Source organism: Epilithonimonas sp., assembly GCF_032054305.1.
In the GTDB taxonomy this organism is placed as follows: Bacteria; Bacteroidota; Bacteroidia; order Flavobacteriales; family Weeksellaceae; genus Epilithonimonas.
Window position 1 is genome coordinate 57,672 of sequence record NZ_DAMBSX010000005.1, and the last position, 57,671, is coordinate 115,342.

The window sequence follows — 57,671 nt, forward strand, 5'->3', positions numbered from 1 at the left end:
TTGAGATACATATTATTCAGTTTTTTGGTTGGCTGGAGAATCCTGTAACCATACCAGACATTATGATTTCCATAATTGGTCTTGGTAGAAAAACCAAGATCATTGATATCCCAATCTTTGTTCACATAATTGGCATTGATTTCAAATCTATGCTTGCCAGAGAATTTTCCAATTCCCGCGGTTCCCCTATTTCCGAATTTTGTATCACCATTCATCACCCAGCTTCCCTTGAGATTTCCATAGTAAGTATAAGTATTGGCTTTGTTACTGATGTTCCATAGCAATCCGGTAGCGTTAGCATCTCGAAAATCTCCCATTCTTGTTGTATTGGTATTGACCAAAGTCACCGATGAATTTCCACCGAATCTCTGGTCAAAAACCAAAACATTATAATTGGTCCAGGGTTCTACGACCTCTTTTCGAGTCGTTCCAGTTTCATTATCTCGAATTGTAGCGTCCATTTTTTCCGTAACACCATTGAAGATCCCGATTCCCAAACCTTTTTTCGTCCTTCCGGAAATTTTGAAAGCATTGAACAATTTCACTTTAGATGGATATTCTGTCACGGTCTCGTTTTCACCGACATTTGGATAGACAGATGGTTCACCTCCCACTCTTCTGGAATAGAACATGTCGCCTTTGCTGAAAAGTTCCGTGCCTTCCATAAAGAATGAACGTTGTTCGGAAAACTGCTGTTCAAATGGTGTCAAATTCAAAATCGAATTATCAAAGTTAGCTTGTCCAAAATCCGGGATCAATGTCATATCGAATGTGAAGGCATCATTGATTCCATACTTCAAGTCCATTCCGCCGTTGACATTCATTTCCGTTTTTCCATCAAAGCTATTGACATAAGTAGAAAAATATGGTGTAAAGGAGAGCCTCGTCGGCGTTTTTACATCAGTAATACCTTTTAAAACACCATCATAAAGAGTATAATTTCCTTTTTGATTATCTACGTGATTCCAATCGTACATCGTATTGGTTCTCTTGATTTTTCGAATCATATTAAGACCAAATTCCTGCAAATCCTTCTTAGGAAAACGCAATTCGAAAAAAGGAATTTTCATCTCTACAGCCCAACCTTTTTCATTGATCTTCACTGCGCTGTACCAAACAGCATTCCAGGACATATCTTCGTTTTCTGTCGTTAATTTTCCGTCAACCTGAACGCCAGCTGCGGTAACGATAAACTCCAAACTCTGCTGATGGTCATTATAACCATTGATGATAATTCCGAAAAAGTCATCATTGGCAATATTATCTCTCTCTGTTAATTCTTTTAAAATTTTTGAAGGTTGTGGGTCATACATTTGTGCAGCGATATATAATCCTGTGTCATCATAAAGAAATTTAACCTCCGTTTTCAAACTGTCTGCTTGCGGTTTTCCGTTATTTGGTTGTCTTTCTACGAAATTGGTCGCAACAGGAACACTTTTCCAAATCTCATCATCTAGAATCCCATCTATTTTTATGTTCTGGTCTTTCTTAATTGCTTGCAGTTTCTTTCTAGAAATGCTATCTGAAACGACAGTTTTCTGTGCAGAAATTTGCCAAAAAAGGATAGTTAATATAAGAATGCAAAATTTAGTTTTCATAGTTTTATTTTACTTGATGATAAGACAATGACTCAATAAATTTCGTTACATCAAAACAAAAAAAATCAGCCAAACAGCTGATTTTCAATTTAATATTTTATCTTAAGTACTTAATTAAGGTTTATAGCCATCCTTAAGTGTAACAGTTCTGTTGAATACCAAAGTCTCATCAGGAGAGTCTCTATCTTTCTTGTAATAACCGATTCTTTGGAACTGGAAATGGTCATCCAAAGTTGCATCTCTCAGGCTCGGTTCTGCGAAACCGTGAGAAATGTTCAATGATTGGGGATTAATGAACTCCATAAAATCTACTTCCTTCACAGCATCCGGCTGTTCTGTTGTGAACAATCTTTCATAAGTTCTGATTTCGATTGGCAAAGCGTGTTTTGCAGAAACCCAATGTAGCGTTCCTTTTACTTTTCTTAGACTTGCCTCAGTTCCGCTTCCAGACTTAGAATCTTCATCATAAGTCGCATAGATTGTAGTAATCTCACCATTTGCATCTTTCTCTACCCTTTCAGCTTTGATGATATAACCTGCTTTCAGGCGAACTTCTCCGCCCAATTTCAAACGGAAGAATTTTTTATCAGCTTCTTCCTTGAAATCCTCTCTTTCGATGTAAATTTCTCTTGAGAACGGAACTTCTCTTGTTCCTGCATTTTCGTCTTCTGGATTGTTCTCCGTTTCCAACCATTCTTCCTTATCCTCAGGATAATTCTCGATGATCAATTTGACCGGGTTTACAACCGCCATTACTCTGGTCGCCACTTTATTAAGATCTTCTCTTACAGAAAATTCAAGCAATTGAATATCAATGAGATTTTCTCTTTTCGCAACCCCAACTCTTTCAATGAAGTTTTTGATAGCTGTTGGTGTATAACCTTTTCTCCTAAGACCAGAAATAGTCGGCATTCTTGGGTCATCCCAACCAGTTGTAACACCTTCCTGAACTAATCTTTGAAGTTTCCTTTTGGAAGTGACCATATAAGAAACGTTCATCCTTGCAAATTCTCTCTGCTTTGGAGCAACACTTTCGTTATCATAAACTTGGTCAAGATACCATTCATACAATGGACGGTGGTTTTCAAATTCCAATGAGCATAATGAATGTGAAATTTGTTCGATATAATCAGACTCTCCATGCGCCCAATCGTACATCGGATAGATCTTCCATTTTTCTCCTGTTCTGTGATGCGGTTTTTTCAAGATTCTGTACATCACTGGATCACGCATATTCATATTAGGAGAAGCCATATCGATTTTCGCACGCAAGCTCATCGTTCCTTCTTCAAATTCACCGTTCTTCATTTTTTCGAAAAGTTCAAGACTCTCTTCAATAGGTCGGTCTCTGAAAGGCGAATTGATTCCTGCTTCAAAAGGGTTTTTTCTCTGTGCTGTGATATCTTCAGAAGATTGCTCATCTACATAAGCTTTACCTTCTTTAATCAACTCGACAGCCCAAACATATAATTGTTCAAAATAATCTGAAGTATATAATTCTTGGTCATATTTGAAACCTAACCAATCGATATCTGCTTTGATAGAATCTACAAACTCCTGCTCTTCTTTTGCTGGATTGGTATCATCAAAACGAAGGTTGACAGGCGCATTATATTTCTGGCCAAGACCAAAGTTGATACAGATAGCCTTTGTATGACCGATATGAAGATAACCATTGGGTTCCGGTGGGAATCTGAAACGCAGCTTGGATGCATCCAAACCGTTTTCCAGATCATCTTCTATGATCTGTTCTATAAAATTGAGTGATTTTTTTTCTTCTTCTTCCATAATCTGAAACGTGAATTGCAAATTTAATCTAATTTCCTCGAAAAATAAAACGATTCTGACCTATAAGAATAGATGAATATTTATGTCAAAAATTCTTGTAAAAGGTTACTTTTTTATTTTGTAAATGTTAAATTTGTGTGAACTTTAAACATTTAGTGATACAGAGTTCAATTTTTTTTAATTTTGGGATAATTAATAAATCGAAATGAATCGTAAAAAAATCCTTTTAATTGATGATGAGCAGGACATCTTGGAAATCATCTCTTATAATTTGGAAAAAGAAGGTTATCAGGTCTTTACCGCCGGAAATGGGAACGAAGGAATAGAAAAAGCAAAAGAAATATTGCCGGATCTCATTCTTCTAGACGTTATGATGCCGGAAAAAGACGGAATAGAAACGTGTCAGGATCTTCGCAAGATCAAAGAATTACAAAGAACCCTGATTGTGTTTTTATCTGCAAGAAGCGAGGAATTCTCACAACTAGCAGGTTACCAAGCTGGTGCTAATGATTATATTGTAAAATTGATCAAACCAAAGGTTTTAGTTTCCAAAGTAGCCGCATTATTACAAATGGGCGCTAATTCTCAGGAAAATTCAAATTATATAGAACTTGGAGATTTGATCATTGATAAAGATAATTTCAAAGTATCAAAAGGTAAAGAAGAGTTTTTGTTACCAAAAAAAGAATTCGATCTGCTTTATCTTTTAGCTTCCAATACGGAGAAGGTTTTCAAGAGGGAAGAGATCCTTGAAAAAGTCTGGGGCAATGATGTTATCGTAGGAGAAAGGACAATCGATGTGCATATCCGGAGGCTAAGGGAAAAACTCGGTATCAATACGATACAAACTCTCAAAGGAATAGGTTATAAATTAGTAGTTTAAGATTTTCTTTTTAGAAAATCTTTTTTTTGAAATGAAATTTAGGAATTCGATAAAAGTCAATTGGTTATCTGTTGCAGCATCCTTTCTATTGGTCGCTGTGGTTGGAGGCGTTGTAATGGTTTTTGAATTCTATTCCAGTGATACTTTCTTCAAGACCAAAGATTTCAATTACTTCTTAATATTTACATTGTGGTTCGTTTTCATTGTCAATTATTTCGTTTTAGAATTTTTATTCAGTTTTTATAGTAAGAATCAGATCAGAAGAATTACGAATATTCTTCCGGAAGATATTATTCATGATTTTGATACGGATATCGGATTTAAGGAACTTGGTGAGAAAGTTCATGAGATGAACCAAAAAAATGCCGAGATCGATATGATGAAGGAAATGGAAGATTATCGAAAGGAATATATTGGAAATGTTTCGCACGAACTGAAAACACCTCTTTTTTCAATCCAAGGTTATATAGAAACTTTGCGAGATGGTGGCGTGGAAGATCTAAACATCCGGGACAAATATCTCCAAAGAATCGATAGTTCTGTTGAAAGGCTTTTGAATATCGTAAAAGACCTGGATATGATCAATCGTTTTGAAGCCGGACAAATTGAGCTCAAATATTCGACATTTGATATCAATTATTTGATCCAGGAAGTTTTTGACCTTCTGGAAATGGAAGCAGAAAGGCAATCTATGACAATGCAGCTTCAGACCACACAATCTCAGCTCTTTGTATTTGCGGATAAACAAAGAATATCTCAGGTTTTGATCAACTTAATATCCAATGCCGTAAAATATGCCAACAGAGAAGAAGCTCAGATCATCGTTTCCACAAGAGAAGGAATGAAAAGCATCCACATCTCTGTGGAAGATAACGGAATGGGAATCAAACCGGAAAACCTGCCAAGAATCTTCGAACGTTTCTATCGTGTAGAATCCAGTAGAAACAGAAAGGAAGGAGGCTCAGGTCTTGGTCTCGCTATTGTGAAACATATCATGGAAGCCCATAAACAGACAATTGCTGTGGAGAGTGTCTATCTCTCTGGTACCAAATTCAAATTCAAACTAGAGAAATCTTCAATCGAAAGAATGAAAAAATTGAAACAGAATTTTATTGACTGATCGTTATATCAGAAAGCTGGAAATTTATAAAAAACTTTTTCAAAAAAAAATTTCCAAGAAACTTTTATGGAATTTCATTTGTTTTATATTTGCAACATCAATCAAGGTAATATAAAGTTTAAAGTAAAGCGAAAATGGTTTATAAGGTAAGAGTAATTCTAGACGCCAAAGAGACAATCTTCCGAGACATAGAGGTCAAAGAAAAGCAAACACTTTGGAATCTGCATCTGGGTATAAAAAGTGCCTTTAATCTACCGGGTGAGGAGTTGTCTTCTTTTTATTTTTCTGATGATGAATGGAATGAAGGAAACGCTGTTCCTCTGGAAGACATGAGTGATGATGGTGATGGAGAAATAATGTCCGACATCTATCTGCCAGAAGGTTTCCCTGCTGTTGGAAGCAAAATGAGATTCCAATATGGATTTATAGAACTTTGGGAATTTTTCTGCGAATTATTGGAAATCGTAGATGAAAAAACGGCTGTCAATTATCCCCTTACAGTTTACAGATTCGGGAATGTACCATTGAAAGCGCCAAGCAAAAATGGAAGTGACAATGGTAGATCTTCTAAAAAATCTGCCATATTTTTGGATGATGATTTTGTAGATTTTGACTCAGAATTCAAAGAAACAAGTTTCGAAGATGAAGATGATGACTACAACGATGATGACGAAGACGAAGGATACAATGACGTTTTCGAAGAAGACGACGAGGATTAAAGGAACATTTATAAAATATTAACAAGCCCGAATTTTTCGGGCTTTTTTATTTTCATTACATTTACAACATAGACTTTAAAATTTAGCAATGAAAAAGCTGATTCTTTTACCGGCAATCGCCGCATTATTATTATCATGTAAAACCCAGAATCATACTATGGAAAACCCACAAGAATGGAAACGTACGACCAATATCTATGAAGTTAATGTAAGACAATATACGCAGGAAGGTACTTTTGCGGCATTTGAAAAAGAGCTTCCGAGACTAAAAAAAATGGGCGTTAAGACATTGTGGTTTATGCCAATTACACCTATCGCCCAACTCAACAAAAAAGGAAGTTTGGGCAGCCAGTATGCTGCTTACGATTATACAAGCATCAATCCTGAATTTGGAACTTTGGAGAATTTCAAACATTTGGTAAATGAAGCTCACAAAATGGGATTCAAAGTGATCATCGACTGGGTTGCCAATCATACCGGCTGGGACCACGTCTGGACAAAATCTCATCCCGATTGGTATCTGAAAGATCCTGACGGAAGTTTCCATAAAGCCAGTGGAATGGACGATATCATAGAACTGGACTATTCTAATAAAGAAATGCGTCTGGCAATGATAGACGCCATGAAATATTGGGTAAGAGAAACTAACATCGATGGATTTCGTTGCGATCTGGCAAGTTGGGTAGAAGTGGATTTTTGGCAACAGGCAAGACCTGAAGTAGAGAAACTGAAACCGCTTTTCTTTTTAGGAGAATTTGATGAGTTGGAAAATCCGGATTATGGAAAAGTTTTCGATGCAAGTTACAGCTGGAAATGGATGCATCTTTCCGAAGATTTTTACAAGAAAAACCTTCCGCTTTCTGACCTCAAAAATCTTTTGGAGCAATACTCAAAAATTGGAGATAACTCAATGAGAGCTTGGTTCACCAGCAATCATGATGAAAATTCCTGGAACGGAACCGAGTATGAAAAATATGGAGATTTCGCACAAGCTTTAGCCGTTTTCTCTGCAACTTGGAATGGTGTTCCTCTACTCTACAATGGTCAGGAATTGCCAATGAAAACCAAACGTCTGGAATTCTTTGAGAAAGACCCTATTCCTTGGAACGGAAAATATGAATTGGAAGATTTTTATAAAACATTATTTGCTTTGAAATCTGAAAATCCCGCCTTAAGAGGTGGTGACCCTGCCGTTACAACTTTTTGGATTAACACAACTTCGAATGATAAAATCTTGGCTTATCTTAGAAAAAATGGAGAACGTGAAGCTTTAGTTTTAATTAATACATCAAAAGATGCTGTTAATTTCAAATTGGAAGATGATAATTCGGTGGGAAGTTATAAGAATGTTTTCACGAATAGTAAAGCAGAATTCATCAAAGGTTCCGATGTTAATTTACCTGCTTACGGATATTTGGTTTATGAGAAGTAGATTCCTAGACATTAGACATCAGACTTCGATTAAAAAAACATAAAAAACCCTTTCATTTATCGAAAGGGTTTACTTTTTATATAAAACTGAATTCTAATAAGCTGCGGTAAAACGTTGTTTCACAAAATTATTTTGTTCCAACTCATCCACCAAAGCAACCGCAACATCTTCCACGGAAAGGATGCTTCTTCCCTCTTCATTGAAAACCGGATTTTCCAAAGCCGTTCTGTAAGTACCTTTTCTAACGCCGGCAGTTCCCTGATGCATTTCAATTGCTGGGGAGAAGAATGTCCAATCTAGAGTTTCATTTTTTTTGATTTCATTTAAATAATCTCTTGCAGCAGTAGCACCCGGTTTTATCTCTGCTGGAAAATCCGGACCGTCTACCAATTGGTTTCCGTCGATGAACAAACTTCCCGCACCACCAACTGTAATAAATCTTTTCACGCCTGATTTTTCAACAGCTTTTTCGATATTTCTAGAACCTTTTAAAAAGTCGTCATAGAGATTCGGGTTTGTCCAACCTGCGTTGAATGTATTGATTACCGCATCGCTTCCTTCAAGTACTTTTGCTAATTCATCTATATCGTTCACATCTGCGCTTGTTGCAATTACGTTATCTTTCGTTTCCACTTTTGAGCTGTCTCTTGCGATGGCAATTACAACATAACCTCTGTTTGATAACTCATTAACAACTTGTTTTCCCACGAATCCTGTTGCTCCGATTACTGCTACTTTACTCATTTTTTTATAATTTAAATTAATTGTAATATATTTTGTTACATTTTGTACTAAAAATTTTTAAATGAATTGATTACTAAAGTCCGACAGATTCTTCTGTTTTAAAAACTGAAGAACCAAATCATCCGTGTCATTGAATAAAAGACTCAGATTCTTATTGATATCTTTCCCAATATTACAAAGAGGATTAGGATTTTGATTTTTCTTTCCTAGAACTTCTGTGTTTTTTACAGATTCGTAGATATCAGAAATATTGATTTGTTCAGGATTTTTAGCAATTCTAACACCTCCTACTTTTCCTTGTCTGCTTTCTATTAAGCCGGATTTTTTGAGGTTAATCAATTCTTTACGGACAATCACGGGGTTGACATTCACGCTTCCGGCAATCCAATCAGACGTCAACCATTCCTGCGAATCTTTCGCAAGAAGGGTCAAAATATGTATCGCGGTTGCAAATCTCGTGTTGTTCATAACGGTGCAAAGTTAAAACAATTTTTTAATTGTAACAAAATTAATTACAATTAAAAATTATTAACTGTAATTAATTTATTTTTGATTTTATTTTGTTTCAATATCAATGATTTTTTCGCCCTTATCTCCAAGATATTTTTTGATAAGCTGGCGGTAAATTTTATGACCATCATCCACATTAGTGAAAATGATTAAGCCTTGTTTAGTTTTTGGTAAAATGAAAGCAATTGTATTGACACCTTTATCAGCACCACCGTGTGAAAACGCGAATTCCCCTTCTCCTAAGTCATAAATTTCAAAACCCAGTCCGAAATATTTGTTCTTTTTGGTTTCAACTTGCTTGGTTTTCATCGCTTCAAAGACCGAAGGCGAAAACAACTCATTATTGATAATCGCAACCAAAAATTTCCCATAATCTTCCACAGTCGTTGTCAAATCATCTGCTGCATTGGCGGTTTTATTCCTCACAATATCATAAGATCTTCCGTTAATATCATAACCAATAACAATTCTGTCAGCATCTTTTTTATCATTCCAAATGTAACTAGTGTCATTCATTTCCAAAGGTTGAAAAACAAATTCTTTAGCCAATTCTTCCAGACTTTTATGGAATTTATTTTCGATTGCTTTTCTCAGATATTCAAAACCTTCTCCTGAATATTGATATTTTGTTCCTGGCTCGAATTCGAAATTGAGTTTATTATCTTTACTCATCCAACGCCAGTTGGGAAATCCTGTTTGATGACTTAACACCAATCTTGTTGTCAGCTTTTTATGACGGGAATCTTTCGCAATATCCGGATCAATCCAATATTTGTCCAGCGGTTCATCAAGATTCCATTTCCCAAGACTTACCAAACGTAAAACTGTCATTGCTGTTACCGGTTTCGTTAAAGATGCGACATTGAAAAGACTGTTATAAGCTGCGGAAGTTTTGCCATCTTGAGTTCCGTAAACATTTATTTTTGTCAATTTTCCATCTTCAATCAAACCTAATCCTAAAGTCGGAATGTTGTTATCTTTTAATAGTTGTTCAATGCCATTATCATTTTCGTCTAGTTTGGCATCGCCGTGGTCATAACTCAAAATATCACTCATAATCCAATTTCCATCTTTCTTTGTCCAAACTGTAGTGAATTTTGCCTGACCGCCTAAAGCATCTTGCTTTCCTTTTTCACGAATATAAAACCTGTGTTCTCCAGATTGTATTGCGCCGTACAATTTGCCATTATTGTACAAAGGAAAAACCTCTAAACTGTTTTCAATGACTTTTCGGATTGACTTTTGATTTGGGTTTCCACAGATATTTTGTTTCGTTCTTTCCAAGAATAACTTTTTGTCTTGAAAACCGCCGTTATCGTGGTAGAATTTCAGATTATCATCTACTGATTTCTCAAGATATACGATATCACAATTATTAAATCCACGTTCAAAGAAAATACTATCCTGCTTTTTGAGTTCAAGAAATAAAGGTGAATTTTTGTCGATTTGAGCTTTCAGATTTCCGATAGAAAGGAATAGAAAAAGGAAGATAAATCCGAATTGTTTTTTCATTGTTTTATTTTTGACAAAGGTTCAGATTTAATTGATTTCAAGTCAAAAATTTAGCCCGACAATAACCCGACAATTGGCTGACAGGATTATAAAATACTGAAATTCAGCTTATAATAAAGGCTTTGTTTTTTATCTAATTGATAAGCGTTTCTAAGAATGATGTAAATATCAGCTAAGATTAATACAATAATTGTTACCATTACAGACTCTTTTCCGAGCTTTAAAATAACCACTAGCATAAAAATAATTGGAGCAATAATCGCCAAAATAATCTGAAGCGAAATAATTTGTTTGATGATTGGAGACTTCTGTTTTGAAATCAACATTATCAATAAAGGTGGCAGAAAATTGGCAATCGGAAACCAACATAACGGAAGCGAAGAAAGATTGATGATTTTGATTAAAGTCCAATTTTCAATTGGCTCATTTTCTATTATTAAAATGGATTCTTCAACAATTGGATTTTCTACAGCAGATTCTTCTATCAGAATAATAGGCGTCAACAAATCATTTTCAGAAACATCAAGACTAAAAGCCAGAGTTTTCAAAGTATAACCCTTTGGTTCTGTCCCGGCTTCAATCCGTTGAATTGTTCTAACAGAAAGTCCCGACTTTTCAGCCAATTCTTCCTGAGTTAGATTTTGTTTTTCCCTGATTTTTTTTAATTCCGACATTTAATTATAAATGATATTTGATTTTAAAACAAATTTACAGAATCCGTAGTTTTAATCCTTAATTCAACAAAAAAACCTTCCAAAATTGAAAGGTTTTATATGATTTTTAATATTAATTATTTCATACTCAAAACTTTGTCTACAACGTAAACCGTGTTTCCACGCCAAGGCAAAGTTCCGTGATATTCTTTGTAATGTAAATCGAAATATTTTCCGCTATTCATTTCCAATTGTTTGAAAACCGCTTCATCTTGTATCGAAAACTCAAACTGGTTACTTCCAATCGGCGCTCCGGGTTTTGCTGCTCCAAATCCCTCCTGAATCAGTTTTCCTTCGTAGGTTTTGAACACATTTCCTTTGTTGACCGCATAATTAAGATAACCGGATTTTACACCTTCTCCAAAAACGAAATAATATTTCCACCAAACAAAAACGCCTAAGAATAAAAATATTACGGCTAAAGTCATCCAAAGATATTTCATAATCGATTTATTTTGAGAAATAAAGATATAAAATTATTTTTTCGATATTGCTCTGGAAATCACAATCTTTTGAATCTCCGAAGTTCCCTCGTAAATCTGAGTGATTTTCGCATCACGCATCATTCTTTCAACATGATATTCCTTCACATAACCGTACCCACCGTGGATTTGAACCGCTTCTACCGTCGTATCCATAGCAACCTGAGATGCATACAATTTGGCCATTGCACCACTTTCTGAGATATCTTTACCTTCATCTTTTTCAGCAGCTGCTTTGTAAATCAACATTCTTGCAGCCATAATGTTGGTATGCATATCCGCCAATTTGAAAGCAATTGCCTGATGATTGATAATTTCTGTTCCGAATGATTTCCTTTCTTTCGCATATTTCAAAGACAATTCATAAGCACCGGAAGCAATTCCCAAAGCCTGAGAAGCAATCCCGATTCTACCACCATTCAAAACAGCCATCGCAAAAGCGAAACCGAAACCATCGTCTCCAATTCTATTTTCTTTAGGAACTTTCACATCGGTAAACATCAAAGAATGCGTGTCACTTCCACGGATTCCTAATTTATCTTCTTTCTTTCCAACCTGAAAACCTTCCCAGCCTTTCTCAACAATAAAAGCATTGATTCCTTTATGTTTTTTCTCAGGATGAGTTTGCGCAATGACGATATAATAAGTTGCATTTCCTCCGTTGGTAATCCAGTTTTTGGTTCCGTTCAACAAGTAATAATCACCTTTGTCTTCGGCAGTTGTTGATTGAGAAGTAGCATCAGAACCAGCTTCCGGCTCAGATAGAGCAAAAGCTCCAATTACTTCCCCACTCGCAAGAGGTTTAAGGTATTTCATTTTTTGCTCCTCATTACAGAATTTTTCCAAGCCTGCACAAACCAATGAGTTATTTACCGACATTACAACGGCTGCGGATGCATCAATTTTTGCAATTTCTTCCATCGCTAAAACATAAGAAACACTATCCAGACCAGCACCACCGTATTTTGGGTCAACCATCATTCCCAAAAATCCCATTTCGCCCATCTTTTTAACAGCATCGTAAGGAAATTTCTGTTCATTATCTCTTTCTATAACACCTTCCAAAAGTTCTGCGTTTGCAAAATCTCTTGCGGCCTGTTGAATCATCTGTTGTTCTTCTGTAAGATTGAAATCCATGTGGTTTTTAATTATATTTTTCGTTCGTAAATATAAACTTTTTAACAAAAAATCAAAGCGAAATGCCATATTTTGTTATCTTAGAAAAAAAAATTATATTTACGATAATGTAAACTCAATTTTAATAATTTATTAATAAAGATATTTTATGAACGTTAAAAGAATATTTGATTTTTCTGCTCTGGCAATGGAACAATTTCCGAAAGAAGATTGTCTTGTGACGAAAAAAAATGGAATTTGGAATAAAACATCAACGCTTGAGTTTATCAATCAAGGGAATAAAATCTCGAGAGGACTTTTGAAACTCGGAATCAAACCTGGCGACAAAATCGGTCTTATATCTTCTAACAACAGAACAGAATGGGCTGTAATGGATCTGGGAATTTCGCAGATTGGCGTGGTTACCGTTCCCGTCTATCCTACAATATCTGAGGAAGATTATGTTTATATTTTCAATAATTCCGAAATCAAATATTGTTTTGTGTCCGACGCCGACCTTTACAAAAAACTGACGAACGCAAAACCAAATATCCCTTCTTTGGTAGGAATTTTTACCTTTGATGAGATTGACGGTGCACCCAACTGGAACGAGATTCTTGACCTTGGCGAAAATGATGCGACACAAATTGAAGTAGATGATTTGGCAAGAGCAATCAACCCAGAAGATTTGGCAACAATCATTTACACTTCCGGAACGACAGGAAAACCAAAAGGTGTACAATTGACACACAACAACCTGGTTGCTAATGTCACTGCAAGTACACCGAGAATCCCAAAAGAAAAAGGCCTGGATTACAAAGAAGTCAAAGCTTTGAGCTTTCTTCCGATTTGTCACGTTTTCGAACGAATGATTTTCTATCTCTATCTAAGTAATGGAATTTCCATTTACTTTGCGGAAAGCATTGAGAAAATCGGGGAAAATGTAAAGGAAGTGAAACCTCAATATATGACGGTCGTTCCGAGATTGGTAGAAAAAGTTTACGATTCTATTTATAATAAAGGAACTGCCGCAGGCGGGTTAAAATCGAAAATTTTCCTTTGGTCATTAGGCATCGCAGAAAAATATGAATTAGGACAACCAAAATCTTTTATGCACACGATTGCTGACAAACTGGTTTTCAAAAAATGGAGAGAAGGTCTGGGCGGCAATCTGATTACTTTGGTTTCCGGTTCTGCTGCCTTATCAAAACGATTGAACAATATGTTCCACGCTGCAGGAATTCCGATTTTGGAAGGTTATGGTCTGACGGAAACTTCGCCTGTTATTTCCGTGAATGCATTCGGAAAGGTGAAAGCTGGCTCTGTTGGTATTCCGTTGGAAAACGTCAAAGTTAAAATTGAATCTGACGGAGAAATTGTTGTAAAAGGGCCTTCTGTTTTTGAAGGTTATTACCGTGACGAGGAAAAAACCAAAGAAGCTTTTACCGATGACTGTTATTTCAGGACAGGTGACATTGGGCACTTGGATGAGGATAATTTCCTTTTCATAACGGACAGAAAGAAAGAAATGTTCAAAACTTCCGGCGGTAAATTTGTAGCACCTCAGGTTATCGAAAATCTTGCGAAAGCTTCGAAATTCATTGAACAAATCATGGTTGTTGGCGATGGTGAGAAAATGCCTTGTGCATTGGTTCAACCTGACTTTGCCTTTGCTAAAAATTGGGCAGAATTACATAATGTGAAAATCATTGATTCGCCAAAAGAAATTGCCGCAAATCCTGCTGTTAAATCTAGAATAGAACAGGAAATTGAGAAAATCAATCAACATCTTGGAAAATGGGAACAAATAAAAAAGATTGAATTGACCCCAAAAGTCTGGACAATAGATGATGGACTTCTGACACCAACACTTAAACTGAAAAGGAAGGCTATTAAAGCGGAATTCCAAGATCTATACGACAGAATGTACAAAGAATAACCTGAAGCTATCCAATGGATAGCTTTTTTTCTGAAGGTTTTTCATATTTATTTATATTTGCGTTAAACGATGGTTTAAAAATCGTATCAGAAAAATGGAAGTAAAAAGAATCTTCGATATTCCTTATTATTCGAAAGCTAATTTCGAAAAAGATGATTTTATCTGTGACAAAAGAAACGGAAAATGGGAGAAAATCTCAACGGACGACTATATCAAAATCACAAACCAACTATCTAGAGCTTTACTAAAATATGGACTAAAAAAAGGAGATAAAATTGCTATCACGTCGTCTAACAATAGAGTCGAATGGTGTTTTTTTGACCAAGCTGCTTTGCAAATTGGTATTGTAACCGTTCCGATTTATCCTTCTATTTCGGCTGAAGATTGTGTTTATAACCTGGAAAATTCGGATTCTAAGATCTGTATTGTTTCGGATGCAAAATTATTTGAGAAAATCAATTCGGTTAAAAGTCAATTACCAGATTTACAGGAGATTTTTACATTTGATAAAGTTGATAATGCCAAAAACTGGAAAGAACTTTTTGATTTGGGAAAAGAAAACGATAATCAACAGCAAGTTGATTCTATCAAAGCTTCAATTTCTGAGGATGACCTGGCTTCGATCATTTATACTTCCGGAACGACAGGAAAACCGAAAGGTGTAATGCTGACGCACAAAAACATCGTTTCTGATGTAATTGGTTGCGAAGACAGAATCCCGCACAAAGATTCCAAAAACAAAGCTTTAAGTTTTCTTCCGCTTTGTCACGTTTACGAAAGGATGATTCTATATCTTTTCACAACCAACGGAATTTCTATGTATTTTGCTGAAAGTAATGAGAAACTTAGCGAAAATCTGAAAGAAGTAAAACCGCAATATATGACGGTTGTTCCGAGAATGGTGGAAAAAGTCTATGATGCGATTTATAAAAGAGGGACAGAATCCGGCGGAATAAAAGCTAAAATTTTCCTTTGGTCCTTGAAAGTTGCTGAAAACTATAAATTGGGTAGTTCAAAATCTTTGGCTCATATTATTGCGGATAAAATCGTTTTCAGCAAATGGAGAGAAGGTTTGGGAGGAAATCTCATAACGTTGGTTTCAGGTTCAGCTGCATTATCAAAACGATTGAACACGATGTTTCATGCTGCAGGAATTCCGATTTTGGAAGGTTACGGATTGACCGAAACTTCTCCGGTAATTGCAGTCAACAGTTTTGAATTTACAAAAATCGGTTCTGTTGGAAGACCGATCAAAAATATCGATGTTAAAATCCAGGAAGATGGCGAAATCACAGTAAAAGGTCCGACGGTGACGCAAGGTTATTACAAAGACGAAGAAAAAACAAAAGAAATCTTCACAGAAGATGGTTACTTCAAAACTGGTGACATTGGAATTTTGGATGAAGATAATTTTCTTTCCATTACTGATAGAAAAAAAGAAATGTTCAAAACTTCCGGTGGAAAATATGTTGCACCTCAAGTGATCGAAAATCTGGCAAAAGCATCTCAATTCATCGAGCAGATCATGGTTGTTGGTGATGGGGAGAAAATGCCGACAGCACTCATTCAACCTGATTTTGATTATGCTAAAAATTGGGCTTCAAAAAATAATACCAATGTTGGAACTTCTCTTGAAGACATTGCCCAATCTAAGGAATTGAAATCTGAGATCGAAAAAGAAATTGAGAAAATAAACCAACATCTCGGCAAATGGGAACAAGTCAAAAAAATTGAATTAACTCCGGAAATCTGGACCGAAGATAATGGACTTCTTACTCCTACTCTAAAATTGAAAAGAAAAGCGGTGAAAGAGCATTTTATCACGTTGTATGAGAAGCTTTATGATAGATAATTAATCTTGAATTAATCTGTTTTTATATAACAAAGTCAACTGGCAACTAGAAGACCTAAAAGTCTATCTTTGTAAATATTATCTGAAAACAAAATATGATTATAACACGAGTAGAATTGATAAAGATCTGTGAAAGATTTCTTTCTGATGAAGTAAGCAAAGAAGAATTGATCCATTTTGCAACGACCGTCATGTTTGATGATGAAGATAAGTATGAATGTGAAGATGAACTGGTCGAGGAAATCCTGTCGCAATGGGACAATGTGCAAACCCAGCCCAAAATCAATAAAACAAGTATTCAGTTTTTGAAAAATGCGCTTCAAGATTTGAATTAATAAAAATAAAAACGCTTCAGAAATTCTGAAGCGTTTTTTATTATTTTCTCTCCGCCAACTTACTCCAAGTATGCAGAATATAAACTATGATAATTCCTAAAATTCCCGATGAAATAGAGAATATGAATTTGGTATTTTCATCATCAAAAAATCCCGAACGCCAATCTATTGCATAAACATTGATACCGATAAAAATGATAAAAAGAATTAAGAATACCTTATAAAATGTCTTCATTTTCTAATAATATTAAAAGTGAATGTAATTCTGAAACAGTTGTGCAAAGTTAGCGGTAAATAATTTAATAGAGATAGCCAAAAGGATAATTCCGAAAACTTTTTGCAAAACCTGCAAAGAACCTTCTCCCATTTTTCTCTCTATCCAAGGTGCGATCTTCAAAACCAAGTATACAAACATCGTATTGAGTATAATTCCACAAATGATATTGATATCGTGATATTCTGCCCTTAATGATAAAGTGGTGGTCAAAGTCCCGGCTCCAGCAATCAATGGAAATGCAATCGGGACAATTGAAGCGGCCTGTGGCTGATTGGTTTTATGAATTTCTATTCCAAGAATCATTTCAATCGCAATAATGAAAATAACGAAAGCTCCTGCAATCGCAAAGGAATTGACATCTACCCCAATGAATTTCAAAATTTTATCTCCGATAAAAAGAAATGAGATCATGAGTAATCCGGCTACAATTGCAGCTTTTTCTGATTCGATTTTACCAAATTTCTGACGAAGCGAAACAATAATGGGAACAGAGCCCAAAATATCGATCACGGCAAACAAGACCATAAAAGCAGTCATCGTTTCCTTTATAGAAAACCCTTCAAAAAATTCCATAATTCCATTTTAAAGATTTCGCAAAATTATAAAATATTTTTGACAATTCTTTAAAGCAATTTATAAATCGCCTTTGCATCGTTTAAAATTTCTGTTTGTTTTTCCTTAGAAGAGAAAGGAGAATATTTCTCGATATTGACTTTAGCAATCAATTCATTATATTTTTCATATTGAATCTGACCAACATCTGATTTCAAGTGACTCAAAAAGTCCATTGAGAATTTGTCATTAGAAAAAATATCTGCCTCAGATCTTAATTCTTCAAAAGCGCTAAAAAACCTATCTGTAGAACCTTCATCAATCATTTTTTTCAAATAATTAAAATGAGAATCAGAATCAAAAAAATGGTTTTTATTTCTAATCAAAGCCTCAGTTTCTTCGATCGTTACGATTGGATCAAGAGTTGTATTTTTCTTTTCCAGTTCTTTTTTCTTTTTATCTTTATATTTTTTGTTAAAATAAACGAAGAAAAGTGAGCCGAATCCAATAATCAAAAGGTTTCCGACGATACCAAACCAATTAACTGTTTTGTGTTCTTTTATTTGAAGATTTTTTGTATTGATCACAGGTGAATCCACCTTTTCCAAAACATTATTCGTATATTCATTGACTCTTTGTAAAGTCGTTTTTGCATTAGCAATATCCTGAGCATTAACAGTGTTGAGTGCTAAAAACTTAGCGCCCAACTCCACATACTTCTCTTGTTTTGGATCAAAATAAGAAAAATCTTCTGTTGTGATCTTGATATCGCCTCTTTTCTTAGGGATAATCACATATTGTGCTTCTATTTCACCTTCAATTCCATCACTTGTTGCCTTAGAATTATTAACGATTTTTGGTTCAAAAGCTTCGTAATCCGAAGAAGGCAGGATCCTAGGCAGGATCGATGGTGAAAGATTCCCATTTCCACTAACTTTTACAGCAACATTAAATGCTTTATTGATCTCAAAATTTTCTTTGTTCTTATCAATCAATTCAACTTTGACATCATATTTACCAACCGCTTCCTTGAAACTTTCCGGTGCGCCTTCCGGTAGTTTTTTGACATTAATCTTCACCTTGTTGGAAACAAGACTTCCTTTATGTCCGGCCAGAGGAACTTCAGCTCCAGGGATATCCATTACTCCGGCGACTTTCGGAACAATGACGAACATACCAACAACTTGAGAGGAGTAGTTATTCTCAGAATCCTCTATCGACTCATCAAAATTAGCAATCGACCTGATGACAAAATTTTTGCTGTAGCCAAACTTAGATGTTTCCAAATGGCGAAAACCTGAGATATTCCTGCAAAACGCTTTAAGAACTGCAACAACAGGCTCATCTTTATAAACCTCTTTCTCTTCTACCTGAAGGTTGAGATACATATTTTTAATCGGGTTGATGGAAGCTAAAGGTTTCTTTTCTGCTTCTTTAACCACAATATCGATAGGTTCTGTTTTATACATCTTCCCATTGACTTTTACCAAAGCAGAGCCTATTTTGATATTTCCCGCTTGTTTAGGGTCAAGAGCAAACTGATAAACCATTTGATTGATCCTTATCTTTTTTACGGGATCAATAAACGTATTCTGTTCTGATGCATATTCGTAATTGAATTTTGAGAAATCAGGAAGCTTTACCGGCGTTTCTTGAACAAGGTCTTCACCAAAAATCTCCAACACGACCGTGAAAACAAGAGGAGAATCCACTCTACTTTCCTTTGTACTAATTTCAGAGTAAAGATTGACCTGAGCAAACGAGAAAACCGATGCTAATGTGAATAATATGTATAAATTTTTTCTTATCATTTACCAATCCTTTTCGTTGCTTTGCGGCATCGAATTGGCTCTTTTATTTAAAATTCTTCTTGCAGTCTCTCTTTCGCGGTTTTCTATATCACGCAGGATCATTTTTTCTGCTTCTTCAGGTATTTTATTCTCCTGTTTTTTAGGTTGGTCAGGTTTTCCTTGATCTTCCCCTTTTTTATTGTCTCCTTGTCCGTTCTGTTGATCCTTTTTCTGATTTCCCTTATCGCCTTGATCTTTATTTTTCTGATCCTTTCCGTCTCCTTTGCCTTTGTTAGGGTCCTGTTTCTGCTTTTGTTTATCCTTCTTCTCTTTATCTTTCAACATGGCGATCTCATAATTCTTTCTGATTGCCTCGTTGTAAGGATCCTGCTTCAAAGCCTGTTTATACAGCTCAGCTGCTTTATCAGGATTATTGGATTGCATCTGCACATTTCCTTGGTTGTATATTGCGGCAGCTTTCTCATATTTGCTTTTTGTCAACTTTGCAGCTTTTTCATATTCTGCTGTTGCCTCTTCATACTTTTTACTTTTGAACAAAGCATTTCCAAGATTATAATGGGCTGTATAATTACTATTTTTTTCAGCAATTGCTTCCAGATATTTTCCGGAAGAAGCATTATACTCTTTGGCATCAAATTTTTTGTTTCCTTCATAGACAAGAGCATTGTAGCTTTTTTGCGCAGTCAAAAACTGTGAAGAAAAAACAAGGCTAAATACAACTATGACAAATCTAAAATCCATTGCTACAAAATTATCCGTTTTATTGTTAAAATCAATACATTAAACGTTAAAATTGGGTTAAAAAAAACATCATAAAAAGCCTTATTTTAAGGGATTTTTGTAGATATAAATCTACAAAAAATAAAAAAACCATCAAAAATCAATTCGATGGTTAAAACAGGTTCAATATAAAATTGAAAATAATCTAAAATTAACTTTAAATAAATTAAATAAAATACTATTTTTTAATATTTTACAAAAATTAATTAAAGCAAAATCTACCAATCTTTTTTCTTTAGAACAAAATAACTTCCAATTATGAAAATCAAAGACCAAATAACACACGCTATAACACTATCCCAAGGATACACGAACTTGAATTCAGCACCTAAAAGTTGAGCTAATTTAGTTCTAATTAAAGGTGATGGAATCAATCTGGACATACTTTCCAAAGGTAGATAATCTGTTACAGAAGTATGGCTTAGCATCAGCTTTTCTCTTTCCAATTGATTTTTGACATTACTTATGAAAGTAATTTTTTCTATAAATCTTAGAATTCCCTCTCCTATTGCAATGATAAAAAATCCAAGAAATACAAAAATCGATTTTCTAAATAGGATTGACAAAAACATCAAAAAAGAAAAGAATGTAAATAATTTCAAAAAGTAATTGAAAATAAAATATACTTCTTTGAAAATCAAGTCACCATCTTGGGTTGCAGAATAACTTTTACCCAAAACAAAAGCCATTACAAACACCAAAACCGTAGAAAAAGTAGTGAACACCAAAATTGTCAAAAGCTTGGAAGCAATGAACTCTTCTCTGCTTAATCCATCTATAACATTTTGTTTAAACATTCTGTTACTGAATTCCTGACAAATCGAAAAGACAATAATACAACCCAGAAAAATCTTGAGTAGACCAATAATATACGTTGTGAAATTCCAAACACCCGGAAAATCATACATTCCCTGGTCTTTCAGATTGATTGTCTGACCAAAAAGCTCAAAATCAACCAAGCCAATAAATAGCAAAACCACAAGAATAACAAAGTACAATCCTACAAAAATCTTAAATGGTGTATAATTCAGATTTTTAAGATATTCTAATTTTAAAAGGCGTATCATAAGTTATTTTGTTTTACAAGTTCTAGGAATTGAGTTTCGAGGCTTTCTTTTTTCTTCTGAAGATGAGAAAGAGCAATTCCTTTTTCGAATAATTTTTTATTGAGTTCCGAGGCTGAAATATCCGTTGAGATTTGAGCTATGATAAGATTACCTTGCTCTTTCACAGAAGAGAAAATATCGAAGGATTTCAAAGCAGAAATCAATTCAGAAAAGTTATCCGCCTTCAGTTCAAAGAATCCTTCCGTATTGCTCATGGCATCTACAGAACCAGAATAGATCGCAGTTCCTTGCTTTAGAACGATAACATGAGAACAGATTTTCTCTATCTCATCCAAAAGGTGACTTGCTACAATAATTGTCGTTCCTGATTTTGCAATTTTGTTGATGATCTCACGAATCTGGATAATTCCCTCCGGGTCCAATCCGTTTGTAGGTTCATCCAGAATCAAAACTTCAGGATCCGCCAACAAAGCCGAAGCAATTGCCAAACGTTGTTTCATTCCCAAAGAATAAGTTTTAAATGCATCTTTTTTTCTTTCCAAAAGCCTAACTACTTCCAAAACCTCATCAATTCTTGAGTAAGGGATCTCTTTGATCGTGGCAACGATCTGCAGATTTTTTTCAGCACTCAGGTAAGGATAAAAGTTGGGCTGCTCTATGATCGCACCGATTTTTTTGAGCGTGCTTGTATCCGTCCCTTCTTTTCCAAACCATTTCCAGCTGCCGGAAGTTGGGTTGATCGTAGACAGCAACATTCCAAAAGTGGTAGACTTCCCACTTCCATTCGGGCCTAGAAGACCATAAACATTGCCTTTTTCTACATCGAAGGAAATATTGTTGACCACAATGTGTTTGAATTTTTTGGTCAAATTTTTTACTTCCAAAATTTTTCCCATAGAAATATTTTATATACGAGTCTGATTCTTTACAAGATTGTTACTTTGATTTGTACGGTTTTTGTTTAAATTCATAAAAACATTTTAAAAATGATTCAAAATATCACCGAATTTTCTAAAAAACTGGACGTTTCAGAAGAAAGCATAAAACAGTTCATTCAGGATTTTGATCTTGAGATTTCTGATTGTCTTTCCCCGAATCTCAATATTACTTCAAATTTTGAAAAATTTGCCACAGAAAATAAGGAATTTCTAAAAAAATACGATGAAGACCTGAACATTGAAAAAACAGTGGATGACATCTCAAAAAAAATCCATCAGCCCAAAGAAAAAATCGAGGAAATCATCCTGAATCAATTTCCAAATATCTATGACAACGGCATCTACAAATCGTCAATATCGACATTTAATATAGATAACAAACTTGGTGGAAATTATCAGTTCGTTTATAATTATTTTGGAGATAAAACGGAACTTAAACAAAGAGATTTTATTGGTTATAGAGACTTATTTTTCTATATTTCAGATATGCTGGAGCCTTTTCTTAATCCGAAACAAGCAGAAAACTGGGGAATCCAGAAAGCAGCCGGAATTGTTGTTTATGGACCTCCTGGAAGTGGAAAGATTTTCTGGGCCAAGAAAATTGCAGAAATGATTGGTTTTGATTTTTTTGAGATCCGAAAATCTCAATTGAAATCGATTCTAATGACTGACAAAAGAACAAATTTTGAAGAGTATCTCTCCCAAATGTTCAAAAAAGAGAAAGCTGTATTGTTTCTTGAAAATTTTGATGAAATAATGATGCAAAGACAGGAAAACCAAATCATCAATCATGATTATGAAGATGTCAAAGAAAGCACACTTCACAACATCGAAAAATTCGAAAAAGAAAATATCCTCATGATCGGTTCTGCAAAGGAATTGATTGGAATAGAATCCGAGATCCTTGCGCCGGGAAGGTTTGATGTTTTGATTCCTGTTTTTCCACCCAACAAGCAGGAACGCGCAGAAATGCTTCTTTTTAACATGACAAAAAACCTGAATGAGAATGCAACCTTGTTAAAAATATTAGAGAATAATAAGGCGGATCAAATCCCTTTTTGGAAAGAGACTGCTGAAAAAATGAAAGTTTTCTCTAATACGATGCTGATAGATTTCACCCAAAGTCTAAAGAAAAGAATCAGAAGCCTATATTTGAAAAATAAGACTGAAAATATCCAGATCGGCCAACGAGTTTTGGAAGCTTGCCTAAAGGAATCTGCTTCTAAATTAACCGGAGAATATCTCAATAATGTTCAAGAATTTTTATCCGAAGCAGAAGATAATTCTTATGACCGTTTTGCAGGAAGAATCGAAGATCTAAAGCAAGAACTTGAAGCTTACAAAGCGAAAGAAGAACCTGTCAGAACAATTGGATTTCATACTGACGATGAATAAAAAAGCCTGAATAATTCAGGCTTTCATTTTATAAAAATTTTGGATTTTGGCGGTCAGGTTTTTGAGGATTGTCAACATTATCTATCTGCTTGGAAACTGCCATTGCAGCAACCAGATCATTGAGCATTGAACTTGCAGCGGTTGGCGTGTTAGGCAGCAAAACCAGATTTGAGCGATTGTTTGCTCCAATAGATTGTAATGTATCATAATGCTGAGTTACAACAATAAGGGCGGAAGCTTCGTGTGGTTCTATCTGAACGCTATTCAACATTTTGACTGATTCTTCCAGTCCTTTTGCGATCTCTCGTCTTTGGTCTGCTATACCTTGTCCCTGTAGTTTTTTGGATTCTGCCTCTGCCTTTGCGACTGCCACGATTCTGATTCTTTGAGCTTCAGATTCGTATTCCGCAGCTGTTTTCTCTCTTTCTGCCGCATTGATCCTGTTCATCGCATGTTTCACTTGTTCATCCGGGTCGATATCAGTCACCAAAGCTTTGATAATATCATAACCATAACTGTTCATAGCCTCCTGGAGCTCACCTTTTACCGCTACCGCTATATCATCTTTTCTTACGAAAACATCATCCAGTTTCAGTTTTGGAACCTCTGCTCTCACAACATCGAAAACGAAAGAAGTAATTTGCGACTCAGGATTTTCCAGTCTATAATAAGCATCTCCAACCTGTGTCCTGATAACCTGATACTGGACAGAAACTTTCATTTTAATAAAAACATTGTCCAAAGTTTTGGTATCGATCATCACATCCAGCTGTTGAATTCGAAGATTCATCCTTTTAGAAATCTGATCAATGTAAGGAATTTTGAGATGAAGACCTGCATGTCTTACAGAATGAAATTTCCCCAACCGTTCAACAATTGCAGCTGTTTCCTGTTTTACCGTAAAGAAGGAAGCGAACAATGTGATCAGTCCAAAAAATACTATAAATCCAATGTATATCATAATTTGTTTTTTTTCTAAAGATAATTTTTTTCGAGGATAATCACAAGTTTAAATTAAAAAAGAAAACCAAAAACAGATATTATTAAAATCTTAACATAATCGATAAAAACAAAAATTAAATATAGAAAAACAATATTCAAAAAGTCTTTATTCGTAAAGATTTTCTAAATTTGTTGTAATAATAATCTAATATGAAGAAAAAATTACTATTTGTTGTTGCAGGTCTTGCAATAGCACCATTTTTAAGAGCTCAAAATGTTTCAGTTTTCAATGACGTTCCTTTCTATAGTATGTATCACTATCTTGGAGAGGGGGAAACTATGCCGGCAGAAGCTTATTCTCAAATTCCGGCTGGGGCAATCCGTCTGCATGCTTATGAACAAGATATAATTTCCAGAAAATTAACCGACTCAGAAATTGCATCTATAGGAAGCAGTGTAAAAATGAATATCACTTTAATTGCCGCTTGTGACAACTACGACAGACTTGCAGGTGTTAATCTTGTTCTTGTACCAAAAGGTGCAACGACTTATACTTATAATCAAAGTGATATCAAACGTATCGAAATAGGACGTTTCATTACACCTTTCATGAACAAAAATATTTCTCCGACTCAGGTTCCATACAGCTTTCAGGTAAATAATATTTCGAATATATTGCATGATATTGTTCTATCCGCCACATATGATTTCTGGATCGAGTTCCGAGCAGACGGATATTCTGCCGCGGCCAATACGCAAGTTGCAGGTTGTGCCGACAGAACAGATGTTTTCCGCGGCAATCTGGAATTTGTTACCAGCGGAACTGTAACACCTTCCCAAAACTTTTTCTTACCACTTTCCTATCGTCAAAATCTGAATAATTATAATGCTACGGATGTACCCGGACAAACTACCAGATTGGTCACTTTCACCCTTGATCAGGCGGTTCCAAATGCCATTTTACATTTAAGTACATCTAACCACGGTTCAAACTCCGGAGGTGAAGAATATGTAAAAAGGATACATAATGTCTATCTGGATGACCAACTGGTAAGCCAATATATGCCTGGTGGAAAAAACTGTGAAGATTACAGACAATATAATACCCAAGGAAATGGGATCTATGGAACGACAGCAAAAACTTTAAGAGGCTGGATCTCCTGGAACAACTGGTGTCCGGGTGATGTGATCCCGAATCGTGAAGTAAGCCTTGGCAATTTAGCAGCAGGAACCCACACAATAAAAATTGATGTTCCAACAGCTGTATTTACTGGCCAGCAAGGTTATTTCCCAATTTCTATGTACATCCAGAATCAGAAAAGCGGAGATATCATTTGTGCTGCACCTTATGATCTGAAAATAGCCAATCAGTTAAATACAACTGTTGACCTGGAGTGGAAAGAATCCGGAACGTCCAACCAATGGCAAACACTTTGGGGAAGAAGAAATGTATTCACAACAGCTGGAGCCGAAGTTTACCGTGACATAGAGAACGATCCAAAAGATACAAGAACGGACCTGACCGTTAATTGGATCTATGAAACTTATGTCAAATCAAAATGTACAGATGACAAAAGCAGTGTTTGGTATGGTCCAATCTATTCCACACAGATCAAGCTAGGAACTGATGATATCAACGTACAAAAAACATCCGTTTATCCGAACCCTGTAAAAGATCTTATTAACATCAGCACAACAGCCAAAGTAAGCAAAGTCTCTGTTTATAATGTGGACGGTAAAATATTACTGGAAGATAATTCCACAAAAATCGATCTTTCTAAATTATCATCCGGTGTCTATCTAATGAAAATAGATTTTGCAGATGGCAAATCCCAAACTCAGAAAGTTATAAAACAATAATTTTTGTTTCTAAAATTCCTGCTTAGTTAGCAGGAATTTTTATTTAATTCAAAAAAATATTTAAGTTTGAAAAAACGTTCTTATTTAATGAGATATTTCTTCTTTCTTATTCTATTGTTCATTGTTTCCTGTAAAACCTACCATTCTAATGCAGAGTTTTCAACCTATTCCAACAGAAATCAAATCAAAATAAAAAAGGTTAATAACTTCCGATATTTAGGTGGAATTAAAAATTCAGAAGGAAAGATTCTAAAGGATAGTTTGATTTACAGAAGCGGAAACCTTCATAAACTCAGAAGATCTTCTTTTGGTGAAATTGGGAATATAAAAATCAACAAGATAATTGACCTTAGAACCCAGCAGGAAATAAAAAAGGCACCAGACCGATTACCAAAAAATATAGCTTATCTACATTACCCTGCCTTCGAAGATGAAAACGGAGAGCTGAAGGATGCCAAAAAGCAAGTTCTAAAAGGTCGATTTCATAAAGCGGATGCAAATAAAAGAATGACACAATTCTATAAGGATTATGTTTCTGAAAACCCAGAAGTGATTAAGAAAATAATTACTGAGATTCTGGATTCCGGTCATCCTATTCTTTATCATTGCACTGCTGGAAAAGACAGAACAGGAATGATAACAGCATTAATCTTAAAAATTTTAAGATTTGATAATACTGTAATTTTTGAAGAATATTTACAATCCAACAACTTTCGTGAGAAAATCATTCAAAAAAGATTGGATCTTGCCAATAACTTACACTTTATCTATCCTAAATTAGACATCGGTGTTTTGGAAAAAACGGGTTGGATAGAACGAGACTACCTACAATCCGCTTTTGATGAGATTGATAAAAAATATGGTTCGATGGATAATTACATCCATAAGGTTTTAGGAATTTCTGAAAATCAAAGAGAGATTTACATTCAGAAATTTTTACAATAAAAAAGCAGTCAAAATCGACTGCCTTATTTTTTATCCGTTGACTTGTTTTCCGTTTTATTTTTTTTTCTCCCTGAATTGATTAGACTTTGATTGATAATATACTCTAGTTGTCCATTCACACTTCGGAATTCATCTGCTGCCCATTTCTCCAGTAATTTATACATCTCATCATCCAATCGTAAAACAAAACTCTTCTTCATCAATACTTTTTTTGGATTAATTATAAAGTGTTCCGGCGTTCAGGATTGGTTGCGCCGCTTTTTCACCACATAAAACAACCATAAGATTGCTTACCATTGCAGCTTTTCTTTCGTCATCCAATTCAACAATATTTTCTGCCGATAGTTTTTTCAATGCCATATCCACCATTCCAACAGCACCTTCAACAATTTTTGCTCTAGCAGCTACAATCGCCGTTGCTTGCTGTCTCTGTAACATAGCTCCTGCAATTTCTGATGCATAAGCCAAATGGCTGATTCTCGCTTCCTGAACAACAATTCCTGCAGTTGAAAGTCGGTCTGTCAATTCTTTTTCAAGAATATGATTAACATTGTCACCACCATCACGAAGCGTTATTTCAGCTTTTTCGTCTTCCAGGTTATCATAAGGAAAACTTACCGCCAAATGTCGAACTGCCGCCTCACTTTGGATCCTCACATATTCCATATAACGCTCCACATCAAAAGCTGCTTTGTAAGTATCGCCAACTTTCCAAACAATTACAGCTCCAATTTCTATTGGATTTCCCATTTTGTCATTCACTTTCAAAGTTTGTCCCTGAAGATTTTCTGACCGAAGACTCATTCTTTGTGTTGAGTACAGGGGATTAATGAAAAATAGGCCATTAGCTTTTACAGTTCCAACGTATTTACCAAAAAAACTAAGCACTCTTGAATGATTCGGTTGAATAATCATCAATCCTTTCAGAAAAAAGACAAATGCAACAAAAGAAAGCACTCCAAAAATCACTGAAAGAGGATTATTATTGCTAGCTCCGCTGATAACAAGAAAGATACTTAATCCAAAGAGAACAAGACTGATCACTAATGCCAGAAAGCCTGATAAAGGTTTTACAATTTTTTCCATAGTATTTAATTTGATATTAATTTGATATCATAAATATACTATTTATTTTAATACAAAAAAAATAAAAAACCGAACCTAATTAAAAGTCCGGCTAATTAATTTTATCTGATAAAACTTATGGTTCCACTTGTGTTCTTTTCTCTTGCTTTTCATTCAGTTTTTTATACTTGAACCAAGCAGCTATCGATAACACCAACATATAACCTAAGCTGATATAAACCCAAAGTGGCAAAGGAATGGGATCTCCTTTTGCATATGAGTGCAATCCTGACAAGTAATAATTCACTCCGAAATAGGTCATTACCATAGAACAAAATGCGAACATTGTTACCACGTGGAAAGTATATCTGCCTCTCAATCCCGGAACCAATCTCATATGGATTACGAACGCATAAATTATAATCGAAATGAAAGCCCAGGTTTCTTTCGGGTCCCAGCTCCAGTAGCGTCCCCAAGATTCGTTGGCCCAGATTCCACCCAAGAAGTTTCCGATTGTTAAGGCTAATAATCCGATATTAAGGGACATTTCGCTTACAATGGCTAATTCTTTCAACGTTGTGTCGTTATGTCTTTTGAAAGTCTCTTTGTTGGAAATCACATAGAAAATCAATGAAATCATTGCAATCAACATTGATAAAGAGAAGAATCCGTAGCTGGATGTGATGATGGCCACGTGGACTACCAACCAGTAAGATTTAAGAACCGGAACCAATGGTGTAATCTGCGGGTCAAGCGCTGAACCTCCGTGCGCAAATCCCATCATAATCACCGCCACCAAGAATCCTGCTGCAGGAATCAAGGTATTTGAATTTCTGTACAAAGCAAATCCTGCCGAAATCCCAACCCAAGAGATAAAAATAATCGCTTCGTAACCGTTACTCCAAGGCGCATGACCAGAGATGTACCATCTTCCTACCAAACCTAAGAAATGGAATATATAACCAACTGCTCCGATATAAATTAATGATTTTACAACATTGTGAAGAATCTTGCTCGGTTTAAACAATTCTACAAAACCTAAAATCAATAATAAACTTCCAATAATGGTATAGAAAATCAACAATTTGAAGTTGATATCCAAGGTATTCATCAAAACTTCCAGCTTAACTTTAGTTTCAGAAGGCACTACATTTTTGCCCCATTTTTGTTGGTACTCCTCTACTTTTTTCAGTTCCGCATCTGCTTTTGCCCAGCTTCCGCCTTGTGTTGCCATCAGAACACTTGACAAATAAGGTCCTAAAACTGCCTGTGCATTTTCATCCGGTTCAAAAGTAGGTGTCATTACAGAATTCCAAGTGTGATTTGGGTCATTTTTGACAGGAACTGTGCGGAAGTATTGATATGACATAATTCCGTTCAATACCTGAACTTTGTCATTTAACTTGATAACCGCTTCGTCGTATCTTGTTCTTTCAGAAGCTTTCTTTCTGAAGGCGTCATTATAATCATCTTCCAAAACAAAACGAAGATTTCCATTTTTATCTGCAGGGAATAGTTTAATCAAACTTGTAAAACCTTCATCTGTCGCCTTTGTTTTAGCTCTAAGGTCTTTTCCAACTTTTCCAGCAGTTTCGATTTTGATGATGTTGACTTGTGCCCAGAACATCGGGTCAATTGTCGCCGCCAAAAACCATTGATTAGCATCCAAATCCTGAAACTTGGAACGTGAAGTTAGCTTATGTAAAATATCAAGTGCCTGTGTGTTAGCCGGAACAATACGTCCTTCGTAATTCTGAACCAAAAGATAGGCGAATTTGTCTGCATGTTCTTTACTGATTTCGATATTTTTCACCATCGCATCCGCATCTATGACTGCAGGATTTTTGTTAGGCGATGTTGGCGCAGCAGCTTCAGAATGAGAATGACCTTCGTGACTGCCATCTTTGCCGTGCATATCGATTTCCTGAGCATTAAGTCCGAAACTTAATAAAAGTAAAAGAACAGCAGCTGCCTTTTTTTTGCTGATTGTTTTCAACATTTGGTTTAAGCTCCAGAAACGAGAACCTTTCCAGAACATCGTTACGAACATTCCTAAAAACAAGAATGCATAACCGATATAACTGATCAAAGTTCCCCAGAAATCGTGGTTTACAGACAGAACTGTTCCTTTTCTATCCGGGTCAAAACTTGCCTGGAAAAATCTATAACCTTTGTAATTAAGAACGTGGTTCATATAAATATTGTAAGGTGTTTCTTTTCCTTCGTCAACGATTCTCACGTGAGATTCATAAGCCGATGGTGAAGAACTTCCCGGATAAGTTTCCATTACAAATTTTTCCAGTTTAAGTGCAAAAGGCTGTGTGAAATAAATCTTTGGTCCGAAACCTAGCATTATGTCAAGACCATCAATTTTGATTTGTTTGTAATTATTCGGATTTCCTTTTTCTACAACAAGGTCAACAATCTGTTTTGTTTTCGGTCCGGCAACTTCTACCTTCAGCATATCCGGGACATCTTTATCTTTTTGTTTGTCACCTTCATAAGCTACCAATTTTCCTCGTTTTGTTCCTTCCGGAATTACTAATTTCAATTGGTCAATCGTATAAAGACTTCTCAAAACCAAAGGCTGGAACTCATCTTTTTTAGTTGTTCCGGTTGCTTGCGTTGCCATTGTCATATAAGCTGCATCAGTTGGTGTTTTGATATAAAGCTGTCCGTCTTTTTTCTGGAATTCAACCGCACCTTCGATAGCCGTTCTGTTATAACTCACCAAAGTTCCATTGATATTCTGAACCTCGCCTTCTCCTAAATAAATGTTTTGACGACCACCCATATCGCTGGTAGAAACTAAATGCAAGAATTCCTTCCCGTTTCCAGCAACCAGACTATCTTTCTTTCTTTGAATATAATCCAGAGCTTTTACCACAATCTTTTCTTTTCCCAAGAAATCGTAAGTCGCTTGGAAATCGTGATGAAGCGGCGACATCAAGTACGGAACATCGTGGTAATTCTGTTGGTCACCTTTTTCCTCAATTTTGATCTTGAAGAAATGTTTATCGGTGATGATTTCATTATTGGTTTCGCCTTCACGGATGTGCATAGTTCCCTCGAAACTGATGTAACGTGTGATTGCGCCTCCAATGAAAATCAAAACAAAAGCCAAGTGAAAAACCAAGATCGGCCACTTTTCTTTTTTATAAAGTCTGTATCGCCCAATGTTTCCAATAAAGTTGAGAATCAATATAAACATAACAGCTTCAAACCATTTTGCTTCATATATAAGCGCTTTTGCAGTTGGTGTTCCGTAATCGTTTTCGATAAAGGTTGCAACTGCCATAGAAATAGCGAAAACCAGCAATAGAAAAGCCATCGTTCGCGTAGAAATAAGAATATCTTGTATCTTTTTCATTCTAAAAATTATGATTGACAAAAATAAGGATGATAAAGGACAACAGCATCAAAAAAAACTGTTATTTGTCATTTTGAAAGTCCTAAACGTTATTTTGAAACATTCTTAATAAGGCTTTTCAAACTGATAATTAGAATGCTAAAAACTCATATAATTTTAAGAAAAATTAAAAATAACTCTCAACAATATATATGACTAATAAAAAACATTAAATTTGCATCTATTGACCTTTTTTGAAAATGAACAACAAACAAAATACGACCTCCAACTCAAGCAAGATCATCTCAAAACCAAGGATAATTTCGGGTGTTATGCTCATCATATTATCAATTGTTTTAACACTTTCTTTCGTCTCTTATCTGATGAATTGGAAAGCGGACCAAAGTCAAGCAGGAACTATGGCTGACAAAACAGTACAATCTTCCAATCTTTTCGGAAAAATTGGTGATTGGCTGGGAAATCTTTTCATCTTTGAAAGTATTGGTGTTGCGGCATTTGTAGTAGCATTTTTATGTTTTGTTTTTGGAACTTTGGTTTTCAAGAAGAATTATTTCAAACCTTGGAAAACCATTTCGCACAGTTTATTTTTCATTTGCTGGACTCCGATTTTCTTTGGTGCAGTAACCAATGGCGAAGGTGTTCTTGGCGGTGTTTACGGTTATCAGATCATGGATTATCTGAAATCTTATATCGGCTCTGTGGGACTTTGGATGGTTCTTTTAGTAAGTTTTGCTTTGTATTTTGTTTTGGAATTCAATCTAAAACCAAGTTCTATCAAGAATAAACTGAATGATATTAATGATAATACTTTCGGGAAACTTAAAAGTCTGATGCCGGATTCCGACGATGAATTTGAAGCGGATGAAGAACTGGAAAAAGAAATCGTTCATGAAAATATTTCGGTTAATTCAAATCCTGTAACTGACAATGATTTCAGCAATATCAAAGTTACTCAGGATTTTGAACCAATCAAAACACCAAATCAAACATCTTTCAGAGAAGAGATAAAAGAACCGATTAAAGAATCTGTTCCCGAACCAATCATATTATCTTCTACTCCAACTCAGCCTCAAAAACCATTTGTGGAAACGCCTGTTGCAAAAGTTGAAGATGACATTACTTTCAATGTAGAAATTAAAAAAGACGAAGATTTTGCAGTAAGTCCGGAACAGCAAAAATCTGATGATTTGGTTAGCAAACACGGTTTATATGACCATAAATTGGATCTGGCAAAATTCCAGATGCCTTCAGTTGAGTTATTGAAAGATTATGGAAACGAGGAAATTACTATTAATAAAGACGAACTCGAAGAAAATAAAAACAGAATTGTTGGTTTATTGAAAACCTTCAATGTAGGAATCTCTGAAATCAAAGCGACAATTGGCCCAACGGTTACACTTTACGAAATCGTACCGGAAGCAGGAATCCGAGTTGCAGCAATCAAAAAACTACAGGACGATATTGCGCTGAATCTTTCCGCACTAGGAATCAGAATCATTGCACCTATGCCAGGGAAAGGAACAATCGGAATCGAGGTTCCAAGAAAAAATCCGACTATGGTTTCGATGCGTTCGGTTGTAGCTTCGCCGAAATTCCAGTCCGCAGATATGGATTTGCCAATCGTTTTTGGACGAACAATTTCCAATGAAGTCTTCGTGGCCGATCTTGCAAAAATGCCTCACCTTTTGATGGCTGGAGCAACAGGACAAGGAAAATCTGTTGGAATCAATGCTATTTTAACGTCATTGATCTATAAAAAACATCCAAGCGAACTGAAATTCGTTATGGTTGACCCGAAGAAAGTGGAATTATCACTTTATTCAAAAATCGAAAGACATTATCTGGCGAAACTTCCTGATACAGAAGATGCGATCATCACAGACAATGCGAAAGTAATTAATACGCTGAATTCTCTTTGTATTGAGATGGACGACCGCTACGAATTGCTGAAAAATGCATTCTGTAAAAACATCAAAGAATACAATGCCAAGTTTGCTCAAAGAAAACTGAATCCTGAAAACGGGCACAGATATCTGCCTTATATTGTTCTAGTTGTGGACGAATTTGCAGACCTTATTATGACTGCAGGAAAAGAAGTGGAACATCCGATAGCAAGATTAGCACAGTTAGCGAGAGCGATTGGAATTCACTTAATTGTTGCGACACAAAGACCTTCGGTTAACGTAATCACGGGTATGATCAAAGCGAATTTCCCTGCGAGGGTTGCTTTCCGTGTAATTTCCGGAGTGGATTCTAAAACGATTTTGGATTCTCCCGGTGCGGAGCAATTGGTTGGAAAAGGCGATATGCTTTATTTCAACGGAAATGATTTGACCCGTTTACAATGTGCGTTTGTAGATACGCCGGAAGTTGAGAGAATCGCAGAATTCGTTGGTGAGCAAAAAGGTTATTCTGACGCTTATCTCCTTCCTGAATATTCTGGGGAAGATGCAACTTCAACCGTTGGGGCATTTGATCCAAATGAGAAAGATGCTTTGTTTGAAGAAGGCGCAAGGATTGTGGTTTCCACCCAACAAGGTTCGACATCTATGCTGCAAAGACAATTGAAATTGGGTTATAACAGAGCCGGAAGAATCATGGACCAACTGGAAGCAGCTGGCGTTGTTGGAGGTTTCAATGGTGCGAAAGCAAGAGAGGTTTTGATTTCTGACCTCAACTCTTTGGAGAGATTGCTGGATGAATTAAAAGGAAGATAATTATTAAATAAATTTGATATAAAAAAAGCTCAAAGATTACTTGGAGCTTTTTATTTGTTTTTGACTATTTTTGAATAAGATTTCACTAGGAATTTGAAATAAAATGTCAGAAAATGAAGAATACAGAAATTTCAGAATAGCTGTCCCGACAGACTATGAAGACATTTTCACACATTTTTATTTTGCAGAAAATAAGTCAGGGAAAACCATTACCAGAACATTGCTTCCATCTTTTCAGACAATTCTGATATTTGATTTTGGTGCAAAGTCAATACTCCATTCAAAAAATAATACTAAAATTGAAATTGACAGATGTATTGTTTTGGGACCGATAAAACAATCTTTTGAATATTCATTACCCAAAAATTCAGAAATCTTGGTTGCCAATTTCAAAGACGATGCTTTTTTCCGTTTCTTCGGAAGTACATCTATTGCTGAACATTTCCCTATTAATCCAGATGATCTACTAGAAAAAAATTGCTTTAACCTTTTGTGGACGGAACTCAATAAAATAGAAAGTACAGAAAATCGAATCAATTATCTTCTTGATTTTTGCAAACCTTATTTGAGACAGAGAAATGGCATCGTAGAGAAACTGATAAACTTTACAGATGAAAACTTAAATCCAATCAAATCAATCGCAAGCCAAGAAAATCAAACCGCAAGAAACATACAACTCCATCAAAAAAAGCATCTGGGATATACTTCCAAAGAAATCAATCGCTATTCACGTTTTGTAAAATGCATTAGGCTCATTCAAGACTCAGTTTCGATATCAAAAAAAATTGATTGGTTTGAAATAGTTGATGGATGTGGCTATTATGACCAGAGCCAATTGATTCACGACTTTAAATATTACATCAATCAAAGTCCTAAAAAATACCTCAAATTCCAACGTGATATCTGCAATCCAAAAACAGAATAAGCATTTTTTTTGTTTGCCAAACAAACATAATAACGAGATATTTCGTTTTCTTACAATTTTAGCAAGTTACAGCACTTTACTTTTGTCCTAACAAAATAAAAAAATAGGACAATGAAACATTTAATCATTTATTCTCATCCCAATCCAAACAGCATAAACAGCCAATTCAAACAGATGCTTGTTGAATTTTTATGGGATAACGGACACGAAGTTATTGTCCGCGATTTGAATAAACTTGACTTCAATCCAATCCTTTCGTTGGAGGATATGGAAGGACAGCGGATGGGAAGAGTTGCGGACGATGTAACACAGGAACAGAATTACATTTCGTGGGCAGAGCACATTACATTTATCTACCCAATTTGGTGGACCGGGATGCCTGCTGTTATGAAAGGATTCATAGACCGTGTTTTCAGTTATGGATTTGCATATCGTTATGACCAAGGCGTGCAAAAAGGATTACTTACAGGCAAACATGCAACCATTATCAACACACACGGAAAATCCCGAGCCGAATATGAAAGCATCGGAATGGACAAAGCTCTTTCCTTAACATCCGACAAAGGTGTTTTCACATATTGCGGGTTCGAAATCAATCAGCATTTCTTCTTTGACAAAGCCGACAAAGCCGATCCTGAAATCATCAAAGACTGGAAACAACAAATCATAAAAACATTTAAATCAAATTCAACAACAATTAAAATTTAAAAAATGGAAAAATCAACAAACAAACCTTTCGACAAATCTGTTTATAATCCGATTCTTTTCGGAAGCTACAAAATAGTTAAGAAAATCCTGAAATATGCTTTTTTCATAGCAATTTCATATTATGTTTATGAAGAATTTATGGATTGGGATTAATTTAGAAATGGTGTGAAAAACTGAATTTTTCACACCATCTTTTCATTTTCTTTTCATAATTTCGTTTAAACTTTTATATAATAAATGTCGACGCACGAACTACTCTACAAAGCCATAAAAATCGCTACCAAGGCACACAAAAAACAGACAGACAAATACAATGCACCCTACTTAGGCCACGTCTTCCGGGTGATGAACGCCGGTAAGACCATAGACGAAAAGATCGTTGGTATTCTCCACGATGTTGTGGAAGATAATCCTGATTTCCCAATAGAATATCTGCGTGAAAAAGGCTTCCCGGAACATATTCTTGAAGCCATCGAATGTCTTACAAAAAGAGAAGAAGAACATCTTGATTATGATGCTTTCATTGCAAGAATTGAAAAAAGTCCTTTAGCTATTGCTGTAAAATTGAACGATTTGAGAGATAATATGGACTTAACAAGATGTACAGAATTATTACAGGAAAAAGATTTGAAACGTTTCAATAAATATCTGAAGGCGTACCTTTATCTTTCTGAAAAATATTAAAATCACTCTCGCTGATTTTGCCGATTCAGCAAATTTAAAATCTGCATAATTACCAAAATCAGCGAAAAATTTCTCTAATCTACCATCGGAATCACAATATCCTTCTCGTCATCCGTTGCATCGATGGTGAAGTTGAGCGCAAAATAAAGAAAATGGAAATTATCATTGCCTTTCGCAGCAAATTCCCTCTGAAACATATATCCCGTAGTTGCAGATAAAGTGTGATTGAACTGATAACCAAAACCGGCAAAGGTTCTGTTTCTTTTGAAATTAGGGTCTCTGGAACCAAAGAATAGCTCCTCAAAAGCATTCACGAAGAATGTTTCCTCCTGGACTTTATCTTTATTGATGGGCAAAGTCGCACTCAATCTGTATCGGAAACGGTTTGCCTCCGTATGTTCACCCGTCTGGCTCGCATAGAAAAAACGGTGTTCTGCTCTACCTCTGTGATCCAGCTTCAATCTTCCAAATCTTTGGGTAAAAGTATATTGTAGCCAAAGCCTGAATTCCTCCTGAGAAATCTTCATTTTCTCATAAGTTCCATATCTTCCAAGTCCAACAAATGCCTGATTATTTTTATTAAGATTATAACCGACCCCTCCTTTGGTCTCGTAATAATCGATCACAGTATAATCCCGTCTGGCACGTGTTTGAAGCTCGACATACGCCATCCATTCAGGTGACATTTTATAGGTGAAGGACATCATATTAAAACTGGAAAGATGGTCTTGGCCAAAACCAAAACTCCCCACAAAAACGAATAGTAACAACAGCTTTTTCACGGGACAAATATAATCAAATCCCGAATCGATAAAAATAATTATTTGGGCGTGTCCCTTTGTTTTTGCCCAGAACCTTGGACATCCTAAAGAAATGTTCCAGTTCAGCAAAAAACAAGCGGACCGGGCTGTCCATTACTATCTTTTTGTCTTCAGGAAGTTCCCCGTTCAAATACCATTTCAGCCAAGACAAAAAGGATATCCATTATCATCCCTCACGCAGCACCGTCTATAATTAGACTTTTACCATTAAATACGAGTCTTATTATCTCAAAGTTACCTCTGTTTGAGTTCCGTATGTCAGATTAAACTTAAACAGAAAACTGTGTGAGTTCCCCGATTCAGATTAAAAAAAATAATTTGTAACATTCTTAAACACAAAAAAACCTTCCAACAAGTTGAAAGGTTTGATATTATATTTCGAATATTTTCTATCCCAAAAGTAAGCTCAATGGGCTTTCCAAATAAGTTCTCAAGGTCTGTAAGAACTGAGCGCCTGTTGCACCGTCGATAACTCTGTGGTCACAAGCTAGTGACAATTTCATTGTATTTCCAACAACGATCTGTCCGTTCTTCACGATTGGTTTCTCAATAATCGCTCCTACAGATAAGATTGCAGAATTCGGTTGATTGATGATTGATGTAAACGTCTCGATTCCGAACATCCCAAGATTAGAAACAGAGAAAGTAGAGCCTTCCATTTCATTAGCTTTCAGCGCTTTGGTTTTTGCTCTTCCGGCCATATCTTTTACTGCTGCAGAAATCTCGTTATAGTTCATATAATCTGTATTCTTCAATACAGGAACTACCAATCCGTCCGGAACAGCAACTGCTACACCAACATTGATATTACCGTGGTGAACGATCTTATCGCCAGCCCAAGAAGAATTAACCTGCGGATGTTTTCTCAATGCTACTGCGACAGCTTTGATGATCATATCGTTGAAAGATACTTTTGTATCCGGTAAGCTGTTGATCTCTTTTCTAGCTTCGATGGCTTTGTCCATATTGATTTCCACAGTCAAGTAGTAATGTGGCGCAGTGAATTTGCTTTCTGCCAATCTCTTTGCGATGATGTTTCTCATCTGAGAGTTAGGCGTTTCAGAATCCTGACCTGGTGTGAAGGCTACACTTGGTTGTGCAGGAGCTGCTTTTGGAGCAGATGTCGCAGCTGGTTGTGTAGAAGGCTGATAGTTTTCAACATCTTTCTTCACGATTCTTCCGTTTTCACCAGAACCTTTGATGGTAGAAAAATCTACACCTTTGTCCTGAGCAATTTTCTTAGCCAAAGGAGAGATAGCGACTCTGTCGCCAGTAGAAGAAGCCGCCACTGGTACAGACTCTTGTTTCTCTTCAGTTTTGGTTTCAACTTTAGCTTCAGTTTTAGGAGCAGCAGCTTTTTTGCCACCTCCGGAAACTACGCCAGAAACGTCTGTTCCCGCAGGGCCAATGATTGCTAAGATTTTATCAACTTCAGCGGCATCACCTTCAGCAACACCTTGGTATAATAATGTTCCGTTGAACTCTGATTCGAAATCCTGAACTGCTTTATCTGTTTCGATTTCTGCAAGGATGTCACCTTCTTTCACAGTATCTCCAACGTTCTTTTGCCATTTAGCAACTTTGCCTTCAGTCATCGTATCAGAAAGGCGAGGCATTGTGATCACCTCTACTCCATCAGGAATATCAGCAGAATCTGATTCATCAGCAGTCGGTTCTTCTTTTGTTTCTTCAGCTTTTGGAGCTTCAGACGCAGAGCTAGCAGCACTTCCTCCGCTAATTAAAGATGAGATATCTTCTCCCTCTGCTCCAATAATTGCCAAAACAGAATCTACAGGTGCTTGTCCTCCTTCTTCTACTCCGACATATAATAATGTACCATTCAGTTCCGATTCAAAATCCTGAACGGCTTTATCAGTTTCGATTTCTGCAAGGATATCGCCTTCTTTTACAGCGTCACCCACTTTTTTGTGCCATTTTGAAACTTTACCTTCCGTCATCGTATCCGATAAGCGGGGCATAGTAATTACTTCTGCCATAATTTTTATTGATTTGAGATTCGAGATTCGAGATTCGAGATTTGAGATTCGTAGAATTCAAACTTCAAATTCCAAAGCTTCAAATTAATAATATTTTTAATTTTCTAATTTGTCAATGAAAGGGTAATCCGGTTGAGAATAGATGAAGTCATAAACCTGAGAAACATCCGGGTACGGAGAATTTTCCATAAATTCGATGCACTCTTCTACAAACGCCCTTGATTTTTCGTCAATAGCTTCCAGATCTTGTTCAGTAGCCCAGTTGTTTTCCAAAAGTCTGCTCTTAACAATCTCAATTGGATCTTCTAATTTATATTGTGCTACTTCATCTTTAGTTCTGTAAGGCTCGGCATCTGACATAGAGTGTCCTCTGTAACGGTAAGTTCTAGCCTCGATGAAAGTTGGCCCGTCTCCTCTTCTTGCTCTCTCGATCGCCTCATAAGCAGCTTCTGCTACTTTTTCCGGATCCATTGCATCTACAGGAAGACAAGGCATTTCATATCCTAATCCTAATTTATAAATATCCTCGTGATTGGCAGTTCTCTTAACGGAAGTTCCCATTGCGTATCCGTTGTTCTCACAAACGAAAACTACAGGAAGTTTCCAGTTCATTGCCATGTTGAAAGTCTCATGAAGTGAACCTTGACGAACCGCGCCATCTCCCATAAAACAGATGTTAACCGCTTTTCTGTCAAAATATTTGTCTGCAAAAGCAATCCCGGCACCCAAAGGAATCTGCCCTCCTACAATACCATGTCCACCATAAAAACGGTGCTCTTTGCTGAAAATGTGCATAGAACCGCCCATTCCTTTGGACGTTCCTGTTGCTTTTCCGCAAAGTTCTGCCATGATTCTTTTCGGGTCAACGCCCATTGCCATTGGATGAATATGACATCTGTAAGCAGTGATCATACTATCTTTTGTCAGGTCCATTGCGTGGGTAAAACCTGCGGGAATAGCTTCCTGACCATTATAAAGATGTAAAAAACCTCTGATCTTTTGTTTTAAGTAAAGAGAACGGCATTTGTCTTCAAACCTTCTCCACATCGTCATATCCTCATACCATTTAAGGTAGACTTCTTTAGAAAATTCTTTCATTGTTTTTTCGAAATATGTAGCAAAAATACGAAAAAAAATCTTTCTCTATTGTATGCATATTATCATATTTTTCAATGAATAAATTCATCATAAAAAAACATGTCCAACCAAATGCAATCGATTGCACTAAATAATGAGAAAATAGTGAAAAATGTAACTTTTCCTGATATTTTGTATCTTGAGCCGAAAAATTTTAAATGGAAATCAAAAACCCTTTTATTTTAAATTCATCAAAAGTCATTTCGAATTTCTTTAATCCGCTGGTTTCTCTTGTCATATACTTTTTTTATTATAGTTATAAGAATTATACCTGGGAAGAAGCTTCTAAAAAATTTTTCCCCATCCTACTCCTACTAATTCTCCCAATTGCATTGTGGATCTACAGAAATGTAAAAAAAGGAAATTACACCAATATGGATGTCTCAAATAGAAAACAAAGGCATTCTTTATATATATTCATTATTATCGCCACTATTATTTTCTTAACTGTAGATTATTTCCTTCATAAAGAAATAGATTGGACAATTCTGATGCTTTGTATATTATTAATATTGATGCAGATCAGTAATTTTTACATCAAAAGCTCGATGCACACAAGTCTTAACATCTATGTAGCCGCATTATTCTTCGCAATCAATCCTAAAATAGGGATCTTCTGGTTTTTGCTGGCTGTCTTAATAGGTATTACAAGGGTGATCCTGAAAAGACATTCTGTAAAAGAAGTTCTTTCTGGCGGCGGAATCGCAATTTTTGTATCTTTGATCTATCTGATAATGGTGAAGGCCATTATTTTCTAATTCATTTTTATGATATTACAACCTTTGACTTCTTCGGAAGAAGAGATAATGAAACTCGTTTGGGAAAAAGAAGCTATCTATTTCCGAGAACTGATGGATATTTTTCCAGAACCGAAACCTCATCAAAACACGGTTTCTACATTTTTGAAAATACTGGTAGAAAAAAATTATCTCAAAACCGAAAAACAAGGCAGAATCTATCTTTACAGACCTGCCGTTAAGTTTGTGGAATATCGAAAATTTATATTAAAAAGATTCTTGGACAATTACTTCCACGATTCGGGAAGTGAATTATTAAAAGTCTTAATGGATGAAAACCTTGTTAGATCAAATGACTTCAGTCAGTTTTTAAAAGTGAGAACAACTGCCGACATTTTGCAGAAAAGTTCTGAAAAAGAAAATCTTATCCAGGATTTCATCAAAGAGATCACATCCGTCAAAAAATCGAAAAAGAAAGACAAAGACAAAAAGAAGAAAAAGAAAAAGTCATAAAAAAAGCAACTCAAATCGAGTTGCTTTTAAATTTTATCAGTAAGCTAATTATTACCAACGGTTTCCACCGCCTCTGTTTCCACCACCGTTTCCGTAGTTTCCACCGCCTCTGTTTCCACCGCCGTAACCTCCGCCACGGTTGTTATCGAAAGAACGTCTTGGTTTTTCTTCTTTTGGTCTTGCTTCTGTTACGTTTAGAGCTTTCCCATTGAATTCTTTTTGGTTAAGCGCTTCGATAGCTTGTTGTCCGTCAGCGTCTCCCATTTCTACGAAACCAAATCCCTTTGATCTCCCAGTTTCTCTGTCAGTAATGATCTTAAGAGAAGAAACTTCTCCAAAACCTTCGAATAATTCTTGCAATTGATCTTCTCTAGTTGCGTAATTGATGTTTGAAACAAAAATGTTCATTTTAAAAAAAAATTAAGTTATAAAAATGTTGTTTAAAATTATAGATAAGGAAAAACAACAAAAATGAAGATTATTGATTTCAAATATAATTTGGTGCAAGGTACAATTATTTTTGAATAATCAGCATTTTAATTTTAAAATTATCAAAATATTAATCTACCTCTTTTCCTTTGATTGCTTCTAGGATTTTGAACCAATCTATTATTTCTAAATGAATCAATAATGATTGTTTTAATTTTCTGATAGTTTCTGCTCTGGAAGTTCCAATAACTGGGATAATTTTTGATGGATGCTTTAATATGAACGCCAATAATATCTGATTTTCCTCTGAATTGTATTTTTGGCAAAGATCACCGATTATGGCTTTGATTCTGACATTCTGTTCAGATCGTTCAGAAAAATAATTCCCTAAAACTGACCAAGCTGTCGGTCTTAGATTTTTCTTCATCAATTGATCCAAAGTTCCATTTTCAAAAGCCGAAATTTCGTTCACAGAAGCCTCAATTTGATTGGTAATCAGTGGAAAATATTGATTCATTAACTCAAATTGAAAAACAGAAAAATTACTTACTCCAAAATATTTTACTTTTCCTTGATCCTTCAAATTTTGAAATGTATTAGCAATCTCTTCCGGATTCATCAATGGTGACGGGCGATGCAACAACAGAACATCAAGATAATCGGTTTTAAGGTTTCGCAGACTTTCATCGACACAATTCCGAATGTAATCTGAGTTGTAATTATAATATTTTAAGGAAGATGGTTTCTTTTCAGAATTCATCACGATGCCACATTTGGAAATGAACTGAACTTTTTCTCTGCCAATATTCATTTCTTTCCACGCATTGCCGAAAAGTTCTTCCGTGGTATGCCCGCCATAAATATCGGCATGGTCAAACGTCGTGATATTTTCTTCCAGACAAACTTCTATTAATTCTTGCACTTGTTTTGGAGAATGATTAGCCCCCCAAATTCCCCAACGCATTGTGCCAGCGATGATTTCTGAAAACATACTAAAAAATTTTCACAAATATATTATGTTAAAAATAAAATACATTATATAAATTTGATTCTTAAAAAATTTGAAGTCTTATGAAGAAATTTACATTTTTGTTTATGATGTGTTGTGCTTTTATCAATGCGCAATTCACAAGTCCAAATAATGGAACCAGTTACACATTAACCAGCTTATCTGCTGCTGCACCAACAGTTTTGGTGAAAAATGGTACAGATTACACATTAACGGCCGACCTTACACTTTCCGCAACGGACAAACTTCTTATTGATGAAAACACAACATTGAAAGTTAACTCTGGAGTTGCGATTTTTGTTTATGGAGAGTACAAAACTACAGCAACCAATTTCACAATCACTGCAAGCACAATTGGTAGTCCTTACAGAGGTATTCGCTTTGAAGAAGGTTCTGTTGCAGAGATGAAGAATACCAGAATAGAGTATGGTGGTGGTGTTCGTGTATTGACTGCAAATGGATTTTTGATGGATAATTGTATTCTATACAAAAATAACAACTCCGGTTCTACTAATCTTGCGAGTAGTGCAGCTTTAGCTTTATTCCAAGGTAGTGGACATATAGTAAAAAATTCTCAGTTTTTGGAAAATTCCAGAGCCGGCATCAATTCCGGCGCTTCTGGAAGCGTGTCAATCGATATTATTAATAATTATTTCTATGGGAATAATACTGATAATGGCAATTATCCCCAGATCAATATGGGACCTGCCGGCGTAGACTCCACAAGGGTGATTAACAACGAGATTATTGGAAACAGAGCGATTTTAAGAGCTGGCGGAGTTTCTGTTTCCGGTTTATTAGGCGGTACTAATAGATTCCGTATCGAAGGAAATACTATTCGAGACAACCGATATGGGATCACTCATCAGGGTGCAGGAAGTACTGGGATCATTAGAAATAATATTATCGAAAATAATAATACAGAAAATAATCCGAACTTAGGAGGAAGTGGAATTTCTTTGACGGGAACCCAAAACGTGATCGTAAGAAATAACCAAATTCGTGGAAACCTATGGGGAATTACCGTTTTGAGTAATGCTATAATAGACCTTGGAACAGAAGAAGACCACGGAAACAACATTTTCAAAAACAATGGTAATAATGGCACCACAACTGCTTTCTTCAACAACACGTCTAATACCGTAAACGCTATTGGGAACTGCTGGAGAGAAGATGAACTATCCAATGACGCAATGGTACAAGCTGTTATTGGAAGCCTAAATCCAAATACCGTAAACTTTAAACCATATAATTGCGCTGAAACTTTAGCCGTTTCTGATATTTCTAGATCAAAACTAACTATCTATCCAAATCCAAGCAAAAATCATTTCTACCTGGAAACTGAAAATGCTGGAAATATCGTAATTCAGGATATTAGTGGAAAAGTAGTTTTCTCTTCAATTGTCATAAAAGGCAGAAACGAAATTAACACTAATTTACAATCAGGAGTCTATATCATCACGCAACAATCTGAAGGTAAAAAATCAAATACTAAATTGATTATTAAATAATTAATCAAAAATAATTTATGGAAAGCATCACAGATCGTGGTGCTTTTTTTTGATTAAAATTTCCATTAAATTCGTAAGATGAAAATCTCTATCAAAAATATGGTTTGCAACCGCTGCATTGCTGCGGTGGAATCAATATTTGAGGAATTGAAAATTGAAGTCAATCAAATTTCATTAGGCGAAGTTGAAATCAAAAAGGAGATTTCTGACAAAGAACTTCAAGCTTTGAGCGTAAAACTCAAATCAACCGGATTTGAAATTTTGGAAGATTCCTCTAAAAAGCAAATCGAGAAAATCAAAACCTTGATTATTCAGAAAATTACGGAAGAAGATTTGGATGATGATTTTATTTTATCGGAATTTTTGAGTTCCAAATTACACAAAGATTACAGTTCTATTTCCAAGCTTTTTTCTCAGAATGAAAATGTGACATTGGAGCAATATTTCATTCTTCAGAAGATTGAAAAAGTCAAAGAATTACTACTATATAAAGAATTCAATTTGACCGAGATTTCCCAGAAATTGGGCTACAAAAGTGTTCAGCATCTTTCCAATCAGTTCAAGAAAATCACAGGCTTCTCTCCTACTCAGTTTTTGAAGTCTAAGGAGAAGAAAAGGATTGCTTTGGATAAGATTTGATATTAATCAATATGATACTAATGAAAAACTTCCGCTTACTTTTACTTATTATTCCTTTACTATTTTTATGTGGCTGTTCAATAAGAACTGATTTTTACATACAAAATCTCAAAAACGAAAACCAACATATTTTAATCAAGTATAAAATCCCTATTAAAAACTGGTCGGATTTCAGAACGATAAAATTCCAATATGTCAATGAATTAAAAACACCAAAAGAATTTGATAAAATTGAGAATAGAAATATTATTGACGTTAAACAAATTGATGACTACACGATTGAATTCTTTGTTCCAAAGCAAGCAACTGTTAAAATAGAAAGAACAAACAATACAACTTATTATAATTACATAGAATCTTTTCAATTAAATGGAAAAGATATTTTATTTGATGAAATAGTTTCACAGTCCAAAACAAAAGGTCCACATCGTATTTTTCAAATCAATTAATGCCATCCAAAGTCAAACTCCTTCGCGAAGCCAAAAACCTAACTCAAACCGAGCTAGCGGAAAAATCTGGACTTTCGCTAAGAACCATTCAGAGAATTGAATCTGGACAAAGCCTAAAAGGTTTTACTTTGAAAGCTATTGCGCTGACTTTGGAAATCGAACCTGAAAACCTATTCTCAAAGGAAGAAGAAATCATCCAAATCGACAGAGCAAAACTCATCAATCTCTTAGCCTTGGCAGGATTGATTATTCCGTTTGGCGGGATAATTTTTCCGGCGATTCTGACTTATAAAACTGAGGATTCTGTGAATCGGGAATTGGGGAAAAATGTGGTTTGCGTTCAGATTATTTTAGCATTTATTATTTCTGTTTCGTTGATACTAAGTCCGTTTATTCAGCACTAGTTTTCTATTCGGTTTCCGCTATTTTTAGTTCCGTTGATTGCTTTTATTATCATTAAACTTTTTATTGTCATAAAAAATGGAATCAGCCTCAACCAAAACAATCAACTTTATATCAAACTGAAAAACAACTTCTTATAAACCAAGTCATAAAACTGACGTAAAATTGTCACATCATTTTTTATCTAAATTCAGTTCTTAAAACCGAATCTTGCAGAAAAATCTGACAATGGAACTTTTTAAGAAATTAGCTTTAGGTCTTGCAACCGTTTTGGTTTTGATATTGTTTGGCGGTTATATTTATTTCGACCGAAAATTCACGCCCGAAGACAATTATTTAACCGTAAAAAACGAAAGCGGAACTATCCCAATCACTTGGTTGGGAAATGAGAAAAACGTTCTGCTTCTTCCGATTCATTTTTCAGGAAATCCGGAAACTTTCTATTTGCAATTTGACACAGGTTCGCCTTACACGGTATTCTATTCTAATCAAATTAAAAGCATCAAGGAAATCTCAATCGATAACGAACGAGCAAAAACTTCTTTTTCTATTGGCAAAACTGAGATTTCGTCCAACCGATTTAAAATATTTAACAAAGGAAAAGACAAAAAAAAGGATTCCATCAAAATAATCGGAACGATTGGCGCAGATATTTTGGAAGACCGAAAAACGGTGATTGATCTTAAAGACAATCAAGTTGTTTTTAATTTAAGTCAAGTCCCAAATGATTTTAACAAGCAACTTTTCGATTTCAAATTCAAAAAAAGAAGAATCATTATTTCCGGAACTTTGAAAGGCGAAGAACGGAAATTCCTCTACGATTCCGGAACCAGCGCATATGAATTGCTAACCTACAAAGAAGAATGGCAAAATCTGAAATTGCCTAATTCAAAAATCAACATCGAAAAAGAACAATCCTGGAATAATGTCTTGACAACTTATACAACCGATTGTAAGGAAAATATCCAATTCAAAAACCAACAGATTCCCAGTCAAACAAGTCACTTATGTCGAAGGTTTTTCCAATGCTCAGTTTTATATGATGAAGTTTTCAGGAATGACAGGAATGCTCGGAAACAAAATCTTTTTGAACAACCTAATTTTCTTGGATTGTGCTAAAAAGAAAATTGGAATTATAGATTGAGAAAATCAATAGTTTTATAGATAAGTTCAGGTAAAGTATCTATTTTTGCACAGCAATTTTATTGATTCAAAAAGAAACAACGACTTGAACAATCTCAAACATTATCTCGCTGCTATTTTAGCATTTTCACTTTGGGGAACTTTCAGTCTGGTGCTGAAACCGCTGCATTCTTACGCTTCTTTGGACATTCTTTTTTACAGGGTTTTCAGCTGTGCATTGATAATGTCATTGGTTTCCATCCTTTTCAAAAGAGAAAAACTGAAACAGAATCTCAATTATTTCAAATCGATTTCCCAAAAGGAAAAAAGAAAAACGATTATTGTTAATGTCGGAAGCAGCATTTTGTTGACCGCGAATTGGTTTTCTTTTATCTATGTGATGAATCACGTGAGTGTTCGGGCAACATCGGTTGCTTATTTGGTTTGTCCGATCATCACGACGATTTTGGCCTATTTCATCTTGAAAGATAAGTTAAGCAAACTACAGTGGCTGTCAGTTTTTCTAAGTTTCGTTGGGTGTATTTTGCTGTCTTACACCAACATTCTGGATATGTTTTACAGCAGTTTGATCGGGTTCACTTATGCAGCTTATTTGATTTGCCAAAGCCAAAACAAACAGTTCGATAAATTCTTGATCCTGAATTTCCACATCGTGATTTCAGCGTTGATTTTATTGCCGTTTTTCCCGGCATATTCAGGACCAGTTCCAACGGAATTCAAGTTTTATTTCTTTATAGAGATCATTGCAGTTATGTACACTATTGTCCCATTATTACTGAATTTGTTTGCGTTATCAGGTATCGCATCATCCAAAGTTGGAATGATCCTGAACATCAATCCCATTATTGCATTTGTCTTAGCCAGCACAGTTTACGGCGAACCATTGAATATCATCCAAATCTGTGCTTATTCATTGATATTTGTAGCTGTGATTGTTTTTAATGCGAAAGAAATTTTTGGTTTGAAAAAGGCAAAGACTTAAGTTCAGAACACTTTAAATTATTTAGATTCATTAAAAATAAACTTTGTAACACAAGCTTTTTTAACTATTTTTACATCATAATATTTAATTGAAAATGCGAAAAATAATACTCGGAGGGTTAGCGGTCTTTAATGGATTGATTACAGCTAATGCACAGTGTAAAACTGTTTCCACAATAACAGAAAATTTTGATTCATGGAAAGATATAGACAAATGTTGGTCAATCCAAAAAGGAAAAGCAATGTTGTATGCAAGTGAGAAAAAAGTGATTTTCTACTCAATGGCAGACCCAAAGGAAAATATGTATCTCATCACGCCAAAAGTAAAAGCAGGAAATTACACATTAAGTCTTGACATTACAGATAACGGTGGAGAAACTTCACTAGAGATTTTCTCAGTTGGCAAAGCATCTGACCCGAAATCTTTTGTTTCGATTGTTAAACCTCAAGAAATCACAAAAGAGAAAAAAGTCATCAGTATCAGTTTGAAAAAAGACAGTCACGTAGGTTTAAAAGTCTTATTAAATGGTGTTCATCAAGCGGTTTATGTGGATAACCTTTCCTTGAAACCTAGAAAATAAACAGAGATTATTCAATTTAGACCTTATAAAAAAATAAACCTTCAGAAATTTGAAGGTTTTTTCTTTAAAAAGGAAACTTATTTATGTCCAACTCTACTCTATTTTTCCCAAATTTGCCATGAAACTATACAAATAGATTATCATTAATGGAAAAGAAAAATATAGCAATTATTGGATTGGGAGGCGTTGGCGGTTATTTTGGTTTCAAGATTAATCAGTTCAATGAAAAAGAAGATCAATTTGACATTACCTTTGTTGCAAGAAGCCAAACGTACGATATTGTCAAGCAGAATGGCTTGACCCTGCTCTCCCCTGAACATCCGGACAATATTACAACACCTAATCAGATCGTTCAAAATATCTCAGAAATTAAGAATCCTGATCTGGTTTTGATCTGTGTTAAAGAATATGATCTGGAAAACGTTTGCACACAACTTAAGCAGATCATTTCACAAAAAACAATTCTGCTTCCTCTGATGAACGGCGTTGATATCTATGACCGAATCAGAAAGATCATCCCGGAGAATACTATTTTGCCAGCCTGCGTTTATGTCGCTTCTCATATCAAAGAAAAAGGAATCGTAGAACACAAAGGCAAAGCCGGAAAACTGATTTTCGGAAAAGACCAAGCGAATATCTCTGAAGATGTTGATTGGATTGTTCAATTGATGAAAGACAGCAGAATTGATTTTGATTTCAAAGACAATCCCTTTGTAGAGATATGGACTAAGTTCTTTTTTGTGGCCAGTTTCGGATTGGTAACTGCAAAATATAATTCGTCCATCGGAACAGTCTGCGACGATACTATTCAGAAACAGGAAGCGACTCAAATAATGCAGGAAGTAAAAAGGATCACTGATAAAAAACAGATCGCTTTACCTGAAGATATCATCGAAAAGACCTTCGAAAAAGCAGCAACTTTTCCATCGGAAACGCCAACTTCCCTACAACTCGACATCAACATCAAAAAACAAAATAGCGAACTCGAATTATTTGCCGGAGCCATCATCCATTATGGAAAAGAGTTAAATATAGAAACTCCCTTTACTCAGAAAATCTATCTGGAATTGAAAAAGGAAATTCAGGAATTAAGTATTTAATTTTGTTGAATTTATAAATGTCTTTAGAAAAATCTAAAGGCATTATTTTTGAATGTTGGTCAGGTATCTTCATAAAACTTATTCCGAAAAAACTGCACAAATGAAAAAATTGGTTTTTTATTCAATTACTTTATTATCTGCAATAGCTTGTAATTCCAAATCGGAAGAAAAAAGCAATTCTATTTCTGAGCACAAAGAGACAATCTCTGACACAGTCCAGACAAAAGAAGCAGAGCCAATTGCAGAATTCCATGATAACAGTTTAGACTTTATTCCGAAAGGTTATATTATTTATAAAGAGGAAGGAAGAGATGAGATAAAAGGTGATTTGAACAAAGACGGATTAGAAGATTTGGTTCTCATGATCAAAGGAACAGATAAAAGTAAAGTCATCCAACACGAAACCCGTGGCGAGCTAGATAGAAACCGAAGAGGAATTATCGTTTTGTTCAACAAGGGTACGAACTACGAATTAGCTGTCAAAAATAACAGTTGTTTCTCATCAGAAAATGAAGAAGGCGGTGTTTATTACGCTCCCGAGTTAGATGTTTCCATAGAAAAGGGGAATCTTATTGTTCATTATGCGCACGGAAGATATGGCTATTGGAGTTACACTTTCAGGCATCAGGATCAAGATTTTGAATTGATTGGATACGATGCAAGTTACAATCGGGGTCCTGTTACGCAATACGAGACCAGCATCAACTTCTTAACTAAAAAGAAACTGACAAGAGATAATCTCAATAAAGATGATGATGGCGATAATTATGTTGAAAACTTTAAAGATACCTGGGAAAAATTACCTGCAAAGAAACTAATTAAGCTTTCTGAGATCAAAGATTTTGATGAATTGAATTTTTAAACACACTATATAACATCTTTCCATTTATTTATAACTGGATGGCATCTATTTTTCAGAAATTTGTATCCATAATTACAAACTGAGCGAAGCTAAGTAATCTTTGTGATCTTAAAACATTAGAGAAAAACTTTATGCTCTTTGTGTTAAAAATTCAAGAAAAATGGAAAACCACAATCATCATAATCACGACAATCTACATCAAAACCAAAGAATTTCACCAAGTTCAGTCTATTATTGCCCGATGGAATGCGAAGGCGAAAAACTCTATTTCAAACCCGGAAGATGTCCTGTCTGCAATATGTTCCTCGTTCCGATAGAAGAGCGTGACGACCACAGAAACAAGCCACAAACATATTCCAAAACCAATCTGCCAGAAAGTTTCAAAGATAAAATCGGTGATTATTTTTGTCCGATGTTTTGTGAAGGCGATAAAACTTACGAGTCAGATTCAGGTTGCCCGGTCTGTCATATGCATCTGGAGGAGATCACGCAGGAATTGGTTGATAGTTCACAGTTGACAGTTGATAGCCATCAAGGAAATCATAAAACCACCAACCATCAACTATCAACCGACAACCAAGGAAAGTACTACTGCCCAATGTTTTGCGAAGGCGACAAGGTTTACGATTCCAACGTCGGTTGCCCGGTTTGCGGAATGGATTTGGTCAAAATCCCGGAAAGGGAGGCTGTTGAATATACTTGTCCAATGCATCCCGAGATCGTGCAAGACAAACCAGGGAATTGCCCGATATGCGGAATGGACCTCGTCCCAAAACCTTCCAAATATAATGACCACGAGGATGACACTTACAAATTATTAAAGAAAAAATTCTGGACAGCCTTGGGATTTACCATTCCCGTTTTCATTCTGTCAATGGGCGGAATGTTCATCGATTGGCCTTTTTCCCATCAAGTCCAAGGAATTTTGGAATTGATCCTAACCTTACCAGTTCTATTCTATGCCGGTTGGTTCATAATGAAGCGTGGATGGATTTCCTTCAAAACGTGGAACCTCAATATGTTTTCCCTGATTGCTTTAGGCGTTGCTGCAGCGATGGTTTTTAGCTTGATCGCTTTATTCGTTTCCGATATATTACCACACGAATTGGCGCACGGCGGAAATGTCCCACTCTACTTCGAATCCGTTTGCGTGATTCTAACTTTGGTGATAATGGGACAAATGATGGAAGCCAGAGCGCATCAAAAAACAGGAAAAGCCATCGAAGCTTTGATGAATCTTTCGCCCGACACAGCCAATTTGATCATCGATGGCAATGAGACCCAAGTGCCTCTATCCGACATTAAAGTCAACGCTATTTTAAAAGTAAAACCAGGCGAAAAAATCCCGGTTGACGGTAGAATCACGGAAGGAAATTCTAATGTCGACGAATCGATGATCACAGGAGAACCGATTCCTGTACAGAAAAAATCGGGCGACAAAGTTACATCTGGAACTATCAACGGAAATGGAAGTTTCCTGATGATAACAGAAAAAGTAGGCGGTGAAACTTTGCTTTCTCAAATCATCAAAATGGTCAACGAAGCCAGCCGAAGCAAAGCACCAATCCAGAAATTAGCTGACAAAATTGCGAAGATATTTGTTCCGGCAGTTATTGGAATTGCAGTTTTAACATTCATTTTATGGTATATTTTCGGAGGCGAGAACAAATTGATTTATGCTTTTATAAATGCTGTAGCCGTTCTGATTGTTGCCTGTCCTTGCGCACTTGGTTTGGCAACGCCGATGAGTCTGATGGTCGGAATCGGAAAAGGCGCACAGAACGGAATCCTGATCAAGAATGCTGAAGCCTTGGAAGAAATGCACAAAATAAATGTTCTGATAACTGATAAAACCGGAACTTTGACAGAAGGAAAGCTAAGCCTTGACCATATTGAAACAGTAGAGACTATCGACAAAAATGAAATATTAAAACTCGCAGGTTCATTAAACCAAAATTCTGAACATCCTTTGTCGAGTGCAGTTTTAGAGACTCTTCGACAAGCTCAGAGTGACAATTCTAACCTACAATTTGATAAAGTTCAGAACTTTGAAAATATCTCTGGAAAAGGCGTGAAGGGAACTATTAATAATGAAGAAGTTTTACTCGGAAACGAAGCTTTATTAAAACATTTCAACATCGAAATTCCTGAATCATTAAAACAAAAAGTGATACAGAAACAAGATGAAGCTAAAACGATTTCTTATCTAGCAAAAGCTGGAAAAGTTCTTGGATTCCTGAGTTTCTCAGACCAAATCAAAGTAACATCCAAACAAGCCATCGATTATCTCCATTCTCAAAACATCGAAGTGATAATGATGACGGGCGACAACGGACATACCGCAAAAGCCGTTGCAACAGAACTCGGAATCAAAAACTTCAAAGCCAATTGTCTTCCTGAGGACAAAATAAACGAAATCAAAAAACTTCAAAGCGAAGGAAAAATCGTAGCAATGACAGGCGACGGAATCAATGATGCGCCAGCGTTAGCACAAGCCAACATCGGCATCGCAATGGGCACAGGAACTGATGTTGCCATAGAAAGTGCGGAAATCACATTATTAAAAGGCGACATTCTCGGTGTTGCAAAAGCAAAAATATTAAGCGAAAAACTCCTGAAAAACATCAAGGAAAATCTATTCTTCGCTTTTATTTATAACGTTTTAGGTATTCCATTAGCAGCAGGACTGCTCTACCCTTTCTTCGGAATTTTGCTAAGTCCTATGATTGCCGCAGCAGCGATGAGTTTCAGTTCAGTTTCTGTTATTTTGAATTCTTTGAGATTGAATAACGCTAAATTGGATGCATAAATATAGGTCTCGAGAGCCTCAGACTGACAATACTGTACTTAAAATGTTAGTATTAGAAATGTCCTGCGAAGCTATCGAAGCATTCTTACAAAGATTCAAAAAACAAAACGGCATCGGGAAAACTCCCGATGCCATTTCAAAACAAATATAAAAACCTTAAAAAAACGTCTAATTAAAAAGAAACTGTCAGCTTGCTGAACACATATCGTCCGTTTTGTCCGAACTGAGATGTGGAACGAGAATAGATGAACTGGTCATTATTCGTGGAAGCTGTCACGTTCTTGGTTGGATAAATATCAAACAAGTTATTTGTACCGATTGTCAAATTAAAATTCTTGCTGATATCATAACCAATTGATAAATCTGTGACAATTTTATCCGAAATCAATTGATGTTCGTACACATTTCCATTGATACCATCTGCACCGTAAACTTTTCCGTAATAAGTATTTCTCAAATAAAAATTGAAATCATTCCATTTTACGTTATTTGATAAACTTGCTTTCACTTTTGGAACAGAATCTTCCAAATACACTCGTGACCTTTCTCCAAAATACGTGTTTTCCAAACCTGCATTTCTCAATAAATCTGATGCGTGAATATCACCAACTTTTTTAGTTTCGTTAAAGTTGATCGCAAAATCATTATTCAATTTTACAGAGCCTGTTCTATAGTTATGGCTGATAACTACGTCTAGACCTTTAGTCTCAGTATCAATAGAGTTGGCAAAGAACTGAGCTGCATTAACTTTAGCATTATCAAATTCTTCCTGAACAGGTCCCAAATTCGGATTCAAAGCAACCTGAACATTTGTAGGTCTACTGAATTGGTCTGTTAAAACAATTCTGTCATCAATTCTGATAAAGTAAGCATCAGCTGTAATATTCAAATTCAATGAAGGAATTTTGTATGTAAAACCAGTGCTTACAGACTTGGAAGTCTCTTGCTTCAATTTTGGAATTCCAAAACCTTGGGCAATCTGAGAATCATTACTGAAAGTTCCTACTTCTACAAGAGTTGGTTGTGGATTAGGATTTTCAGGAGTTGCCGGCAATGTTGTAAATAACGTGGAAGTTGTATTATAATAGATTTGGTGAATTGATGGTGCGCGGAAACCTGTAGAGCCTGCAAAACGGAAGTTGAGGTCATCTGTCAATGTGATTCTGGAAGCCAATTTATAATTGAAAGTAGAACCAAAATCCGAATAATCCTCATAACGTACAGCCGCATCTACCAAGAACCAATTGGTAAAATTGAATTCAAAATCAGCATATGCCGCATAAGCATTTCTGTTTTTGTTAGTTCTATTAACATCTCTGAAACCTGAAAAAACCTGAGAGCTTCCTGCCAAAGCAGCACCAAAAAAGTCTGTTGGTTTGTCAGAACTCAAAGTTGTTGGAGTCTGTGGATTTCCGTAAATATCATAAGCTGTATAAGACGCTTCTTCTCCCGGCGTAATCTGGAAATTCTCGTGGCGTTGCTCTGCTCCGAAAGCGACATTTAACCCTTCGAAAACATCAAATTGTTTACTAAAATCTAAATTAATAGTATTCTGTAAAAACTGCAATCCTCCCGCTTTAAAAGTACTCGGAGAATTGAATCTCAAACTTGTGTTTCCTGTATTCTCAATCGTATAATCAAAACTGTTTTGTCCGAATGTGTTACTAAAATCTACGTTCCAACCATCCCATTTCCCTTTGACTCCAGCAGACAACGACACATCCTGAATCTTAGTATGAATCTCTGGCAAATATCCATCAATATTTAATCCTGTAAATGTTCTTGCTTGGTTTGGTCTTCTGTAGAAACCGCCCGATGCTCCATCACGGATTGAGTAACCTCCAAACGTATAAACTTTCCAATCATCATTTAATGGAACTTCTATATTCGCAAACAACTGATGGTTATTCAGTTTTGATTGTCCAACTTGTTGATTAAAATCTTTTCTAGTTTGTCCCCTGTAAGCTAATTCTTGGTCTGTATAATTAGCTCCTAATAATCCTTGCAAAGCTGTAATAGAATTAGCATTTTGAATATTATTTTGGAATCCAGAATCAAAATAACCAACGCCTTGAGAATACTGATGAATTAGATTCACAAAATTTTGTTCGCCAGCCGTTCCTTTCAAGTTATTGATGTTATTGAAATAAGATGATAGATTAACACCTGCTTCTGATGCTCTTTTCTCAATAGCATTGTATGCGTTGTAAATATTTCCACTTTCGGTTCCTGCTCTTCTGGTTGGATCACGGAACTGTGATGACCAAGTTATGTTATAGAAACCTCCTCTTTTCCCGATTTTGTTTCCGTAATTCAAATCCACTTGGAATTGCTGTCCGTCATAATTACCAGTATGGTCATTAGCCGCTGGCGTGAGATAGCCTCCATAATTCAGTTGTCCTGTCAGTTTGCCTGTATCCCTTTTTAATTGAAGGTTCATTACTCCGGCAATCGCGTCAGAACCATATTGAGCAGAAGCACCATCTCTTAGAACCTCAATTCTACTTAAAGCAAAAGCTGGGATGGCATTCAAATCTGTTCCAACCGTTCCTCTTCCGGGAGCACCATTAACATTGACCAAAGCCGATGTGTGCCGTCTTTTACCATTGATCAAAACCAATGTCTGGTCTGGTCCTAATCCTCTCAATTGAGCTGGGTCAAGGTGATCGGAACCATCCGCATTGGTCTGAATGGTTGATGTAAAAGATGGCGCAATCGTATTAAGGATCTGATTAATATTAGTTTGTGGCAAAGATTGTTGGATATCTTTCAAATTGAAAACATCCACAGGAACCGGACTATCAGCTTTTGAACGTCCTCCACTCCTGGAACCTACCAAAACAACCTCTTCAATCTGTTTATCAGAAGTAGAATCTTTAACCGGTTTCGTTTCCTGCGCTTGGGTTAAATAAATTCCAGAAAAGAAAACTACGGCTGTCGATATAACAGCTCTTTTGCTGGAATTAAACATAGTTTTTTGAATCATATTTTTAAATTTTACGTTTTATACAAAAAAGAAAACTTCTCCCAGACAAGTCTGAAAGAAGTTATATTGAGACGGCATCACAACCGCAATTAAACATTTTCAACTTATCTTTCCTTTTTTCAAAGGCTGAATGTAACACCTTACCAAATCGGCAGGTTGTTAAGACTTCAACAGGTCAGTTCCCTCGGTCTTTCTTAATAAGTATGACAGCAATTCATTATCACAGTGCAAAATTATGATAAGAATTTTTTCTCAGCAAATTTAATTCATACTAATTTGATATGATAAATATCATATTGATTTTAATTAACTGATTTGATGCCGATTGGCACAAGATTTAATTATAAAATAAAATGAAAAATTCAAAAGAAAAATATTATATCGGTTGTTCAGGATTCTATAATACAGACTGGAAAGGTTCACTATATCCGGAAGATTCTCAGAATAAAGACTTCCTAAAATTATATTCGAAGGTTTATAATACGGTCGAAATCAACAGTACATTTTACAGAAAACCAACAGCAAAAACACTTCTGAAATGGAATGATGAAACGCCTGATGATTTTAAATTCTTTATTAAAATTCCAAAAACAATTTCTCATTTCGGCTACTCTGAAAGTAAAAAAGAAGAGCTTTCTGATTTTTGTAATTATATTAATGAAAACATCGGGAACAAATTAGCCGGATTTTTAATTCAATTTCCGTCATCATTTCATTGTACTGAGAGTAATATCAAATGGTTAACAAAAACTTTATCTGATGATTTTCTGCTTGCAGTTGAGTTCC

At 35.6% G+C, this 57,671-nt stretch carries 52 protein-coding genes and 1 riboswitch (2 of these 53 cut by a window edge); of the genes, 28 read left to right on the forward strand and 24 right to left on the reverse strand.

Going from position 1 to position 57,671, the window contains the following annotated elements; all coding sequences use genetic code 11:
- Positions 1-1,598, reverse strand: partial view of a DUF5916 domain-containing protein gene (locus RTX21_RS11630; protein ID WP_312767853.1) — the 5' portion only. Its footprint begins 817 nt before the window's first position; 1,598 of the gene's 2,415 nt are visible here — the first part of the coding sequence; it begins with the start codon at positions 1,596-1,598; its stop codon lies off the left edge, out of view.
- A gap of 114 nt (positions 1,599-1,712) precedes the next feature.
- Complete coding sequence (locus RTX21_RS11635) at positions 1,713-3,386, reverse strand: glutamine--tRNA ligase/YqeY domain fusion protein (RefSeq protein WP_312767855.1); 1,674 nt, start codon at positions 3,384-3,386, stop codon at positions 1,713-1,715.
- A gap of 205 nt (positions 3,387-3,591) precedes the next feature.
- Between RTX21_RS11635 and RTX21_RS11640 the strand changes: the two genes are divergently transcribed.
- From RTX21_RS11640 to RTX21_RS11655, 4 genes are all read left to right on the forward strand, one after another.
- Entirely contained in the window at positions 3,592-4,269 is a 678-nt protein-coding gene (locus RTX21_RS11640; protein ID WP_027382525.1) for a response regulator transcription factor, read from the forward strand.
- A 49-nt stretch (positions 4,270-4,318) separates the two neighbouring features.
- Complete coding sequence (locus RTX21_RS11645) at positions 4,319-5,389, forward strand: ATP-binding protein (RefSeq protein WP_312768473.1); 1,071 nt, start codon at positions 4,319-4,321, stop codon at positions 5,387-5,389.
- A gap of 134 nt (positions 5,390-5,523) precedes the next feature.
- Positions 5,524-6,108 carry an IS1096 element passenger TnpR family protein gene (locus RTX21_RS11650; RefSeq protein ID WP_312767857.1) on the forward strand — a complete coding sequence of 195 codons (585 nt, stop codon included), beginning with the start codon at positions 5,524-5,526 and terminating at the stop codon, positions 6,106-6,108.
- A gap of 88 nt (positions 6,109-6,196) precedes the next feature.
- Positions 6,197-7,540, forward strand: a complete 1,344-nt coding sequence (locus RTX21_RS11655; protein WP_312767859.1) for an alpha-amylase family glycosyl hydrolase — start codon at positions 6,197-6,199, stop codon at positions 7,538-7,540.
- A gap of 93 nt (positions 7,541-7,633) precedes the next feature.
- Here RTX21_RS11655 and RTX21_RS11660 read toward each other — a convergent pair whose 3' ends face one another.
- From RTX21_RS11660 to RTX21_RS11685, 6 genes are all read right to left on the reverse strand, one after another.
- On the reverse strand, positions 7,634-8,284 hold the full coding sequence (locus tag RTX21_RS11660; protein WP_312767861.1) for an NAD(P)H-binding protein: 651 nt from the start codon (positions 8,282-8,284) through the stop codon (positions 7,634-7,636).
- Positions 8,285-8,341: 57 nt separating this feature from the next.
- The gene (locus tag RTX21_RS11665) at positions 8,342-8,752 is read right to left on the reverse strand and encodes an Rrf2 family transcriptional regulator (RefSeq protein ID WP_312767862.1); all 411 of its coding nucleotides are present in this window, start codon (positions 8,750-8,752) and stop codon (positions 8,342-8,344) included.
- 87 nt (positions 8,753-8,839) lie between these two features.
- A complete protein-coding gene (locus tag RTX21_RS11670) occupies positions 8,840-10,306 on the reverse strand; it encodes a serine hydrolase (RefSeq protein ID WP_312767863.1) in 1,467 nt (488 codons plus the stop codon).
- 86 nt (positions 10,307-10,392) lie between these two features.
- Complete coding sequence (locus tag RTX21_RS11675) at positions 10,393-10,980, reverse strand: helix-turn-helix domain-containing protein (protein ID WP_312767865.1); 588 nt, start codon at positions 10,978-10,980, stop codon at positions 10,393-10,395.
- A gap of 116 nt (positions 10,981-11,096) precedes the next feature.
- On the reverse strand, positions 11,097-11,462 hold the full coding sequence (locus RTX21_RS11680; RefSeq protein ID WP_312767867.1) for a hypothetical protein: 366 nt from the start codon (positions 11,460-11,462) through the stop codon (positions 11,097-11,099).
- Positions 11,463-11,495: 33 nt separating this feature from the next.
- Positions 11,496-12,638, reverse strand: coding sequence for an acyl-CoA dehydrogenase family protein (locus RTX21_RS11685; RefSeq protein WP_312767870.1), 1,143 nt, complete (start codon positions 12,636-12,638; stop codon positions 11,496-11,498).
- 148 nt (positions 12,639-12,786) lie between these two features.
- Between RTX21_RS11685 and RTX21_RS11690 the strand changes: the two genes are divergently transcribed.
- From RTX21_RS11690 to RTX21_RS11700, 3 genes are all read left to right on the forward strand, one after another.
- Positions 12,787-14,556 (forward strand): long-chain fatty acid--CoA ligase, encoded by a 1,770-nt coding sequence (locus RTX21_RS11690; RefSeq protein WP_312767872.1) that lies wholly within the window; start codon positions 12,787-12,789, stop codon positions 14,554-14,556.
- A gap of 94 nt (positions 14,557-14,650) precedes the next feature.
- The gene (locus RTX21_RS11695; RefSeq protein ID WP_312767874.1) at positions 14,651-16,408 is read left to right on the forward strand and encodes a long-chain fatty acid--CoA ligase; all 1,758 of its coding nucleotides are present in this window, start codon (positions 14,651-14,653) and stop codon (positions 16,406-16,408) included.
- Between the two features lie 95 nt (positions 16,409-16,503).
- Complete coding sequence (locus RTX21_RS11700) at positions 16,504-16,743, forward strand: hypothetical protein (protein ID WP_312767875.1); 240 nt, start codon at positions 16,504-16,506, stop codon at positions 16,741-16,743.
- Positions 16,744-16,783: 40 nt separating this feature from the next.
- On the opposite strand, the gene RTX21_RS11705 is transcribed toward RTX21_RS11700, so the two are convergent.
- From RTX21_RS11705 to RTX21_RS11730, 6 genes are all read right to left on the reverse strand, one after another.
- A complete protein-coding gene (locus tag RTX21_RS11705) occupies positions 16,784-16,978 on the reverse strand; it encodes a hypothetical protein (RefSeq protein ID WP_312767876.1) in 195 nt (64 codons plus the stop codon).
- Positions 16,979-16,990: 12 nt separating this feature from the next.
- Complete coding sequence (locus RTX21_RS11710; RefSeq protein WP_312767877.1) at positions 16,991-17,593, reverse strand: MarC family protein; 603 nt, start codon at positions 17,591-17,593, stop codon at positions 16,991-16,993.
- A 50-nt stretch (positions 17,594-17,643) separates the two neighbouring features.
- On the reverse strand, positions 17,644-19,383 hold the full coding sequence (locus RTX21_RS11715; protein WP_312767878.1) for a BatD family protein: 1,740 nt from the start codon (positions 19,381-19,383) through the stop codon (positions 17,644-17,646).
- The gene (locus tag RTX21_RS11720) at positions 19,384-20,124 is read right to left on the reverse strand and encodes a tetratricopeptide repeat protein (RefSeq protein ID WP_312767879.1); all 741 of its coding nucleotides are present in this window, start codon (positions 20,122-20,124) and stop codon (positions 19,384-19,386) included.
- A gap of 257 nt (positions 20,125-20,381) precedes the next feature.
- Positions 20,382-21,230: an ABC transporter permease subunit gene (locus tag RTX21_RS11725; protein ID WP_312767881.1), complete on the reverse strand. Its 849-nt coding sequence runs from the start codon at positions 21,228-21,230 to the stop codon at positions 20,382-20,384.
- A complete protein-coding gene (locus RTX21_RS11730) occupies positions 21,227-22,126 on the reverse strand; it encodes an ATP-binding cassette domain-containing protein (RefSeq protein ID WP_312767882.1) in 900 nt (299 codons plus the stop codon). Before RTX21_RS11730 ends, RTX21_RS11725 begins: the two co-directional genes overlap by 4 nt.
- Before the next feature lie 90 nt (positions 22,127-22,216).
- Between RTX21_RS11730 and RTX21_RS11735 the strand changes: the two genes are divergently transcribed.
- Entirely contained in the window at positions 22,217-23,563 is a 1,347-nt protein-coding gene (locus RTX21_RS11735; protein WP_312767883.1) for an AAA family ATPase, read from the forward strand.
- A gap of 28 nt (positions 23,564-23,591) precedes the next feature.
- Here the strand turns inward: RTX21_RS11735 and RTX21_RS11740 are convergent, their stop codons facing one another.
- Positions 23,592-24,524: an SPFH domain-containing protein gene (locus RTX21_RS11740; protein ID WP_312767885.1), complete on the reverse strand. Its 933-nt coding sequence runs from the start codon at positions 24,522-24,524 to the stop codon at positions 23,592-23,594.
- Between the two features lie 191 nt (positions 24,525-24,715).
- On the opposite strand from RTX21_RS11740, the gene RTX21_RS11745 reads away from it, so the two are divergent.
- Both RTX21_RS11745 and RTX21_RS11750 read left to right on the forward strand, forming a co-directional pair.
- Positions 24,716-26,365 carry a peptide-N-glycosidase F-related protein gene (locus tag RTX21_RS11745; RefSeq protein WP_312767887.1) on the forward strand — a complete coding sequence of 550 codons (1,650 nt, stop codon included), beginning with the start codon at positions 24,716-24,718 and terminating at the stop codon, positions 26,363-26,365.
- Between the two features lie 87 nt (positions 26,366-26,452).
- Entirely contained in the window at positions 26,453-27,310 is an 858-nt protein-coding gene (locus RTX21_RS11750; RefSeq protein WP_312767888.1) for a tyrosine-protein phosphatase, read from the forward strand.
- 23 nt (positions 27,311-27,333) lie between these two features.
- On the opposite strand, the gene RTX21_RS11755 is transcribed toward RTX21_RS11750, so the two are convergent.
- The 3 genes from RTX21_RS11755 to ccsB form a co-directional block, all read right to left on the reverse strand.
- On the reverse strand, positions 27,334-27,510 hold the full coding sequence (locus tag RTX21_RS11755) for an Arc family DNA-binding protein (RefSeq protein WP_409414978.1): 177 nt from the start codon (positions 27,508-27,510) through the stop codon (positions 27,334-27,336).
- 16 nt (positions 27,511-27,526) lie between these two features.
- Positions 27,527-28,396, reverse strand: a complete 870-nt coding sequence (locus tag RTX21_RS11760; RefSeq protein ID WP_312767890.1) for an SPFH domain-containing protein — start codon at positions 28,394-28,396, stop codon at positions 27,527-27,529.
- Between the two features lie 115 nt (positions 28,397-28,511).
- The gene (gene ccsB, locus RTX21_RS11765) at positions 28,512-31,745 is read right to left on the reverse strand and encodes a c-type cytochrome biogenesis protein CcsB (protein WP_312767892.1); all 3,234 of its coding nucleotides are present in this window, start codon (positions 31,743-31,745) and stop codon (positions 28,512-28,514) included.
- 239 nt (positions 31,746-31,984) lie between these two features.
- Here ccsB and RTX21_RS11770 point away from each other — a divergent pair, with 239 nt between their 5' ends.
- The 5 genes from RTX21_RS11770 to RTX21_RS11790 all read left to right on the forward strand — a co-directional run bounded on the left by RTX21_RS11770 (position 31,985) and on the right by RTX21_RS11790 (position 36,779).
- Complete coding sequence (locus RTX21_RS11770) at positions 31,985-34,462, forward strand: DNA translocase FtsK (RefSeq protein WP_312767894.1); 2,478 nt, start codon at positions 31,985-31,987, stop codon at positions 34,460-34,462.
- A 103-nt stretch (positions 34,463-34,565) separates the two neighbouring features.
- Positions 34,566-35,387 (forward strand): AraC family transcriptional regulator, encoded by an 822-nt coding sequence (locus tag RTX21_RS11775; protein WP_312767896.1) that lies wholly within the window; start codon positions 34,566-34,568, stop codon positions 35,385-35,387.
- A 111-nt stretch (positions 35,388-35,498) separates the two neighbouring features.
- Positions 35,499-36,095, forward strand: a complete 597-nt coding sequence (locus tag RTX21_RS11780; RefSeq protein ID WP_312767899.1) for an NAD(P)H-dependent oxidoreductase — start codon at positions 35,499-35,501, stop codon at positions 36,093-36,095.
- Positions 36,096-36,098: 3 nt separating this feature from the next.
- Complete coding sequence (locus RTX21_RS11785; protein ID WP_312767901.1) at positions 36,099-36,248, forward strand: hypothetical protein; 150 nt, start codon at positions 36,099-36,101, stop codon at positions 36,246-36,248.
- Between the two features lie 84 nt (positions 36,249-36,332).
- Positions 36,333-36,779 carry a phosphohydrolase gene (locus tag RTX21_RS11790; protein WP_312767904.1) on the forward strand — a complete coding sequence of 149 codons (447 nt, stop codon included), beginning with the start codon at positions 36,333-36,335 and terminating at the stop codon, positions 36,777-36,779.
- Positions 36,780-36,853: 74 nt separating this feature from the next.
- Here RTX21_RS11790 and RTX21_RS11795 read toward each other — a convergent pair whose 3' ends face one another.
- The 3 genes from RTX21_RS11795 to pdhA form a co-directional block, all read right to left on the reverse strand.
- Complete coding sequence (locus RTX21_RS11795) at positions 36,854-37,549, reverse strand: DUF2490 domain-containing protein (RefSeq protein ID WP_312767906.1); 696 nt, start codon at positions 37,547-37,549, stop codon at positions 36,854-36,856.
- 440 nt (positions 37,550-37,989) lie between these two features.
- Positions 37,990-39,597 (reverse strand): 2-oxo acid dehydrogenase subunit E2, encoded by a 1,608-nt coding sequence (locus RTX21_RS11800; protein ID WP_312767908.1) that lies wholly within the window; start codon positions 39,595-39,597, stop codon positions 37,990-37,992.
- A 96-nt stretch (positions 39,598-39,693) separates the two neighbouring features.
- Positions 39,694-40,695 carry a pyruvate dehydrogenase (acetyl-transferring) E1 component subunit alpha gene (pdhA, locus tag RTX21_RS11805; RefSeq protein ID WP_312767910.1) on the reverse strand — a complete coding sequence of 334 codons (1,002 nt, stop codon included), beginning with the start codon at positions 40,693-40,695 and terminating at the stop codon, positions 39,694-39,696.
- A 197-nt stretch (positions 40,696-40,892) separates the two neighbouring features.
- On the opposite strand from pdhA, the gene RTX21_RS11810 reads away from it, so the two are divergent.
- On the forward strand, positions 40,893-41,492 hold the full coding sequence (locus RTX21_RS11810; RefSeq protein ID WP_312767912.1) for a phosphatase PAP2 family protein: 600 nt from the start codon (positions 40,893-40,895) through the stop codon (positions 41,490-41,492).
- Between the two features lie 9 nt (positions 41,493-41,501).
- The gene (locus RTX21_RS11815) at positions 41,502-41,984 is read left to right on the forward strand and encodes a BlaI/MecI/CopY family transcriptional regulator (RefSeq protein WP_312767913.1); all 483 of its coding nucleotides are present in this window, start codon (positions 41,502-41,504) and stop codon (positions 41,982-41,984) included.
- Between the two features lie 51 nt (positions 41,985-42,035).
- On the opposite strand, the gene RTX21_RS11820 is transcribed toward RTX21_RS11815, so the two are convergent.
- On the reverse strand, positions 42,036-42,392 hold the full coding sequence (locus tag RTX21_RS11820; protein WP_312767915.1) for an RNA-binding protein: 357 nt from the start codon (positions 42,390-42,392) through the stop codon (positions 42,036-42,038).
- Between the two features lie 151 nt (positions 42,393-42,543).
- On the reverse strand, positions 42,544-43,404 hold the full coding sequence (locus RTX21_RS11825) for an aldo/keto reductase (RefSeq protein WP_312767916.1): 861 nt from the start codon (positions 43,402-43,404) through the stop codon (positions 42,544-42,546).
- Positions 43,405-43,484: 80 nt separating this feature from the next.
- Here RTX21_RS11825 and RTX21_RS11830 point away from each other — a divergent pair, with 80 nt between their 5' ends.
- The 10 genes from RTX21_RS11830 to RTX21_RS11875 all read left to right on the forward strand — a co-directional run bounded on the left by RTX21_RS11830 (position 43,485) and on the right by RTX21_RS11875 (position 53,899).
- A complete protein-coding gene (locus RTX21_RS11830) occupies positions 43,485-44,933 on the forward strand; it encodes a right-handed parallel beta-helix repeat-containing protein (protein ID WP_312767917.1) in 1,449 nt (482 codons plus the stop codon).
- A gap of 78 nt (positions 44,934-45,011) precedes the next feature.
- Complete coding sequence (locus RTX21_RS11835) at positions 45,012-45,572, forward strand: AraC family transcriptional regulator (protein ID WP_312767918.1); 561 nt, start codon at positions 45,012-45,014, stop codon at positions 45,570-45,572.
- Between the two features lie 11 nt (positions 45,573-45,583).
- Positions 45,584-46,021, forward strand: coding sequence for a hypothetical protein (locus RTX21_RS11840; RefSeq protein WP_312767919.1), 438 nt, complete (start codon positions 45,584-45,586; stop codon positions 46,019-46,021).
- Positions 46,021-46,425, forward strand: a complete 405-nt coding sequence (locus tag RTX21_RS11845) for a helix-turn-helix domain-containing protein (RefSeq protein ID WP_312767921.1) — start codon at positions 46,021-46,023, stop codon at positions 46,423-46,425. Before RTX21_RS11840 ends, RTX21_RS11845 begins: the two co-directional genes overlap by 1 nt.
- A 226-nt stretch (positions 46,426-46,651) precedes the next feature.
- Positions 46,652-47,542 (forward strand): hypothetical protein, encoded by an 891-nt coding sequence (locus tag RTX21_RS11850; RefSeq protein WP_312767923.1) that lies wholly within the window; start codon positions 46,652-46,654, stop codon positions 47,540-47,542.
- A 109-nt stretch (positions 47,543-47,651) separates the two neighbouring features.
- Positions 47,652-48,548 carry an EamA family transporter gene (locus RTX21_RS11855; RefSeq protein ID WP_312767924.1) on the forward strand — a complete coding sequence of 299 codons (897 nt, stop codon included), beginning with the start codon at positions 47,652-47,654 and terminating at the stop codon, positions 48,546-48,548.
- A 94-nt stretch (positions 48,549-48,642) separates the two neighbouring features.
- Positions 48,643-49,128: a hypothetical protein gene (locus RTX21_RS11860; protein ID WP_312767925.1), complete on the forward strand. Its 486-nt coding sequence runs from the start codon at positions 48,643-48,645 to the stop codon at positions 49,126-49,128.
- Between the two features lie 146 nt (positions 49,129-49,274).
- Complete coding sequence (locus RTX21_RS11865) at positions 49,275-50,228, forward strand: 2-dehydropantoate 2-reductase (protein WP_312767927.1); 954 nt, start codon at positions 49,275-49,277, stop codon at positions 50,226-50,228.
- Positions 50,229-50,328: 100 nt separating this feature from the next.
- Positions 50,329-51,090, forward strand: a complete 762-nt coding sequence (locus RTX21_RS11870) for a hypothetical protein (RefSeq protein ID WP_312767929.1) — start codon at positions 50,329-50,331, stop codon at positions 51,088-51,090.
- 160 nt (positions 51,091-51,250) lie between these two features.
- Positions 51,251-53,899: a copper-translocating P-type ATPase gene (locus RTX21_RS11875; protein ID WP_312767931.1), complete on the forward strand. Its 2,649-nt coding sequence runs from the start codon at positions 51,251-51,253 to the stop codon at positions 53,897-53,899.
- 172 nt (positions 53,900-54,071) lie between these two features.
- Here RTX21_RS11875 and RTX21_RS11880 read toward each other — a convergent pair whose 3' ends face one another.
- Positions 54,072-56,885, reverse strand: coding sequence for a TonB-dependent receptor domain-containing protein (locus RTX21_RS11880; protein WP_312767932.1), 2,814 nt, complete (start codon positions 56,883-56,885; stop codon positions 54,072-54,074).
- A 101-nt stretch (positions 56,886-56,986) separates the two neighbouring features.
- Positions 56,987-57,089, reverse strand: a riboswitch (SAM riboswitch).
- Between the two features lie 149 nt (positions 57,090-57,238).
- On the opposite strand from RTX21_RS11880, the gene RTX21_RS11885 reads away from it, so the two are divergent.
- Positions 57,239-57,671, forward strand: partial view of a DUF72 domain-containing protein gene (locus RTX21_RS11885; RefSeq protein ID WP_312767934.1) — the 5' portion only. The gene runs 302 nt beyond the window's last position; only the first 433 of its 735 coding nucleotides appear in the window; the start codon lies at positions 57,239-57,241; its stop codon lies off the right edge, out of view.

Coding starts and splice junctions, on each gene's coding strand:
- RTX21_RS11635 (WP_312767855.1), bottom strand. CDS start 3,386: ATGGAAGAAGAAGAAAAAAAATCACTCAATTTTATAGAACAGATCATA.
- RTX21_RS11640 (WP_027382525.1), top strand. CDS start 3,592: ATGAATCGTAAAAAAATCCTTTTAATTGATGATGAGCAGGACATCTTG.
- RTX21_RS11650 (WP_312767857.1), top strand. CDS start 5,524: ATGGTTTATAAGGTAAGAGTAATTCTAGACGCCAAAGAGACAATCTTC.
- RTX21_RS11655 (WP_312767859.1), top strand. CDS start 6,197: ATGAAAAAGCTGATTCTTTTACCGGCAATCGCCGCATTATTATTATCA.
- RTX21_RS11660 (WP_312767861.1), bottom strand. CDS start 8,284: ATGAGTAAAGTAGCAGTAATCGGAGCAACAGGATTCGTGGGAAAACAA.
- RTX21_RS11665 (WP_312767862.1), bottom strand. CDS start 8,752: ATGAACAACACGAGATTTGCAACCGCGATACATATTTTGACCCTTCTT.
- RTX21_RS11670 (WP_312767863.1), bottom strand. CDS start 10,306: ATGAAAAAACAATTCGGATTTATCTTCCTTTTTCTATTCCTTTCTATC.
- RTX21_RS11675 (WP_312767865.1), bottom strand. CDS start 10,980: ATGTCGGAATTAAAAAAAATCAGGGAAAAACAAAATCTAACTCAGGAA.
- RTX21_RS11680 (WP_312767867.1), bottom strand. CDS start 11,462: ATGAAATATCTTTGGATGACTTTAGCCGTAATATTTTTATTCTTAGGC.
- RTX21_RS11685 (WP_312767870.1), bottom strand. CDS start 12,638: ATGGATTTCAATCTTACAGAAGAACAACAGATGATTCAACAGGCCGCA.
- RTX21_RS11690 (WP_312767872.1), top strand. CDS start 12,787: ATGAACGTTAAAAGAATATTTGATTTTTCTGCTCTGGCAATGGAACAA.
- RTX21_RS11695 (WP_312767874.1), top strand. CDS start 14,651: ATGGAAGTAAAAAGAATCTTCGATATTCCTTATTATTCGAAAGCTAAT.
- RTX21_RS11700 (WP_312767875.1), top strand. CDS start 16,504: ATGATTATAACACGAGTAGAATTGATAAAGATCTGTGAAAGATTTCTT.
- RTX21_RS11705 (WP_312767876.1), bottom strand. CDS start 16,978: ATGAAGACATTTTATAAGGTATTCTTAATTCTTTTTATCATTTTTATC.
- RTX21_RS11710 (WP_312767877.1), bottom strand. CDS start 17,593: ATGGAATTTTTTGAAGGGTTTTCTATAAAGGAAACGATGACTGCTTTT.
- RTX21_RS11715 (WP_312767878.1), bottom strand. CDS start 19,383: ATGATAAGAAAAAATTTATACATATTATTCACATTAGCATCGGTTTTC.
- RTX21_RS11720 (WP_312767879.1), bottom strand. CDS start 20,124: ATGGATTTTAGATTTGTCATAGTTGTATTTAGCCTTGTTTTTTCTTCA.
- RTX21_RS11725 (WP_312767881.1), bottom strand. CDS start 21,230: ATGATACGCCTTTTAAAATTAGAATATCTTAAAAATCTGAATTATACA.
- RTX21_RS11730 (WP_312767882.1), bottom strand. CDS start 22,126: ATGGGAAAAATTTTGGAAGTAAAAAATTTGACCAAAAAATTCAAACAC.
- RTX21_RS11735 (WP_312767883.1), top strand. CDS start 22,217: ATGATTCAAAATATCACCGAATTTTCTAAAAAACTGGACGTTTCAGAA.
- RTX21_RS11740 (WP_312767885.1), bottom strand. CDS start 24,524: ATGATATACATTGGATTTATAGTATTTTTTGGACTGATCACATTGTTC.
- RTX21_RS11745 (WP_312767887.1), top strand. CDS start 24,716: ATGAAGAAAAAATTACTATTTGTTGTTGCAGGTCTTGCAATAGCACCA.
- RTX21_RS11750 (WP_312767888.1), top strand. CDS start 26,453: ATGAGATATTTCTTCTTTCTTATTCTATTGTTCATTGTTTCCTGTAAA.
- RTX21_RS11755 (WP_409414978.1), bottom strand. CDS start 27,510: ATGAAGAAGAGTTTTGTTTTACGATTGGATGATGAGATGTATAAATTA.
- RTX21_RS11760 (WP_312767890.1), bottom strand. CDS start 28,396: ATGGAAAAAATTGTAAAACCTTTATCAGGCTTTCTGGCATTAGTGATC.
- ccsB (WP_312767892.1), bottom strand. CDS start 31,745: ATGAAAAAGATACAAGATATTCTTATTTCTACGCGAACGATGGCTTTT.
- RTX21_RS11770 (WP_312767894.1), top strand. CDS start 31,985: ATGAACAACAAACAAAATACGACCTCCAACTCAAGCAAGATCATCTCA.
- RTX21_RS11775 (WP_312767896.1), top strand. CDS start 34,566: ATGTCAGAAAATGAAGAATACAGAAATTTCAGAATAGCTGTCCCGACA.
- RTX21_RS11780 (WP_312767899.1), top strand. CDS start 35,499: ATGAAACATTTAATCATTTATTCTCATCCCAATCCAAACAGCATAAAC.
- RTX21_RS11785 (WP_312767901.1), top strand. CDS start 36,099: ATGGAAAAATCAACAAACAAACCTTTCGACAAATCTGTTTATAATCCG.
- RTX21_RS11790 (WP_312767904.1), top strand. CDS start 36,333: ATGTCGACGCACGAACTACTCTACAAAGCCATAAAAATCGCTACCAAG.
- RTX21_RS11800 (WP_312767908.1), bottom strand. CDS start 39,597: ATGGCAGAAGTAATTACTATGCCCCGCTTATCGGATACGATGACGGAA.
- pdhA (WP_312767910.1), bottom strand. CDS start 40,695: ATGAAAGAATTTTCTAAAGAAGTCTACCTTAAATGGTATGAGGATATG.
- RTX21_RS11810 (WP_312767912.1), top strand. CDS start 40,893: ATGGAAATCAAAAACCCTTTTATTTTAAATTCATCAAAAGTCATTTCG.
- RTX21_RS11815 (WP_312767913.1), top strand. CDS start 41,502: ATGATATTACAACCTTTGACTTCTTCGGAAGAAGAGATAATGAAACTC.
- RTX21_RS11820 (WP_312767915.1), bottom strand. CDS start 42,392: ATGAACATTTTTGTTTCAAACATCAATTACGCAACTAGAGAAGATCAA.
- RTX21_RS11825 (WP_312767916.1), bottom strand. CDS start 43,404: ATGTTTTCAGAAATCATCGCTGGCACAATGCGTTGGGGAATTTGGGGG.
- RTX21_RS11830 (WP_312767917.1), top strand. CDS start 43,485: ATGAAGAAATTTACATTTTTGTTTATGATGTGTTGTGCTTTTATCAAT.
- RTX21_RS11835 (WP_312767918.1), top strand. CDS start 45,012: ATGAAAATCTCTATCAAAAATATGGTTTGCAACCGCTGCATTGCTGCG.
- RTX21_RS11840 (WP_312767919.1), top strand. CDS start 45,584: ATGATACTAATGAAAAACTTCCGCTTACTTTTACTTATTATTCCTTTA.
- RTX21_RS11845 (WP_312767921.1), top strand. CDS start 46,021: ATGCCATCCAAAGTCAAACTCCTTCGCGAAGCCAAAAACCTAACTCAA.
- RTX21_RS11850 (WP_312767923.1), top strand. CDS start 46,652: ATGGAACTTTTTAAGAAATTAGCTTTAGGTCTTGCAACCGTTTTGGTT.
- RTX21_RS11860 (WP_312767925.1), top strand. CDS start 48,643: ATGCGAAAAATAATACTCGGAGGGTTAGCGGTCTTTAATGGATTGATT.
- RTX21_RS11865 (WP_312767927.1), top strand. CDS start 49,275: ATGGAAAAGAAAAATATAGCAATTATTGGATTGGGAGGCGTTGGCGGT.
- RTX21_RS11870 (WP_312767929.1), top strand. CDS start 50,329: ATGAAAAAATTGGTTTTTTATTCAATTACTTTATTATCTGCAATAGCT.
- RTX21_RS11875 (WP_312767931.1), top strand. CDS start 51,251: ATGGAAAACCACAATCATCATAATCACGACAATCTACATCAAAACCAA.
- RTX21_RS11880 (WP_312767932.1), bottom strand. CDS start 56,885: ATGATTCAAAAAACTATGTTTAATTCCAGCAAAAGAGCTGTTATATCG.